This is a genomic window from Bradyrhizobium sp., from assembly GCF_035309285.1.
In the GTDB taxonomy this organism is placed as follows: Bacteria; Pseudomonadota; Alphaproteobacteria; order Rhizobiales; family Xanthobacteraceae; genus Bradyrhizobium.
On record NZ_DATGFH010000025.1, the window covers coordinates 1 to 49,664 of the forward strand.

At 62.9% G+C, this 49,664-nt stretch carries 48 protein-coding genes, 1 tRNA gene and 1 pseudogene; 21 read left to right on the top strand and 29 right to left on the bottom strand.

Annotation, left to right across the window (positions count from 1 at the left end):
- The 7 genes from VKR55_RS06160 to proB all read right to left on the bottom strand — a co-directional run.
- The coding region (locus VKR55_RS06160) for a S41 family peptidase (protein ID WP_324400792.1) at positions 1 to 1,353 on the bottom strand (1,353 nt) is incomplete at its 3' end.
- Positions 1,350 to 2,711, bottom strand: a complete 1,362-nt coding sequence (locus tag VKR55_RS06165) for a murein hydrolase activator EnvC family protein (protein ID WP_414642308.1) — start codon at positions 2,709 to 2,711, stop codon at positions 1,350 to 1,352. The genes VKR55_RS06165 and VKR55_RS06160, both read right to left, overlap by 4 nt.
- Positions 2,712 to 2,745: 34 nt before the next feature.
- Entirely contained in the window at positions 2,746 to 3,228 is a 483-nt protein-coding gene (gene rlmH, locus VKR55_RS06170) for a 23S rRNA (pseudouridine(1915)-N(3))-methyltransferase RlmH (RefSeq protein WP_324400796.1), read from the bottom strand.
- A gap of 50 nt (positions 3,229 to 3,278) precedes the next feature.
- On the bottom strand, positions 3,279 to 3,635 hold the full coding sequence (gene rsfS, locus VKR55_RS06175; RefSeq protein WP_324400798.1) for a ribosome silencing factor: 357 nt from the start codon (positions 3,633 to 3,635) through the stop codon (positions 3,279 to 3,281).
- 184 nt (positions 3,636 to 3,819) lie between these two features.
- Positions 3,820 to 4,434, bottom strand: a complete 615-nt coding sequence (locus VKR55_RS06180; RefSeq protein WP_324400881.1) for a nicotinate-nucleotide adenylyltransferase — start codon at positions 4,432 to 4,434, stop codon at positions 3,820 to 3,822.
- Between the two features lie 55 nt (positions 4,435 to 4,489).
- Positions 4,490 to 5,782, bottom strand: coding sequence for a glutamate-5-semialdehyde dehydrogenase (locus tag VKR55_RS06185; protein WP_324400800.1), 1,293 nt, complete (start codon positions 5,780 to 5,782; stop codon positions 4,490 to 4,492).
- 128 nt (positions 5,783 to 5,910) lie between these two features.
- Entirely contained in the window at positions 5,911 to 7,053 is a 1,143-nt protein-coding gene (gene proB, locus VKR55_RS06190) for a glutamate 5-kinase (protein ID WP_324400802.1), read from the bottom strand.
- Between the two features lie 202 nt (positions 7,054 to 7,255).
- On the opposite strand from proB, the gene VKR55_RS06195 reads away from it, so the two are divergent.
- The gene (locus VKR55_RS06195; RefSeq protein ID WP_324400804.1) at positions 7,256 to 8,236 is read left to right on the top strand and encodes a Bug family tripartite tricarboxylate transporter substrate binding protein; all 981 of its coding nucleotides are present in this window, start codon (positions 7,256 to 7,258) and stop codon (positions 8,234 to 8,236) included.
- Positions 8,237 to 8,272: 36 nt separating this feature from the next.
- Here the strand turns inward: VKR55_RS06195 and VKR55_RS06200 are convergent, their stop codons facing one another.
- The 3 genes from VKR55_RS06200 to VKR55_RS06210 form a co-directional block, all read right to left on the bottom strand.
- Positions 8,273 to 9,904 carry an alkaline phosphatase family protein gene (locus tag VKR55_RS06200; protein ID WP_324400806.1) on the bottom strand — a complete coding sequence of 544 codons (1,632 nt, stop codon included), beginning with the start codon at positions 9,902 to 9,904 and terminating at the stop codon, positions 8,273 to 8,275.
- 14 nt (positions 9,905 to 9,918) lie between these two features.
- Entirely contained in the window at positions 9,919 to 10,959 is a 1,041-nt protein-coding gene (obgE, locus tag VKR55_RS06205) for a GTPase ObgE (RefSeq protein ID WP_324400808.1), read from the bottom strand.
- A 120-nt stretch (positions 10,960 to 11,079) separates the two neighbouring features.
- A complete protein-coding gene (locus VKR55_RS06210) occupies positions 11,080 to 11,559 on the bottom strand; it encodes a MaoC family dehydratase (RefSeq protein ID WP_324400810.1) in 480 nt (159 codons plus the stop codon).
- 105 nt (positions 11,560 to 11,664) lie between these two features.
- On the opposite strand from VKR55_RS06210, the gene VKR55_RS06215 reads away from it, so the two are divergent.
- Positions 11,665 to 12,582, top strand: coding sequence for a DMT family transporter (locus tag VKR55_RS06215; RefSeq protein ID WP_324400812.1), 918 nt, complete (start codon positions 11,665 to 11,667; stop codon positions 12,580 to 12,582).
- 146 nt (positions 12,583 to 12,728) lie between these two features.
- Here the strand turns inward: VKR55_RS06215 and VKR55_RS06220 are convergent, their stop codons facing one another.
- From VKR55_RS06220 to rplU, 3 genes are all read right to left on the bottom strand, one after another.
- Positions 12,729 to 13,328: a GNAT family N-acetyltransferase gene (locus VKR55_RS06220; protein WP_324400814.1), complete on the bottom strand. Its 600-nt coding sequence runs from the start codon at positions 13,326 to 13,328 to the stop codon at positions 12,729 to 12,731.
- Between the two features lie 122 nt (positions 13,329 to 13,450).
- Positions 13,451 to 13,723 (bottom strand): 50S ribosomal protein L27, encoded by a 273-nt coding sequence (gene rpmA, locus VKR55_RS06225; RefSeq protein WP_324400816.1) that lies wholly within the window; start codon positions 13,721 to 13,723, stop codon positions 13,451 to 13,453.
- Positions 13,724 to 13,831: 108 nt separating this feature from the next.
- Positions 13,832 to 14,278, bottom strand: coding sequence for a 50S ribosomal protein L21 (rplU, locus tag VKR55_RS06230; protein WP_324400817.1), 447 nt, complete (start codon positions 14,276 to 14,278; stop codon positions 13,832 to 13,834).
- 380 nt (positions 14,279 to 14,658) lie between these two features.
- On the opposite strand from rplU, the gene VKR55_RS06235 reads away from it, so the two are divergent.
- On the top strand, positions 14,659 to 15,756 hold the full coding sequence (locus VKR55_RS06235) for an ROK family protein (RefSeq protein ID WP_324400819.1): 1,098 nt from the start codon (positions 14,659 to 14,661) through the stop codon (positions 15,754 to 15,756).
- Positions 15,757 to 16,022: 266 nt separating this feature from the next.
- Here VKR55_RS06235 and VKR55_RS06240 read toward each other — a convergent pair whose 3' ends face one another.
- Positions 16,023 to 16,889, bottom strand: coding sequence for an alpha/beta fold hydrolase (locus VKR55_RS06240; protein WP_414642309.1), 867 nt, complete (start codon positions 16,887 to 16,889; stop codon positions 16,023 to 16,025).
- A 127-nt stretch (positions 16,890 to 17,016) separates the two neighbouring features.
- Between VKR55_RS06240 and VKR55_RS06245 the strand changes: the two genes are divergently transcribed.
- The 3 genes from VKR55_RS06245 to VKR55_RS06255 all read left to right on the top strand — a co-directional run bounded on the left by VKR55_RS06245 (position 17,017) and on the right by VKR55_RS06255 (position 18,695).
- A tRNA-Ser gene (locus tag VKR55_RS06245) sits at positions 17,017 to 17,106 on the top strand.
- Between the two features lie 915 nt (positions 17,107 to 18,021).
- Positions 18,022 to 18,234, top strand: coding sequence for a hypothetical protein (locus tag VKR55_RS06250; RefSeq protein WP_324400821.1), 213 nt, complete (start codon positions 18,022 to 18,024; stop codon positions 18,232 to 18,234).
- A 41-nt stretch (positions 18,235 to 18,275) separates the two neighbouring features.
- The gene (locus VKR55_RS06255; RefSeq protein WP_324400823.1) at positions 18,276 to 18,695 is read left to right on the top strand and encodes a hypothetical protein; all 420 of its coding nucleotides are present in this window, start codon (positions 18,276 to 18,278) and stop codon (positions 18,693 to 18,695) included.
- Here the strand turns inward: VKR55_RS06255 and VKR55_RS06260 are convergent.
- Complete coding sequence (locus VKR55_RS06260; RefSeq protein WP_324400825.1) at positions 18,692 to 19,453, bottom strand: hypothetical protein; 762 nt, start codon at positions 19,451 to 19,453, stop codon at positions 18,692 to 18,694. The two genes, VKR55_RS06255 and VKR55_RS06260, sit on opposite strands and share 4 nt — an antisense overlap.
- An 11-nt stretch (positions 19,454 to 19,464) precedes the next feature.
- Here VKR55_RS06260 and VKR55_RS06265 point away from each other — a divergent pair, with 11 nt between their 5' ends.
- The 3 genes from VKR55_RS06265 to VKR55_RS06275 all read left to right on the top strand — a co-directional run bounded on the left by VKR55_RS06265 (position 19,465) and on the right by VKR55_RS06275 (position 21,496).
- Entirely contained in the window at positions 19,465 to 19,803 is a 339-nt protein-coding gene (locus tag VKR55_RS06265) for a hypothetical protein (RefSeq protein ID WP_324400827.1), read from the top strand.
- Positions 19,804 to 20,343: 540 nt separating this feature from the next.
- Complete coding sequence (locus VKR55_RS06270; RefSeq protein ID WP_324400829.1) at positions 20,344 to 20,757, top strand: GFA family protein; 414 nt, start codon at positions 20,344 to 20,346, stop codon at positions 20,755 to 20,757.
- A 532-nt stretch (positions 20,758 to 21,289) separates the two neighbouring features.
- A complete protein-coding gene (locus VKR55_RS06275) occupies positions 21,290 to 21,496 on the top strand; it encodes a hypothetical protein (protein WP_324400831.1) in 207 nt (68 codons plus the stop codon).
- Between the two features lie 9 nt (positions 21,497 to 21,505).
- Here the strand turns inward: VKR55_RS06275 and VKR55_RS06280 are convergent, their stop codons facing one another.
- Positions 21,506 to 22,408 carry a hypothetical protein gene (locus VKR55_RS06280; RefSeq protein WP_324400833.1) on the bottom strand — a complete coding sequence of 301 codons (903 nt, stop codon included), beginning with the start codon at positions 22,406 to 22,408 and terminating at the stop codon, positions 21,506 to 21,508.
- Positions 22,409 to 22,515: 107 nt separating this feature from the next.
- Entirely contained in the window at positions 22,516 to 23,454 is a 939-nt protein-coding gene (locus VKR55_RS06285; protein ID WP_324400835.1) for a homing endonuclease associated repeat-containing protein, read from the bottom strand.
- 169 nt (positions 23,455 to 23,623) lie between these two features.
- Between VKR55_RS06285 and VKR55_RS06290 the strand changes: the two genes are divergently transcribed.
- Positions 23,624 to 24,712, top strand: coding sequence for an IS110 family RNA-guided transposase (locus VKR55_RS06290; RefSeq protein WP_324400837.1), 1,089 nt, complete (start codon positions 23,624 to 23,626; stop codon positions 24,710 to 24,712).
- Between the two features lie 785 nt (positions 24,713 to 25,497).
- Here the strand turns inward: VKR55_RS06290 and VKR55_RS06295 are convergent.
- Positions 25,498 to 25,734, bottom strand: coding sequence for a hypothetical protein (locus VKR55_RS06295; protein WP_324400839.1), 237 nt, complete (start codon positions 25,732 to 25,734; stop codon positions 25,498 to 25,500).
- A gap of 283 nt (positions 25,735 to 26,017) precedes the next feature.
- Between VKR55_RS06295 and VKR55_RS06300 the strand changes: the two genes are divergently transcribed.
- Positions 26,018 to 27,634 carry a recombinase family protein gene (locus VKR55_RS06300; RefSeq protein ID WP_324400841.1) on the top strand — a complete coding sequence of 539 codons (1,617 nt, stop codon included), beginning with the start codon at positions 26,018 to 26,020 and terminating at the stop codon, positions 27,632 to 27,634.
- A 1,041-nt stretch (positions 27,635 to 28,675) separates the two neighbouring features.
- Positions 28,676 to 30,067: a hypothetical protein gene (locus VKR55_RS06305; protein ID WP_324400843.1), complete on the top strand. Its 1,392-nt coding sequence runs from the start codon at positions 28,676 to 28,678 to the stop codon at positions 30,065 to 30,067.
- A gap of 182 nt (positions 30,068 to 30,249) precedes the next feature.
- Here the strand turns inward: VKR55_RS06305 and VKR55_RS06310 are convergent, their stop codons facing one another.
- Both VKR55_RS06310 and VKR55_RS06315 read right to left on the bottom strand, forming a co-directional pair.
- Entirely contained in the window at positions 30,250 to 31,500 is a 1,251-nt protein-coding gene (locus VKR55_RS06310; RefSeq protein WP_324400845.1) for an MFS transporter, read from the bottom strand.
- Position 31,501: 1 nt separating this feature from the next.
- Entirely contained in the window at positions 31,502 to 32,242 is a 741-nt protein-coding gene (locus tag VKR55_RS06315) for an MBL fold metallo-hydrolase (protein ID WP_324400848.1), read from the bottom strand.
- A 75-nt stretch (positions 32,243 to 32,317) separates the two neighbouring features.
- Here VKR55_RS06315 and VKR55_RS06320 point away from each other — a divergent pair, with 75 nt between their 5' ends.
- The gene (locus VKR55_RS06320; protein ID WP_324400850.1) at positions 32,318 to 32,986 is read left to right on the top strand and encodes an ArsR/SmtB family transcription factor; all 669 of its coding nucleotides are present in this window, start codon (positions 32,318 to 32,320) and stop codon (positions 32,984 to 32,986) included.
- 129 nt (positions 32,987 to 33,115) lie between these two features.
- Positions 33,116 to 33,301, top strand: a complete 186-nt coding sequence (locus VKR55_RS06325) for a hypothetical protein (RefSeq protein WP_324400852.1) — start codon at positions 33,116 to 33,118, stop codon at positions 33,299 to 33,301.
- 84 nt (positions 33,302 to 33,385) lie between these two features.
- Here VKR55_RS06325 and VKR55_RS06330 read toward each other — a convergent pair whose 3' ends face one another.
- Positions 33,386 to 33,832, bottom strand: a complete 447-nt coding sequence (locus VKR55_RS06330; RefSeq protein WP_324400854.1) for a carboxymuconolactone decarboxylase family protein — start codon at positions 33,830 to 33,832, stop codon at positions 33,386 to 33,388.
- A 122-nt stretch (positions 33,833 to 33,954) separates the two neighbouring features.
- On the opposite strand from VKR55_RS06330, the gene VKR55_RS06335 reads away from it, so the two are divergent.
- Positions 33,955 to 34,902, top strand: a complete 948-nt coding sequence (locus VKR55_RS06335) for a DMT family transporter (protein WP_324400856.1) — start codon at positions 33,955 to 33,957, stop codon at positions 34,900 to 34,902.
- 34 nt (positions 34,903 to 34,936) lie between these two features.
- Here the strand turns inward: VKR55_RS06335 and VKR55_RS06340 are convergent, their stop codons facing one another.
- Positions 34,937 to 36,979: an acetoacetate--CoA ligase gene (locus VKR55_RS06340; protein ID WP_324400858.1), complete on the bottom strand. Its 2,043-nt coding sequence runs from the start codon at positions 36,977 to 36,979 to the stop codon at positions 34,937 to 34,939.
- A gap of 137 nt (positions 36,980 to 37,116) precedes the next feature.
- On the opposite strand from VKR55_RS06340, the gene VKR55_RS06345 reads away from it, so the two are divergent.
- On the top strand, positions 37,117 to 37,311 hold the full coding sequence (locus tag VKR55_RS06345; protein ID WP_324400860.1) for a hypothetical protein: 195 nt from the start codon (positions 37,117 to 37,119) through the stop codon (positions 37,309 to 37,311).
- An 8-nt stretch (positions 37,312 to 37,319) separates the two neighbouring features.
- On the opposite strand, the gene VKR55_RS06350 is transcribed toward VKR55_RS06345, so the two are convergent.
- The 3 genes from VKR55_RS06350 to VKR55_RS06360 all read right to left on the bottom strand — a co-directional run bounded on the left by VKR55_RS06350 (position 37,320) and on the right by VKR55_RS06360 (position 42,910).
- Complete coding sequence (locus tag VKR55_RS06350; RefSeq protein WP_324400862.1) at positions 37,320 to 39,635, bottom strand: molybdopterin-dependent oxidoreductase; 2,316 nt, start codon at positions 39,633 to 39,635, stop codon at positions 37,320 to 37,322.
- A 408-nt stretch (positions 39,636 to 40,043) separates the two neighbouring features.
- Complete coding sequence (locus tag VKR55_RS06355; RefSeq protein ID WP_324400864.1) at positions 40,044 to 41,375, bottom strand: MFS transporter; 1,332 nt, start codon at positions 41,373 to 41,375, stop codon at positions 40,044 to 40,046.
- Between the two features lie 374 nt (positions 41,376 to 41,749).
- Positions 41,750 to 42,910 (bottom strand): hypothetical protein, encoded by a 1,161-nt coding sequence (locus tag VKR55_RS06360; RefSeq protein ID WP_324400866.1) that lies wholly within the window; start codon positions 42,908 to 42,910, stop codon positions 41,750 to 41,752.
- Between the two features lie 317 nt (positions 42,911 to 43,227).
- Here VKR55_RS06360 and VKR55_RS06365 point away from each other — a divergent pair, with 317 nt between their 5' ends.
- Positions 43,228 to 43,836 (top strand): helix-turn-helix transcriptional regulator, encoded by a 609-nt coding sequence (locus VKR55_RS06365; RefSeq protein ID WP_324400869.1) that lies wholly within the window; start codon positions 43,228 to 43,230, stop codon positions 43,834 to 43,836.
- A 44-nt stretch (positions 43,837 to 43,880) separates the two neighbouring features.
- Here the strand turns inward: VKR55_RS06365 and VKR55_RS06370 are convergent, their stop codons facing one another.
- The 4 genes from VKR55_RS06370 to VKR55_RS06385 all read right to left on the bottom strand — a co-directional run bounded on the left by VKR55_RS06370 (position 43,881) and on the right by VKR55_RS06385 (position 46,579).
- Positions 43,881 to 44,129 carry a hypothetical protein gene (locus VKR55_RS06370; RefSeq protein ID WP_324400871.1) on the bottom strand — a complete coding sequence of 83 codons (249 nt, stop codon included), beginning with the start codon at positions 44,127 to 44,129 and terminating at the stop codon, positions 43,881 to 43,883.
- A 169-nt stretch (positions 44,130 to 44,298) separates the two neighbouring features.
- Complete coding sequence (locus VKR55_RS06375; RefSeq protein WP_324400873.1) at positions 44,299 to 44,688, bottom strand: response regulator; 390 nt, start codon at positions 44,686 to 44,688, stop codon at positions 44,299 to 44,301.
- A gap of 207 nt (positions 44,689 to 44,895) precedes the next feature.
- Positions 44,896 to 45,639 carry a Crp/Fnr family transcriptional regulator gene (locus VKR55_RS06380; protein ID WP_324400875.1) on the bottom strand — a complete coding sequence of 248 codons (744 nt, stop codon included), beginning with the start codon at positions 45,637 to 45,639 and terminating at the stop codon, positions 44,896 to 44,898.
- 238 nt (positions 45,640 to 45,877) lie between these two features.
- Complete coding sequence (locus tag VKR55_RS06385; RefSeq protein ID WP_324400877.1) at positions 45,878 to 46,579, bottom strand: Crp/Fnr family transcriptional regulator; 702 nt, start codon at positions 46,577 to 46,579, stop codon at positions 45,878 to 45,880.
- Positions 46,580 to 46,838: 259 nt separating this feature from the next.
- Here VKR55_RS06385 and VKR55_RS06390 point away from each other — a divergent pair.
- The 4 genes and pseudogenes from VKR55_RS06390 to VKR55_RS06405 all read left to right on the top strand — a co-directional run.
- Positions 46,839 to 47,210 (top strand): annotated as a pseudogene (locus VKR55_RS06390) (response regulator); the annotation flags it as partial.
- Positions 47,211 to 47,508: 298 nt separating this feature from the next.
- Positions 47,509 to 47,925, top strand: coding sequence for a response regulator (locus tag VKR55_RS06395; protein WP_324400885.1), 417 nt, complete (start codon positions 47,509 to 47,511; stop codon positions 47,923 to 47,925).
- 47 nt (positions 47,926 to 47,972) lie between these two features.
- Positions 47,973 to 48,704 (top strand): histidine kinase, encoded by a 732-nt coding sequence (locus VKR55_RS06400; protein ID WP_324400879.1) that lies wholly within the window; start codon positions 47,973 to 47,975, stop codon positions 48,702 to 48,704.
- Positions 48,705 to 48,993: 289 nt separating this feature from the next.
- The coding region (locus VKR55_RS06405; protein WP_475386418.1) for a flagellin N-terminal helical domain-containing protein at positions 48,994 to 49,664 on the top strand (671 nt) is incomplete at its 3' end.

Consider the following 49,664-nt stretch of genomic DNA (forward strand, 5'->3'; position numbering starts at 1 on the left):
CTGCGGGCCTTCGACCGCGGCCTTGTCACCGGTGGCCGGGGCGGCCGGGGTTGGCGTCGAGGCGCTGGACTTGATGCCGTGGAGCAGATCGTCGGCCATCTTGAGCGCCTTGTCGTCCTTGGGATCCGGCGGCACATAGGACTGTGAGCCGGTCTTTTCGTCGCCGTCGGATTTCAGGTGGCCGCGCAACGAGGCCTCACCCTTGGTGTCGGTGCGCGACTTCAGCTCGTCCGGCACGTCCTGCAGCACTTCGATATCGGGCACGATGCCCTTGGCCTGGATCGACTTGCCCGACGGCGTGTAGTAGCGCGCGGTGGTCAGACGCAGCGCGCCGTTGCCCGAGCCGAGCGGAATGATGGTCTGCACCGAGCCCTTGCCGAACGAACGGGTGCCGACCAACGTCGCGCGCTTGTGGTCCTGCAGCGCGCCGGCGACGATCTCGGAGGCCGAGGCCGAGCCGCCATTGATCAGCACGATGACCGGCTTGCCCTTGGTGAGATCGCCCGGATGGGCGGAGCGGCGCTGGGTCTCTTCGGGGTTGCGGCCGCGGGTCGAGACGATCTCGCCGCGCTCGAGGAAGGCGTCGGACACCGTGACGGCTTCTTCAAGCAGGCCGCCCGGGTTGTTGCGCAGGTCGATGATGTAGCCCTTCAGCTTGTCGCCAATCTGGTTCTGCAGGTCGGCGATGCTCTTCTTCAGGCCTTCGGTGGTCTGCTCGTTGAAAGTGGTGATGCGGATATAGGCGATGTCATCGGCCTCGACGCGCCCGCGCACCGAGCGGACGCGGATGTTGTCGCGCACGAGCGTGACATCGATCGGTTTGTCGACGCCCTTGCGGATGATCTTCAGCTTGATCTTGGTGTTGACTGGGCCGCGCATCTTCTCGACGGCCTGGTTCAGCGTCAGCCCCTGCACCTGATCGTCGTCGAGCTGGGTGATGATGTCGTTAGCGAGGATGCCGGCCTTCGCGGCCGGCGTGTCGTCGATCGGCGAGACCACCTTGATCAGGCCATCCTCCATCGTGACCTCGATGCCGAGCCCGCCGAACTCGCCGCGGGTCTGCACCTGCATGTCGCGGAAGCTCTTGGCATCCATGTAGCTCGAATGCGGATCGAGGCCGGACAGCATGCCCGAGATCGCCGACTCGACGAGCTTGGCGTCATCGGGCTTTTCCACATAGTCGCTGCGCACGCGCTCGAACACGTCGCCGAACAGGTTGAGCTGACGATAGGTGTCCGCGGTCGCAGCGCGCGCGGTCGAGCCCATGAACACCGCGTGTGGCTGGGTCACGAGCAACGTTAGTGCGGCACCCGTTGCAGCGCTGAGAAGGATTACAGAAGTCTTGCGCATCATCCGCGAACCTTTTCGCCTTCATTTGCGGCCCACCATGGGCCTGGATCGATTGGAGTTCCGTCCTTGCGGAACTCGACATAGAGCACGGGCTGGCTTGCGTTGGCCGCAAGGATCGAGGCCACCTGGGATGTCGTTCCCATGGTCGCGACCGGTTCTCCGGTAAGCACAAACTGTCCGATGTTTACCGAAATGCGCTCCATCCCGGCGATCAGAACATGATACCCGCCCCCGGCATTGAGGATCAAGAGTTGTCCATAGCTGCGGAACGGCCCGGCGTAAACCACCCAGCCGTCACATGGCGTGGTAACCTGGGCCCCGGGGCGCGTTGCCAAAGAAATGCCTTTTTCCATGCCGCCCGAGTCATTGGAACTGCCGAAATCGCGGATTTTGGTACCGTTGACCGGTAATTTGAATAGGCCTTTGGCCGAGGCGAAGGCGACCGCAGGGCTGGTGCGGTTGGGGTTCTTCAGGAGAGCCGGGTCGGACTTGCCATTGCCGCTCTGGTTGGCGGCTGCGGCGGCCTTCGCGGCGCTTTTGACGTCCTGCTCCATCTTGGCGATCAGGCCTTGCAGATCGTCGACCTGCTTGGCGAGCGCAATGGCGCGCGCGCCTTCCGCCTCGACGTCCTTCTCCATTCCGGCCTGCTGTCGCTGCCGCTCGTCGATCAGCGCCGCAAGCCGCGTCTGATCATCCTTGAGCTTGTCACGGTCGGCGGCCAGCCGATCGCGTTCGCTGGTGATGGTCTTGCGGACGGCGACAAGCTCGCCGAGGTCGGACGCGAGCTTGTCGGCGCGCGCGTGCAATTCGGGCACGACTGCTCCAAGCAGCATCGCGGTGCGCAGCGATTGCAGCGCATCTTCGGGCCGGACCAGCAGGGCCGGCGGCGTGCGGCGGCCGGCGCGTTGCAGCGCCGCCAGTACCTCGATCACTTCGGAGCGGCGCGAATCGAGCGAGCTTCGGATCTGCCGCTCATGTTCATCGAGCGTGCGCAACCGCGCCTCCGCATCCGCGACACGGCCTTCGACGTCGCGCACGCGCGAGGCAACGTCGATGAGCTGCTGATTGAGCTTGCTGCGGTCGTCGCCGATCGCGGCGATATCGGCCTTGAGCTTCGCCTGCTGGTCGGCGGCGCGCTTCTGCTCTTCGCGAGCGGCCTCGAGCTCCTGCTCGCGCTGCTTCAGCGCGTCAGGCAATGCCGTCGCGGTCTGTGCCGTCGCAGTCTGTGCCGTCGCGGTCTGCGCCGTGGCAGGCATCGAGCACTCGAAAGCGAACAACAACGCGGCTGAGAGCGGGACGCAGTAAATCCAGCCGCGCCGGACGGTGTCTGGGAACGATGAAAGGGACTGTGCCTGCTGCATCTCGTCCGAAATCGTTGCTGGCCTGGCGCGCTTCTCACGCACGATGATAAGGGTGACCCGCCAAAATAGTCGCAGCCCTGTAAAGCTGCTCCAGAAGCATGACGCGAACCATTTGATGCGGCCAGGTCGCAGCCCCAAAAGCGACCCTCAACTTTGCCTTGCCCTGCAATTCGGGCGAAAGTCCGTCGGCGCCACCGATTGCAAAAATAGTATGAGCTACGGCCTGGTCCCGCCACTGGCCGAGCAGGCGGGCGAGCGTGGGGCTGTCGATATTGTTGCCGTGCTCATCGAGCGTGACAAGCACGGAGTTTTCCGGGATTGCGGCCGAGATCGCAGCCGCCTCCTCGGCGATGCGCGCCTGCGCCTCGCGCGCGCGGCTCTCGCCGATCTCGCGGATGTCCAGGGACCGGAAGCCGAGCTTGCGGCCGATCTCGTCGAAACGCTTGTGATAGCGTCCGGCGAGCTCCCGCTCCGGCCCCTGCTTCAGCCGGCCGACGGCGATGACGACGATTCTCATCGGCGCGCACGCTAGCACGCTCCCTCGCCGATTTGCATCGGCACAAGACCCTAGATCGCCTTCGCCGCTCCCGGACCCTGAGTCCACAACCGTTCGAGATTGTAGAACTCACGGACCTCGGGCCTGAACACGTGAACGATCACGTCGCCGGAATCGATCAGCACCCAGTCGGCGTTGGGCAAGCCCTCGACATGGATGTTCTTGATTCCGGTTTCCTTCAGCGACTTGGTGACGTTTTCCGCGATCGCGCCAACGTGCCGGTTGGCCCGGCCCGAGGTGATGATCATGTAGTCGGAAAATGCCGATTTGCCGCGAAGGTCGATGGTAACCGTCTCTTCCGCCTTCATATCCTCGAGGCGGGAGAGGATCAGGTTCAGCGTCTTGTCGGCGTCGGACGGCGCAGGCAAGGCCGCAGCTTGGGTCGATGTTTTACGCGCGCTCTGTCGAGACTTGGGTAAAACTGACTTGGACAATACAGGTGTGGCCAGGGACCATTCCTTTCACTGTATCGCGGGCGGCCGAATCCGGCAGCCCGCGGACCATAGTACGCATGTGGGGTTAATGGATTCAATATCCAACACCACTGCGGTCTTACGTCGCCGCCTTCCAGCTCCCGTCCGGGTTCCGCAAGGTCGTCGACGAAAGATTCAGTTTCAGCCCGGTGAGAAACACCCAGGCCGGCGCGCGGTGGTCGGCGAGGCGGCCGGCTTCCTTCTCGGGCAGACGATAAGGCGCCAATGCGCGCGCGGCGGGCGCGGCAAGCGCACGGAAACTTTGCGGAGGACGATCGATTACGGCGATCGGTACCTGGGTCACGATCCGCTGCCAATGTTGCCAGCGATGAAATTGCGCGAGATTGTCGGCGCCCATGATCCAGACAAAGCGCAGGCCGGAAGCGCGGCGGCGCAGAAAGTTGATCGTGTCCACAGTGTAGCGTGTTCGGATGACGGATTCGAGACAGGTGACATCGATGCGCGGGTCGGCGGCGAGCTCGCGGGCGGCTTGCGCGCGTTTCTCGAGCTCATGCAGCCCGCCATTGTCCTTGAGCGGATTGCCCGGCGTCACCAGCCACCACACGCGATCGAGCTTCAGCCGCTTGATCGCGAACAGGCTGATGGCGCGATGGGCACGGTGTGGCGGATTGAACGAGCCGCCGAGCAACCCGATGCGCATGCCCTCGGTATAGAGCGGAATCTCGTGCGACAAGGATTGCGACGCGACTGACGCCTGGTTCAATGCGTGCCCCACGCCAAGGAAAATGTCACGGACGCGTCTGCCCTGTGCCGTGGATACGATATTTGAAGCTCGTGAGCTGATCGACGCCGACCGGCCCGCGGGCATGGAATTTGCCGGTGGCAATGCCGATCTCCGCGCCGAAACCGAACTCGCCGCCATCGGCGAATTGCGTCGAGGCGTTGTGCAGCACGATCGCCGAATCCACTTCCTTCAGAAATTTTTTCGCGGCTGCGTCGTCTTCGGTCACGATCGCATCCGTGTGCTGCGAGCCATGCTCGTGGATGTGGGCGATGGCGCCTGAGACGCCGTCGACCACGCGCGCGGCGATGATGGCGTCGAGATATTCGGCGTCCCAGTCTTCCTCGGAGGCCGGCTTCACGCGGCCGTCCACGCGTTGCACGGCCTCGTCGCCGCGGACCTCGCAACCCGCATCGATCAACATCTCGACCAGCGGCTTGAGGTTCGCGCCCGCGGCTGCGCGATCGACCAGCAGCGTTTCGGCAGCCCCGCAGACGCCGGTGCGGCGCATCTTGGCGTTCAGCACGATCGATTTGGCCATGTCGAGATTGGCGGCGCCATCGACATAGACGTGATTGACGCCTCCGAGATGCGCGAATACCGGCACGCGCGCTTCCTTTTCGACGCGCGCGACAAGACTCTTGCCGCCGCGCGGCACGATCACGTCGACGGCGCCGTTCAACCCGGAAAGCAGGAGCCCGACCGCCGCGCGGTCGCGCGTCGGCACCAGCGTGATCGCGGCTTCCGGCAGGCCGGCCTCGCGCAGGCCCTGCACCAGGCAGTCGTGAATGGCGCGGCAGGAGCGGAAACTGTCGGAGCCGCCGCGCAGGATCACCGCGTTGCCCGACTTCAGGCAGAGCACGCCGGCATCGGCCGCGACGTTGGGACGGCTTTCGAAGATCACGGCGACGACGCCAAGCGGCACCCGCACGCGCTCGATGGTCATGCCGTTCGGGCGCTGCCAGCTCTCGGTGACGACGCCGACGGGATCGGCAATGTTTCGCACCGTGGCGATACCGTCGGCCATCGCGTCGACGCGCGCCGGCGTCAGCGTCAGGCGATCGAGAAAGGCGCTGGTCATGCCGGCGCCGCGCGCTTCGGCCACGTCCTCGGCATTGGCAGCGAGGATCGCCTGCGCGTCGGTGCGAATGGCGCGCTCCATCGCGGCCAGCGCGTGGTCCTTTTGCTCCGGCGGCGCCAGCGACAGCTCGCGCGCCGCGGCTCGCGCGGCGGTTGCGAGGTCGTTCATCAGAGCCGGCAAATCAGCACTGCCGTCGATGGCTTTGAGGGGCGCAGTCATGGCGGTCTAGATAGTGTGTCTCGGCCTACGGTTAAGACCATGTCGTAGCATGGAATTCGCGCTCTTGGCGAGGCGCGGAACCGGCATGGCAGGTGGCCGGTTTCGGCCTTGGAGGGTCGGCCAATGGCCTATTTGACTGGAATCGGCCCGGTCGGCCCCACCACGAGGTCGTCGCGATGGATCATCTCGGCCCGGCCGCTGATGCCCAGGATCGCCATCACGTCAGGCGAGGAGCGGCCCTTGATCTTCTCGGCGTCCTCCGCGTCATAAGCGACGAGGCCGCGGCCGATCTCATGGGTGTCGGGACCGCGCACCACCACCGCGTCGCCGCGGGCGAACTGGCCATCGACCCGGATCACGCCAGCCGGCAAAAGGCTTCGCCCCGCGCGCAACGCCCGCACCGCACCGGCGTCGATGGTGAGCGTGCCCTTGGGCTCGAGCGAGCCTGCGATCCAGCGCTTTCGCGCGGTGATGGGGTTGGCCGGGGTCAGGAACCAGGTGCAGCGCCCGCCATCCGCGATCGCCTTGAGCGGATGCTCGATCTTGCCGGAGGCGATCAGCATATGCGTGCCACCAGTGGTCGCGATCTTGGCCGCCTCGATCTTGGTGCGCATGCCGCCGCGCGAAAGCTCCGAGCCGGCGTCTCCCGCCATCGCCTCGATCTCGGCGCTGACGCTCTCGACCATGGAAATCAGCTTTGCATTCGGATTCTGCGAGGGCGGGGCGTCGTAGAGCCCCTCAATGTCGGAGAGCAGAATCAGCAGGTCGGCGCTCGCCATTGTGGCGACCCGCGCAGCGAGGCGGTCGTTGTCGCCGTAGCGGATCTCGTTTGTGGCGACGGTGTCATTCTCGTTGATCACGGGCACCGCGCGCCATTCCAGGAGCTTGGCGATGGTCGAGCGCGCGTTGAGATAGCGCCGTCGCTCCTCGGTATCCTGCAAGGTCACCAGGACCTGCCCGGCGCCGATATCGTGCGCGCCCAGCACCTCCGACCAGATCCGCGCCAGCGCAATCTGGCCGACCGCGGCGGCGCCCTGGCTCTCTTCCAGCTTCAGCGCGCCGCGCGGCAGCTTCAGCTTGGCCCGGCCGAGCGCGATCGAGCCGGAGGAGACGATCAGGAGCTCGCGACCCTCGCGATGCAGCTTTGCGAGATCGGCGGCAAGCGCCGTTAGCCACGACGCGCGCACCACGCCCGCTTCCGAATCGATCAGAAGCGAGGAGCCAACCTTGACGACAATGCGTCGGAAATCCTTCAGCGCGGGACGGGACATGAGCGGTTCGAAATGGGACGGTGTCGCGGACAGCAATACGCGCCACGTCCGGCATTTGGAAGTGGCGCGTTAGCGCGAAAGGTTGCGAAAGTTAAGGGTTAATCGGCCCATCACGAAGGGGTTCTTGGACTATATGGCCATTCCAACAGCTTTCCGGCTCTGCTGTAATGCGCCGGCATTATTGGGATGATAGGGCAGGGACATGCACCGTCGAAATTTCATGGCCGGCGCGTTGACGCTGCCGCTTATCGCGAAATCAGGCCTCGCGCGCGCGGCGTCCGGCCCTCTTATGAAGGTCATCTTTCCGTTCGCAGCCGGCGGAGGCGGCGACACGCTGTGCCGACTTGTGACGGCGCAGATGAGCCAGACGCTCGACCGCACCATCATTGTCGAGGATCGAACTGGCGCCGACGGGCTGATCGGGATCAAGACCGTGAAAGGCGCAAAGCCTGATGGGACGATGGTGCTCGTGACCACCGGCCCGACCATGTACCTGCTGCCGATGGTTCAGACCCATCCGAGCTTCAACACCGCAAAGGACTTCGTTCCAGTTTCGCTGCTCGCCCGCTTCGAATTCGGAATCGTGGGCGGACCGGCGCTGGGCGACGATTTCAAGCAATTCGATTTCAAGCAGCTTGTCGCCTGGCTCAAGGCCCATCCGAATCAGGCCACATTCGGCGTGCCGAGCAACGGCACCATTCCGCACTTCACCGGCTCGAAGCTCGAGAAGATATTGGGAATCAAGATGACGCGGGTCGCCTATCGCGGCAGTGCGCCGGTCATCAACGACCTGCTTGGCAAGACGTTGCCGTTCGGCATCACCACCATCGCCGATGCGATTCCTCAGCATCGGGCGGGCGGCGTGAAGCTTCTCGCCGTGAGCAGCGCGGAGCGCTCACCGTTCCTGCCCGACGTGCCGACGCTGAAGGAGAGCGGCATCGATCTCGTGGCCGATGGATGGTACGGCATGTGGCTGCCCGCCGGCACCCCGGCGGACTTCGCGTCCAAGCTTAGCGCCGCTGCAGTGGACGCGCTGGCTAATCCGGACGTGAAGAAAAAGCTGCTCGCCATCGGACTCATTCCGGTCGGCTCGACCCCGGAGGGATTGTCGAAGGAGCTTTCGGACGATACGGCGCTCTGGGGCCCGATCGTGAAGGAGACCGGCTACAAGGTCGAGAACTAGCCGGCTGCGGGAGCCGCGAAGCGGCGTCTCGAGGGATCAGACTGTCGATCGCGCCGCGATCCGCGCGCGGATCGAAGCGAGCTCCGCCTCGTCCCAGATGCCGATCAGGACGCCGCCTTTCACCTGCAGCTGGTTGTCGGCATAGTTCGCGATTTTCGCATTTGGCGTTGTGATGTGGTCCTTCGGGTGCAGCGCCCAGTCGAACAGCTCGGCCTGCAATCGCGCGATTACTCCGGCGCAGGCGGGATCCTCGCCGCGGTCGGCGAATTCCTGCGGATCGGTGTGCAAATCGTAAAGCATCGGCCGGAAGCCGGAGGCGTGGATGTATTTCCATCGCCCGTCGAATACCATGAACAGCCTGCAGCGCTCGATCGGCTGATTGAGCTTTAGCCGCACGTCCTGCATCGCATAGTCGTATTCGGAGAACACGACCTTGCGCCAGAGCGGGTTCTCGCCGCGCAACAGCGGCATCAGCGAGCGGCCCTCGAGGATATGGTCGGGCGGCGTGCCGCCGAAATACTCGATGAAGGTTGGCGCGAGGTCGATGCCTTCGATCAGGGCATCGCAGACCGTGCCGCGCGTCGCATCGGCTGATGCGGACGGATCGATGACGATCAGCGGAATCTTCGCCGACTGCTCATGGAACAGGTCCTTCTCGCCCATCCAGTGATCGCCGAGATAATCGCCATGGTCCGACGTGAACACGATCATCGTTGTGTCGGTGAGGCCGTGTTCTTCCAGGAAGCGCATCAAGACGCCTATCTGGTCGTCGATCTGCTTGATCAGGCCCATATAGGTCGGGATCACCTTTTCGCGGGCTTCGTCGCGCGACATGTTGCGGGAGTAGCGCATGTCCATGTAGGCGGCGAACACCGGATGCGCCTCCTGCCTCTCCTTCTCCGAGCGAATGGCGGGCAGCACGTCCTTGGGGCCGTACATGCTGGCGTAAGGCTCGGGCGCGATATAGGGCCAGTGCGGCTTGATGTAGGAGAGGTGCAGGCACCATGGCCGGCCATCCGCCTCGGCCTCGCTGATGAAATCCATCGCGCGCCGCGTCATGTAGGGCGTCTCCGAATGTTCATCCGGAACGCGCGCGGCCTTGTCGGCATGGATCAGGAGCCACCCGTTCTGCAGCGCGCCGTCGGCATCGGCGCCGGAATTGGCCCAATGCTCCCAGGGATTTTGCGCGTCAAAACCCTGTTCGCGCAGATAGGCATCGTAGCGCGGGCGAGGCCGGCCCGTCGGATGCAGGCCGTCGTCGCGCTCATAGGGTTCGAAGCCGCACTCGGAGACATGCACGCCGATGATGGAATCGGGGGCGATGCCGAGCGCCTTCAGCCCTTCGAGGTCCGGCGCCATATGGGTCTTGCCGACCAGCACATTGCGCACGCCGATCTTCTTCAAGTGATCGCCCAAGGTCGGCTCGCCGACGCGCAGCGGCCAGCCGTTCCAGTGCGAGCCATGGGAACGCATGTAGCGGCCGGTGTAGAATGACATCCGCGACGGGCCGCAGATCGGCGATTGCACATAGGCGTTGGAGAAGCGGACGCCGCGTTTGGCCATCGCGTCGATGTTCGGAGTTTTCAGCGTGGGATGGCCGGTGCAACCAAGGTAATCATAGCGAAGCTGGTCGCACATGATCCAGATAACATTCTTCGCCCCCGCCACTCTCGTCCAGCCCCTCACGCTTCCCAGGGCGCCATCTGCGCCGCGCCCTTGGCCTTGTTCGTGACCTGCTTGTCCCCGATCACGTCAGCGAGCGCGCGCAGCGCTTCCCTGATGCCGGCGCCGGTCACGCCCGAGACCAGCAGCGGCGTCTTCTTTGCCGCGCGCCTTAGGCGGTCCCTCTGCTTCTTCAATTGGTCTGCTTCGACCGCGTCGATCTTGTTCAGCGCGACGATCTCGATCTTCTCGGCGAGCTGCGCGCCATAGGCCTCCAGCTCTGCGCGTACGGTCTTGTAGGCCTTGCCGGCGTGCTCAGAGGTCGCGTCCACCAGATGCAGCAACACGCGGCAGCGCTCGACATGGCCGAGGAAGCGGTCGCCGAGGCCCGCGCCTTCATGCGCGCCCTCGATCAGGCCGGGAATGTCGGCGAGCACGAACTCGCGTCCGTCCGCGTTCACGACGCCGAGCTGCGGATGCAGCGTGGTGAAGGGATAGTCGGCGATCTTCGGCCGCGCCGCGCTGACCTTGGAGAGAAAGGTCGACTTGCCGGCATTGGGCAGGCCGACGAGGCCGGCATCGGCGATCAGCTTCAACCTCAGCCAGATCCAGCGCTCTTCGCCGGGCTGGCCGGGATTGGCGTTACGCGGCGCGCGGTTGGTCGAGGACTTGAAATGCGCGTTGCCGAAGCCGCCATTGCCGCCTTCGGCGAGCACGAAAGTCTCGCCGAGCTTGGTGAAGTCGTGGATCAACGTCTCGCGATCCTCGTCGAACACCTGTGTTCCCACCGGCACCTTCAGCACGATCGGCTTGCCATTGGCGCCATGGCGGTCCTTGCCCATGCCGTTGACGCCGCGCTCGGCCTTGAAGTGCTGCTGGTAGCGGTAGTCGATCAGCGTGTTGAGCCCGTCGACCGCCTCGATGACGACGTCGCCGCCGCGGCCGCCATTGCCGCCCGAGGGCCCGCCGAACTCGATGAATTTTTCGCGGCGGAACGCCACGCAGCCGTTGCCGCCGTCGCCGGAGCGGACATAGACCTTGGCTTCATCGAGGAATTTCATGGGGACTTAGGTAAGCCAGCCGCGGCGTGGCGGCAACCCGAACAGGGGCCAATTATCGCCGAAAGCCTTAATTTCACGCCTTTCTTGCGCGCGATCGAAATTGAGGCAATGACGAGCAGCTCAGGCCGGCCTTCGCCGGATCAGAAACTTCTGCATCCCCTCCAGCACCAGCTCGCGGCGCTGGTTGAACACCGTCGAGCGCAGCGTGACTACGCCGGTGGAGCGGCCGCCTGTCAGCTCGGTGACTTCGAGCGCGGGATAGAGGGTGTCGTCGGCATAGGCCGGTTTCAAGAACCGGCTCGACTGCTCCAGGAAGCCGACCAGCGATTCCTCGACCAGGAAAGGAAAGAGACCGGCGCCGGGCGCGGTGTGGATCAAGGTCTGGAAGCCGTGCGCGAGCAGATGCGGCATGCCGCGGGCGCGGCAATATTCGACGTCGTAGTGCACGGGATGGGTATCGCCGCTCGCGGTTTGGAACGCCGCGAAGATCGCCGCCGTCTGCGTCCGGCTCGGCAGCACGAAGCGCTCGCCAGGCACAAAATCCTCGAACCAGCGCTGCTGCGGCACCATGCGGTGCATGGCGGGATCGAAGTCGGACATGGCATTTCCCGGGGAATGAGGCAATTTGACCCATCCGTAGCGCAGGGGTGCAGCGGCGGCAATGCGGCTTGTCTGACACTGGTGCGCCGCTAAAACAGCGTCGTCATGAGCCTGCCCAGCAAAATCTCCACCCACGCCGACGAGCGTTCCGCGCGGCTGGCCGGCATCGGATTGATGCTGCTCGGGGTCTTCATGTTCTCGTGCGGCGACGCGCTCGGGAAATATCTGGTCTCGACCTATGCGGTCGGGCAATTGCTGTGGCTGCGTGCCTGCGCCGCGCTGGTGCTGTTGTCACCGCTGATCTGGCGGCAGCGCGAAGCATTCTTCCGGATCGAGCGGCCGACGCTGCAGGCGATCCGTGTGCTGCTCTCGACGCTGGAGGTCGCGGCGTTCTTCCTCGCCACCGTCTATCTGCCGCTTGCCGACGTCACGACCTATTACCTGGCCTGCCCGATCTTCGTCACCGCACTGTCGGGGCTGGTCTTGCGCGAGCGCGTCGGTTGGCGGCGCTGGAGCGCGATCCTGATCGGCTTTGGCGGCGTGCTGATCGCGCTCAGGCCATCGGCGCAGACGATCAGCTGGCCGGCGATGATCGCGCTGGGCGGCAGCCTGTCGTTCTCGGTTCTCCTCTTGATCACGCGCTTGTTGCGCGCCACGCCGGACATCGTGATGGCGACCTCACAGTTTGTCGGCACCTTCGTCATGGGTGCGCTGATGTCGCCGTTCGGCTGGGTCACGCCAAGCCCGCGCAGCCTCGTGCTGTTCGCCGCCGCCGGCTGCATCTCGGTCACCGCGCTCATCTGCGTCAACCGCGCGCTGAAACTCGCCCCGGCGAGCGTGGTGGTGCCCTATCAATATTCGATGATCGTCTGGGCCGTGATGTTCGGTATCGCCGTGTTCGGTGACAAGCCGAAGCCCGCGACCATCCTGGGCGCCGCGGTCATCATCGGCGCCGGGCTCTACATCTTCCTGCGCGAACGCAAGCTCGGGCGCGAGGAGATGGCGGTCAACCCGCCGGCCTAAGCTGTCGTCCCGGCCAAGCGAGCATAGCGAGCGCAGAGTGGGGACCCATAACTACAGGCGTTTGTGTTTGCGAAGGTCGGAACCGGAAGCTCGCGCAACACCTGTGGTTATGGGTCCCCGCGTTCGCGGGGACGACGAAGCGAATGCTAGCGCGTCCGCTTCGTCGAGCTTGCCCAGTTCTTCAGCGACGACCAGACGCTGCGGGAGAGGCGGAAGGCGTCGACCGGGGTCGAGGAGCCGAGCGCCTCGAAGCGGTGCAACTCCACGCCCGTCCACTGGAAGCCGCACTTCTCCAGCACGTTGCGCGACATCGGGTTGGCGACGCGGGCGCCCGCAAACAGCGTCTCGTGGTCGAACTCTTCGAAGAAGTAATCGATCACCGCGCGCGCGGCCTCGGTGCCAAAACCCTGGCCCCAATAGTCGAAGCCGAGCCAATAGCCGAGTTCGGGCGCATCGACCTGGTGCCAGCTCAGGCCCACCATGCCGATCGGCGTTAGATTCTGTTCGATCAGGAACGGCAATTCGCCGCCGTCTGCGGCGACGGCGCGCACGAACGCGACCGCGTGTTCCTGCAAATAGGGAAAAGGAAGGCGGCGGGTATTTTCCGCGATGCGACGGTCGTTGGCCAGACGTGCGATCGCTTTTACGTCCGCGAGCGTCGGGCTGCGCAAGCTCAGCCGTTCAGTCTCGAGGACGCAAGGACAGGCCTCGCGCTGCGCGGGGGAGGGCGAGATATCCTGCAACATATCGGGCTCCATGAAATCAATGCATCAACGAAAAAGGAGAGGCCGGTTTCCCGCCTCCCCTTTGGAGCCCTTTAAAACTCCGCCGGTTCAACAGGACCCGGCGGACTCATAATGTCCACCGTCTATTCGGCTGCAGCCTCCGTCATCGGGCGAACCGATACGAATGTGCGGCCGTTGGCTTTGGCATGAAATTCGACGTGACCCTCGACCTTGGCGAAGAGAGTATGGTCGGTGCCCATGCCGACATTAAGGCCGGGGTGCCAGGTCGTGCCGCGCTGACGCGCGATGATGTTGCCGGGAATCACATGCTCGCCACCAAAGGCTTTGATGCCAAGGCGCTTACCCTTGGAATCGCGTCCATTCCGCGATGAACCGCCTGCTTTTTTGTGAGCCATGGCCCGTCTCCAAACTTACCCGTTCTCTTAGGTCAATTCCTTGAAGGAATCATTTCACTTTTTGTCGCACCGTTCGTGTTCGCCGCCCGCTTTACACGGACGAGAGCCTTACTTCTTGGCCGCCGGCTTCTTCGCCGGTGCCTTGGCGCGCGGTTTAGCCGCAGCCTTCGGCGCCTCGTCGCCGTCGTCCGCCGGCTTTGCCACCTTCTCCTTCTTCGGTCGCGGGCCGATCGAAGGTTTGGCGTTGTCGGCCAGGATCTCGGTGATGCGAAGCACCGTGATCTCGTCGCGATAGCCACGCTTGCGGCGCGAATTCTTGCGGCGACGCTTCTTGAACGCGATCACCTTCGGACCGCGCTTGTGCTGCAGCACTTCAGCCGCAACCGAGGCGCCTGCCACAACAGGCGTTCCCAGGACCGGCGTGTCGCCGCCGAGCACCAGGACCTCGCCAAGCTGCACGATCGTGCCGACGCCGCCTTCGATCTTGCCAATCTCGAGCACATCATCCGGAACGACGCGGTACTGCCGGCCGCCGGTCTTGATGACTGCGAACATCGTTTCATTCCTTCGTGTTCGATCCCGGCCTCGAACCCTGGTTCGGGCCGGCTTTTTGTTCAGTCGTTATGGATACTTTTCGCGCGGTCCGTTGCGAGTTCCGCCGCGGATTTAGGCGCAAAAACAAGCGGCGCGAGAAATCCCGCGCCGGAATGGGCCGGACTTATAGCGGCTCAAACCGCGGAGTCAAGGCAAACTGGGTCAGAAACCGGCCAAAAATGAAGGATTTGGCCCGAAAATGGCGAGTGGCGAATGACGAACAGGGGAACAGGATAGGTGGTTCTCGATCCCATTCGCTACTCGCCATTCGCTATTCGCCCCCTGCAACCAATAAGTTCCCCCGTCGTTGTCCCGCGAGCCGACAGGAGCGGGCAGGGTGCATGGCTGAGGACGTCATTACCACCACGGGCATTGCGCATCACGGTGCCGGACGGCTGCCGTCGGTCGACGTCGACAGTTTCAATGTCGAATTGAAGGACGACGAGGGATTTCTGGGCGACCGCGCCTCCAAGGGCGCGTTCCGCAAGATCATCGACCGCTGGCGCAAGCCGCTGCGCAAGACCGGAGAGGACCCGTTCGGTGACGTGCCGTCGGACAAGATCAGCAAGAAGGTGCTCGACGACATGCTGGTCGGCGCCGACACCGAGGCCTCGGCGATCGTGCACAGCGCGATCGAGGATTTTGCGCAGGAGCTCGCCTATGTCACGCGGCGCTTCCTCAAGTCCAAGGCCTGGGCCAAAACCGAGCGCATCGTGGTCGGCGGCGGCTTTCGCGACAGCCGGCTCGGCGAGCTCGCCATCGCGCGCACCGAAATCATCCTGCGCGCGGAGGATTTCAAGATCGAGATGGTGCCGATCCGCTTTCACCCCGACGAGGCCGCGCTGATCGGCGCGCTGCACCTTGCGCCCTCCTGGATTTTCGAGGGCTATGACAGCATCCTGGCGGTCGATATCGGCGGCACCAATATCCGCTGCGGCGTGGTCGAGACGCGCGCGAAGAAGGCCGCCGATCTCTCCAGGGCCGCCGTGTGGAAGTCCGAATTGTGGCGCCATGCCGATGACGAGCCATCGCGAGAAAGCGCGGTGAAGCGGCTGGTCAAGATGCTCGAAAACCTGATCAAGGCCGCCCACGAGGAAGGATTCAGGCTCGCGCCGTTCATCGGCATCGCCTGTCCCGGCGTCATCCGCGAGGATGGCGGCATCGAGAAGGGCGCGCAGAACCTGCCGGGCAATTGGGAGAGCAGCAAGTTCAACCTGCCGGCGAGCCTGGTCGAGGCGATTCCCACGATCGGCGATCACGACACCGCGGTCTTGATCCACAATGACGGCGTGGTGCAGGGGCTTGCCGAAGTGCCGTTCATGCAGGATGTCGAGCGCTGGGGCGTGCTCACCATCGGCACCGGGCTTGGCAACGCGCGCTTCACCAACCGCCGCAAGCATAATGGCAAGGGCGAGAAGAAGAACAGCGAGAAGAAGTAACCTTGATCGCTGCGGTCATTGCGAGGCGCCGGTAACCTTGACGGGTTAGGTTAAAACCGGCTTGGCGTTGCCGCTCCCGCCGCATTCGCTAGCGTATCTTCGTCGCTCAGACTGACCGGCGAAGCCCCAACTTCGAGGGCCAGTATTTCAATGAGAGGCACGGGACCGCTGGTTTTTATCGCGTCTGGCGGTCCCACTTTTTCGCGCATGATCCGGGAAAGTGGGCACCGGTTTTCCGAGTAGATCATGCGCAAACCAAAAGAGCGCTAGCGCCAACCCAGCTTCTCGAAGAACGCCGCGATCTCGCTCGCCGCGCGATCAGGATCCTCGCGATGCGGGAAATGTCCGACGTCCGGAAACATCGAAAGATCAAGATTCGGAAATGTCTCGCCCAGCCGATCGGTCCAGGCATAAGGAAACAGCGGATCGTGCTCGGCCCATCGCACGCAGGTCGGCGCCGCAATCGGCGGAAGTTTTGGCCCCGCGCCTTCCATCATCGTCACGCGCCCGGCGTGGGCTGCGCGATAATGCGCAAAGCCGCCGGCAAGATTGCCTGTCTTGAGGTAGTTGTCGGTGAAGGCTTCCAGCACGTCATCGAAGGCGTGCTTGCGGTGCGACCAGTCTTGCAGGAAATGCCGGATGTAGGTCCGGCAGCTTTCGCGTGCGGCGCCGACCAAAGCGGGCGCCATATCCATCTGGTGGAACGACTGATACCAGATGTGATTGAGCCGGTCGGGCGCGCCCATGCGCGCGCCGATGCCGGGATAGACGAAGTCGAAGAAGAACAGCCCGGCGAGGCGGTCGGGCGCCATTCGGCCCAAGGGTTGCATCGCGGCGCCGCCGACGTCGTGGCCGACCACGCCGAATCGCTCGATTCCGAGCTGATCCATCAGCGCCAGCATGTCGGTCGCATGCTGATCGGGGCCATAAGGGCCGTCCGGCTTGTCGCTGTCGCCAAATCCGCGCAGATCCGGTGTGATCAGGCTGAAGCGGCCGGCGAGCCGCGTCATCACCGGCTCCCAGGTGAGCCAGAATTCCGGCCAGCCATGCAGCAAAAGCAGCGGCTTGCCCGTTCCGGTCCGCGCCACGTGGAACGCCGCGCCGTTGGCGGTGATTTGGACGTGTTCGATCATGGTCGCTCTCTCGTCCGGCACTTAAAAGCGTCGATGATTTATCATTCCGCGCCTTGTCTGGTCAGCCGTCCTCGCCTAGAACACGGCCCCGACCACGGGGGCAAAGCGCCCCTGTTTTGGCACCCAAGGAGAGGTGGCAGAGTGGTTGAATGCACCGCACTCGAAATGCGGCATAGGTGCAAGCCTATCGGGGGTTCGAATCCCTCCCTCTCCGCCACGCTTCGCCCTTCGGGCTACGCGTGGCAGGCCACCCCTGGCTGAAGGCGAAGGGTGTCTCCCGAAGCTCCGAAGGAGCGTAGGGAGACTGTCGCGTGTGGTACGTCTATTTCCTCGAACTGAGCAATGGCGAGGTGTAGACGCGAATCGTGAGCGGGTTCGTTTTCAGATTCAACATGTCAAACAGCGGAGAGGCTATGACTCGGCATTCCCGCGGCACGAAACGCGCCCGGGGTGATGCGTCGACTCGTGCCCTCTGAGATCGGAGGGCACGGGGAATGCCGGATGCAGGCCGCACCCGAGAGCCTTGCGTGCAAAAAAAGTGCACTTGCGCACGCAAGCATCAACAGGGCAGCCAGAACAACCGGCATTCCCTGCGCGATGGTTTACGGCTTATACGTGGTCTCCTCGGAGTGCCGGGCTTGTTAGCCTCCGTCGCCCTCGCGAATGTCTCGCGAGAACTTGACGCCAGCGTCGGGGCGTCGGGACCGCACGATTTCGCTCGTCCGCGAGAGATGCTTTCGTCGGCGCGCAAAGCACGCTGAACCCCCTCACGTCCACCGCATCCCGCTGCCAACGTCCGTGACGATCGCGAGCCGCCCCTCCTAAAGGCAGCGGGACGGGCGGTGACATACACCTGATTCGCGCTTCTGGAAAAGCGAAATATTTTGGCGAGAGGGATTGAACGGGCGCAGTGCATTGAGGTGGCTTGCGAAATTAGTTTTTACGCGCGGTCCGGTAGATATGAGAGATACGGTAGGATCGGACGACCCGGTCATGCGAGAATGGCAAGAGCGCCCCGGGTCGTTTACTTCTTCAAGACCGGCGACTTCATCAAAGTAGGAATGGCCGCAGTTGGGAAGGGCGAGACCTACAGAGAGAGCCGGCAACATACCCACAGGAACGCGGTCAGGTCGTGCCAGACCTCAAGGGTCGCTTAGACGAATTAAATTCAGACACCGTCAGCGTCGTGTGGCTTCGCCGGACCGTCAACGCACTCAAGACCGCTAGCTTCCGTTTTGCCAATACGATGAAGGAACAGATGATCGATGGAGCCCTTGCCGCCGTAAGAGATGTGATAAAACATCATATCGGCAGCGTGCTGGAGAGCTTTTGGTCGCTGTTCTGAGAACGCTGGCATGCCGGCGCGTGACGACAAGGAACCCCGTGATGGCGACCCTTTCGACCGTCGATATGAAGCTGATCGACAGCCTGTTCGGCATGTACGGTGGATACGTGCTCAATTTCAGCAATAAGACGTTTGCGTCGTTTTTCTCTCGGGACATCGGCATTGACATCTACGACGACGCCTACGCCATTCATGGCACGTCGAAGGGCAAGCGGTTGTGGGCTTTCTTGGAAGTCGGTCAAAGCAGTGCCGTCACGAAGGAGTTGCACGCGCTTTGGGAAATCCGTGAGGCGGAGCGCATAGAGCGCGGCGAGGAGGAAAAGTTACCGCAAGCTCGCGCGCGGCTCACGGTTGAGGATCCGAGGATAACGGCAAGCGCTCGGTCACACGGGCCGCGGAGGTGCTGCCACACGAGCAGCGCGTCATCGGGCCAGCTTCTTGCAGCACGAAGCTGGTACTAGGCTGCAGTTGCGAGCCGGATGATACGTTCTTTGCTCTCGTCGTCATCGATGACGTTCGCCGATCTCGAGAGCACGGTAAGAAGCGTTCCTAACTCTTTCTTATTGTGGACCACGGCCACCCTTTGGGGTGCGTGGTCCTTCAACAGGGCGATGTCGCCGAACTTCATCGAGGCGTTCGCGACGGAGTTGGGACGTTTGGTGACCGGCTCGAAGATCGTTGGACGCGTGTTCGGAAGGCGGACCACAGTAGCGAACTGCCATTTCTGATTGGACGCGCCAACAATCTCGACGTTCTTAGCGACTAGCTTCGGCTCGAAGACTTTGACCAACCGTTCGTAGAGACGCGTCTTGCGATCCTCGAACGTCTTCTCCGCAAGGGCGTCGGCGGCACGCATGGCCGCGTGTTGTGAGCAGTTGGCAATCGTCACTACCGCGCCAGCAAGTTGTTCCCGCGACGCCTCAAGGACAAAGAAAGCTTGGTTGTCGAAGCGGACGCCGGCGTCAGCCGCGATTGCGTGTGCGGGCTTTGAGTACATCAGTCCCGCGCCCATCAACTCGGCTTCTTGGTAGCCGTATCCGAAGTCGGAAACGAAGAAGCGGTGTTCGCCGCGTTCGATCCTGACAACTACGGTCGACCCGCTCGGATACATCAAGGGCGTGCGGATGAACGACCCACCCACGCGATGCTCCGTGGCAACGATCTCGCGTGCGATGTCGTCCACTAGCTGATTGAACTTCTGTGTATCGGCGGTGCTCATGAGACCAGTACTTGTCGGAAGCCACCTTTGAGGAAAGTGGCACAGTGCACGGCGGTAAGCCGCCAACGGTCTACAAGCACTGGAATTCAGTTCTCGTTGGCTGGCACCAGAAGCTTCAGCACAACGGAGCCTATCGAATGGACCTGGAACTGATGCAGGCTGACATTGCGTTGCTCTTCAGGACTGCGTTCGGCGATGAGATCACGCCCAAGATCCTAAACAAATACGGATTGAGACTGTCGCCGCAAGTCGACAAGGCCGCGCTTTCGAAGGTCAAGCTCGGCGATCTGACTCTCGAAGATCTAAAAGCAATAGTGAAGCCGGCCACGGAAGCGGACGACGAAGACTAGCAGCGCTGTTGTTTACCCGGCGCGAAAAAACGCGATGTCTGCCGATGAACAATGGCGCGCCACGGCCGATGAAGATGGGCACTACTGCTTCGCCGTGGCGCTATGACGATCCGGCCGCCGAGACGATCCGGCCGGATAACCAGCGATGGACTACGATCTTGCGCTACGCCCCATGGGCGGCTGTCTTCCCGATTTCGCCGGTGGTCCGGTTACCCTTCGATAGCGGCCCTTTCGACCAGTCGCGGGATCGACGTGATGGGCCATTGGCGGAGGCTCCCATCGAGCAAAATCGATGCGCTTTTCCTCACAGAGCAGAAGTAGCCTCGACGCCTCACCAGCGATGCACGGCCAAGATCAAAAGGTGACAGACGACCATTCAGATTGTTTTGTCTTGCCGCAGTCTTCCAAAAGAGGATATTTTGTCACGTGACGCATGCGACCCTTGCTTCGGTCGCGCGGGCTTTGCTCCTCCGGCCCCAGCCTGCGTCTCATCCCCCACATTCCGACGTAACCTCACCGAGAAAGACGGGAGACGATCACATGCCTAATGCCCAATGCCTTTGCGGCGCTCTTTCACTGAAGTTGCGAGAAACGTCAAAGCTGATTGTCGCGTGTCACTGTCTCGCCTGCCAGCGACGAACCGGTTCGCCATTTGGCCTCGGCGTTTTCCATGCGATTGACACCGTCGAGATCTCGGGAACGGCTACGGAGTTCATTCACGTCGGCGATAGCGGCCGTAAGGTGCGATGCTATTTTTGTCCAACATGCGGCTCGACGGTCTATTGGAAGCCCGACATCTTGCCAGCTCTAATCGGCGTCGCGGTTGGCGCGCTCGGCGACCCTGGCTTTCCGGCTCCCGCCCTTTCGATATTCGAGCGGTCGAAGCATCATTGGGTCCATGTTGATGAGGCAGTCGAGCATTTCCAGAAAAGCGGGCTGCAAAAAGGTGCCTGAGCGTCGTGACGGCCGGCCTTCCTTCAGAAGCGGACGCTCGGTCCGAACACGCCGATCTGCATCGGGTCATTCGCGTCGGCATTGCCTTGTCCGCCTTCTGGCCCGCTTTCGACAATAGTCCATCAATTGCTGCCCAAGACGCTTGCTGTCGTTTTGGATTTGGTGCGGTCATCGTTTCGCGCAGCTCGACGCCCTCCCGTGTCCCCGTCGTGTCCCCGGGGGCCACCCTGATTCCCTAGAACTTTCGGGGGATAAGTTTACAAGCTTCCGCGCTTTGAAAAAGTTTCCCGACGGTTTCCCAGCACAAAAGCGATACGGCCAAAACCCGTTGTAAGTTATTGATTTTATTGGCGCGCCACGGCCGATGAAGATGGGCACTATTCTTTCGCCGTGGCACTATGACGGCGGAGTCTGTCGCGCGAGAGCTTACGATTTGATACTACGCTCGGGGAGCATCTTCGCGATTTCCTTTGGGCAATACGGTTGCGCTTGGAGGCAGCCCCCTCGATCGCGGGTTTTGGGAGAGAGCCGAATGAGTTTGGATGATCTGAGAAAAACCCTGCAAGGGCTATCGCCTGGGAAAATGGCAGGCATCCATCATGACGTCTATGTCGAGTTATTTCCGCCCGGTGAACCAGACGAACGAGCCCGAGGGGCCTGCTACGAATTCGCAAAGGCTTTGGGCTGTCGCATCGAGAACAAGCCGCAAGAGAAAACGGTCTGGTTTGTGAAAGACTGACCGCGCGCCTCAGATTGTTATATGTTTTAGGTGAGCGACCATCTTCTGAATTGCGCTTTGAAGGGCTACGCAAGACAGCGGGTACGTTCCGGTTGACCACGACAAAGCAGTAACGGCTTCGCGCGCAATAATGGTGGCGGTTGGTCCGTGGTGACTTGAGATTGTGTGCAACTCGTGACCAAAGATGGTATTTGGTTTCGTCTCGGTTATGTAGAGCGACCGCCCAGCCCAATTCGGATGCGCCACCTCGCAGAGCTTTGAGTAAGTGTCACGGACAATGCGCTGCTCAGGAATCTTATCGGCGATTTTATCGATTACCGTGGTGATATTCGTCGGCTTATAGAAGTCCTCTTGACCGGATAATCTCGAGGCATGAATTACCTTCAACAGCTTGTCCTCCAAATCCTTAACTTCCCCTTGGTCGTGGTATTTCACAAAGTTGAAGGAGTTGCTTGCTGCAACCTTTTCAAGTGCCGGTCTGATCTCGGTCTGTAGCCAACTATATGCAGCCGTCGTCTCCAGTGCAGCTCGTGACATGATTGCTGCGCAAAGAACGTCACTTCGCCTGACTGCCCACACCGCAGATCGCGTAAGGTCTGCTAACCTCCAGGCGCTCATGATCGTGAACGCTTCGATCTGGCTAAGCATATCGTGCCAATACAAACGGTACATCTTGAGCATCGCTTCGTCCGCAGACAAAGCCTGGGTCCGAGATTTTGCGACCTGCGCAAAAGCGTCAGCAGTTAAAGACTGCCAAGTGTAACGAGGCGGAATGGTCTGGAGGAGTTTGTTGAGTGCGGCGATATTGTCGTTTGCCTCCTCGAGCCACCAGTTGTCGTCGTCGGCCCGAAGGCGCTTTAAAAGCGAGGTGTCTAGTGGTGGAACGAAATGCGCCTTTGACCTCGCTGCCATGCGTTTTCCTTGTCCCTCTTGGCGTAAATGATTGCCACTGCACCTATTGCAGAAAGCTGAAAAACTGACAGCCCGGCCCGTGGGAACTCTTTTGTGGCTCGCGGTGCCTAATCGGTGAAGCGATTACCTCGGCCAACATTGCACGTTGCGCAAAGAGTTCGCAGGTTATCCTCCCGCGTCTTTCCGCCCTTCGACCACGGAACGAGGTGATCTACGTGAAGAACGCATTCCGCGTTGCGCGCGGGATGATCGCCCCACAGCACGCATTTAAACCGGTCACGGTGGAGCACGCGAAAGCGCAGGCCAAGTGGAATTTCTCGACCATCCTCCAGCAATCGGCGCGACGCCGGCACCTCCAACGCTGCGGGAATGCGAGGCCGTGCATCCACTTCCTGTGTGTCAGGTACTGGAGCCGGTTCGGTATCTCGATTGACGCGGTCGACGAACGCCGCCAGCGCCTTGTTCCAGGTCTCGAAGCGCTTCGCATACGCTTTGCCGCCGACCTTCGACGGCGGTAACCCCATCTCGCGATACTGCGGTGGGCGGCCATAGTGCGTCCAGACCGTCAATAGGTTTTGAAAGCATTCCTCGTCCGAGTATCGGCGGCCCAAATTCGTCACTGTCAACCCTGCGGCTTCGAATGCGCCTCTCGAAGTTCCCCAACGACGCCGTAGCGTTTCGCCTGAGAATGGCAGATGTTCCTCCACATCCTCGATCGTTAAGGCGCTCTTGCCCAACCGTTCTGCTAGTTCTCGGAGTGCTTGCAGCACGTCCTTATCCGTCATCCGCCGTGACGGATGCGCGCCTCGGGTCGGCACCACTTCGCTAGATCTATGACCCAATCCGGCAGCTCGAAGCGCATCGGCCCAGGTGCCGAAGCGCCGGTACACCTTCCGTTCAACCCGCGCATGGTTGGCAAAGGCTGAAACCGTCAGCGCTCCTTGAGGCACCAATTCTGCGACCCGTCGAAGTTCAGCGAGGATGGCCTCGTCTGTGTATTCGGGCAGGCGACGGAGTTCGAAGACGAGAGACTTGGAATCATCCATGGTGAAACGTGAAGCTACAGCAGAGAGTCAGTCGGGGCCAGCAATTCGACGCGCTGGTAGGATTGCCGCCCGTAATCGGTCTGGGCTGGGGATTGGGGCTGGCGGTGTGGTGACCGGCGAGGCGACTCGCGCGCAAGATTCGCGTCTTCAGCAACGCGGGAGGCGGGCGATGGAATTCTTCTCTGGACTGGATGTCGGCATGGACGAGACGGCGATTTGCGTGGTGGACGACAAGGGCAAGGTGGCCCTGGAGATCACGGTCGTGACCGATCCGGAAACGATCAAGGCGGCGCTCAAGCCGTATCTTGGCCGCTTGCGGCGGCTCGGTCACGAGGCCGGGTCACTGTCACCGTGGCTGCATCCGGAACTGTTGAAACTTGGCCTGCCGGCGGTGTGTCTGGAGACCCAGCATGTGCGCGCCGCGCTGAAGGCCCAGCGCAACAAGACCGACAAGGCGGACGCGCTCGGGATTGCGCATCTGATGCGCACCGGCTGGTTCCGGCAGGCGCATATCAAGAGCGAGGCCTGCTACCGGCTGCGGCTGTTGTTGACGCACCGGCGCAATCTGAAGCGCAAGTGTCTGGATCTGGAGAATGCGATTCGCCACTCCCTGAAAGCGTTTGGCGTTCGTATCAGCGGCACCGGGCGCGGCGGCTTTGCGCAAGCCGTGCGCGAGGCGGTGGCAGGTGACGCGCTGGTAGCCGAGCTGATTGACGCCATGCTGAACGCGCGCGGGGCGCTGTGGAAGGAATACTGCCGCCTGCACGATCTCGTGGTCAAGTTGGTGGCGGGCCACGAGCTGTGCCGGCGGTTCATGCAGATCCCGGGTGTCGGACCGGTGGCGGCGCTGAGCTTCATGACGGCGATCGATGATCCGTCGCGGTTCAAACGGTCGCGCGACGTGGCGGCGTATTTTGGGCTGACGTCGCGGCGCTGGCAGTCGGGTTCTTCGATTGACATCCAGGGCCGGATCAGCAAGGCGGGCGATGGCGACGTGCGGCGCGCGCTCTATGAGGCGGCCTCCGCCTTGCTGACGCGCTTCAAGCGCAGAGACAAGGTCAAGACCTGGGGGCTCGCGATCGCCAAGCGCACGAGCCACCGCAAGGCAACTGTAGCCGTGGCGCGCAAGCTCGCCGTGATCATGCATGCGATGTGGGTCGACGGCACCTTCTACTGCGGCGATCCGGACGCACCCAAAGCGGATGTGAGCGCACGTGCCGCCGCCAAGCGACGCAAGCTGCTCGGAGCCTATGCATGACCAAACGCGAGCAGATTGCCGATCAATGACCCGATGACCGCAATGCTTTGAACACGGAGCTCCGCCGCAAGCGGACGAGGACCTGGTGCAGCAACAGAACGACGGAACGCACGCTATCTTGCCTGTGGCCACGCACTTGACGTGCAAGGTGGACCACGCCGGAGTGCCTGTGATGTGGCTCCGTCATTCCCATGGAAAGATGCGCCGCGACGGATTCCCGGCTGCCCTGATGCAGCACGTTTGTCCCGTCGATGAGCGCGGAAGAGTGCACGGCGCATCGGGACTCGCGGCTGTTGTGGCGCATCGCGTTCAAGCGTGGCGCAGAGGGCCTTGTCGTAGAAAGGAAAGGAAGCGAGAATGGGTGAGGTGGTACGCAACCAACGACCGATTAAGAGGGCAAGATAAAAGCGGGCGCAGCCCGCTCCCCCATCGGGGTATGCAAGCGCTTGTCTGCACATTGATTTTGGAGACGGCGCATGGCTGGCACGGAAAGGGCACCTGCTGGCGCCTTACGCAGAAAAACGATCGGCATCAAAGCTCCGAGCGCCAGCCGGCGTACTCTGTCGTGCCGAAGGGCTGGGTCGGTCGATCCAAGCCATGATCGCTTGGGCGAGCGCTGCCGGCCCGGCGTCAGCCCGTCAAGGCTCGCGCTCCGCGCGCCCGGCTCCGCCGGCTTGCGGCCTTGACCGGCTGCCGACGAGCCGGCTCTTTGCCACCAAGCGATCACGGCTTGCTGTGCGCGGGAGCATCCGCGCCAGTGTCGAAACGAAGCAGTCAGCAGCGTCTCAGATAATACCGTTGCTGATCATCTTGACCGCCGCAAGGTGTCGAAAGCTTTGCAACGGCACCGCCTTGGCAAATACGACAAGTTGCGTCGGATACTCGTAGTGTTTGGCGGGTGATTGGAATTGCAGATACTTCTCGCCAGACCGACGGGCCGCACCTTGCGGCTTTTTATCCTGCCTTGAGCGGCGGGACTCTCTCGCCGCACCATGGCGGGACGTGGCGTAGACATCGGCCATTCTGTGGATCGGCTAGGCTTGCCACAGTGGCGCCATGGCTCCCCCTCACAAATCGCAGCCACGGTGTCCGCCGGACCGCGCGCCACTTGACGATCTCTACGACTATGCACGTGCGCCCGCGCGTCCTGGCCGACGACGAGCGAAGCGCGCTTCGGTGACATGGACGGTGACGGACGACTGGCCGAAAGACGTACCGGTGACCGAATCCGAGATCGATGTGTTCGAAGCCTGGTTCGGTGATCTGTTCGACGAGTTGTTTGGAAAGGACTGAGGGGACATCACCATGGCTGCAACGGTTCGGGCGGCGCTCTACCTGCGGGTCTCGACGGGACGGCAGGCCGACAGCGATCTCTCCATCCCGGATCAGCGCCGCCAGGCGAAAGGCTATTGCGCCTCCCGCGGCTGGGAAACTGTCGCCGATTATGTCGAGCCCGGCGCGTCCGCGACCGACGATCGGCGACCGGAATTCCAGCGCATGATCGACGCGGCGACGGCAAAGCCGCCGGCGTTCGATGTGATCCTGGTCCACAGCTTCAGCCGTTTCTTCCGCGACCAGTTCCAGCTTGAGTTCTATGTCCGCCGGCTTGCCAAGAACGGCGTGCGGCTGGTGTCGATCACCCAGGAGCTTGGCGACGATCCAATGAGCAACATGATCCGCCAGATCATGGCACTGTTCGACGAATACCAGTCCAAGGAGAACGCAAAGCACACCCTGCGGGCGATGAAGGAGAACGCGCGTCAAGGCTTCTGGAATGGCGCGCTGCCGCCGATCGGCTACCGCGTCGTGGAAGCCGCCGAGCAGCGCGGCCACCGCACCAAGAAGACGCTGGAGATCGATCCCATCCAGGCCGAGACCGTGCGGCTGATCTTCCGCCTGGCGCGCGAGGGAAGCGGCTCTTCTGGGCCAATGGGCGTCAAATCGATTGCCAAGCATCTGAACGAATCCGGCATCCGAACTCGCGACGGCGGACGCTGGGGCGTCGATGCCGTGCACAAGGTGCTGACGCGCACGACATACATCGGCCGGCACCGCTTCAACACCAAGTATTGGAAGACGCGACAGCGAAAACCCGAGGCCGAGGTGGTCGAAATGGTGACGCCACCGATCATCGACGCGGCCGAGTTCGAGGCCGTGCAGATGCTGCTCAAGGCGCGCAGCCCCGCAATGAGCGCGCCGCGCGTTGTGAGCGGGCCGACCCTCCTTACCGGAATCTGCTTTTGCGCCGCCTGCGGTGGAGCGATGACGCTAAGAACCGGGAAGAGTGGGAGATACAGATATTACACCTGCTGCACCAAGGCCCGGCAGGGCGAGACCGGCTGCAAGGGCCGCACCGTTCCCATGGAAAAGCTCGACAGCGTGGTAGCCGAGCACATCGAGCAGCGCCTTTTACAGCCCAAGCGTCTCGAGCAGGTCCTATTGGCCGTCCTGCATCGCCGGAAAGAACGCGCCGAGCGCCGAACGACTCATATCGCCGAATTGCGCAAGCGTGCGGCCGAAGCAGAAGCCAAGCTCAAGCGATTGTACGACGCCATCGAGAACGGAATCGCCGACGTATCCGATCCGATGCTCAAGGAGCGCGTGACCGAGTTGAAGTCTGTCCGCGATCAGGCCTGCGCCGACGCAGAGCGGGCTGAGGGTGCGCTTGATCGGGCGGGGCCGAGCATCACACCCCAGGCGCTGAAAACCTTCGCCAGTCAGGCCCGCAAGCGGATGCGGACCGAGGCGGGCGGCTATCGGCGCGATCACCTCCGCGCGCTCGCCCAGCGTGTCGAGGTGGACGCGAAAGAAATTCGTATCATGGGGTCGAAAAGCGCGCTGCTGCGCACGCTGGTCGCGGCGTCGAGCGCAAAAACGGCAGGTTTTGGAGTGCCCAGTTTTGTACCGAAGTGGCGCGCCTGACACGATTCGAACGTGTGAGTCCCCTGATGGCATTTTCGTCGGTGACGGGCCGTTGGAAGAACAGGTTGTGGTCGGTGGCGCAATCCCATTTTCCGGCCGTAGGTCAAATGGTGGGTTTTGGTCCTGGAAGGTCAAAAATGCTTTATCGCTCAATGGGAGTTGACTCCCTCCCTCTCCGCCACGCTTCGCCGTTCGGGCTTCGCGTGGCACAGCCACGCCGTCTGCCCAGACCGGAGACATGGGTAACAGCCTGCGCCCATTCGCATGCGCTGTTCGTTTCGGATTCAAATGTCAAACAGCCACTCCGTCATTGCGAGGAACCAACGGGTCCACTCGAACGCGCGGCCCGATGACAGGCTCCGCGACGAAGCAATCCATACTGCTTCCATGGCAATAGTCTGGATTGCTTCGCTCCGCTCGCAATGACGGCGGAGAGACTGTGACTCTGCATTCCCGCGGCACGAAACGCGCCCGAGTGATGCATCGACGTCGTCCCTCCGGAAATCAGAGCAATGGCTTTACGGCTTATGACGTGCTCCGCGCGGCCTGTGACTTGGGCCTTAGCCTCACTCAAACGGAGCCGCACTTGCACGGCTGCCTTGATGTCGTTGCCCACTTCGAGAATTTCGACGGCCCTGGCCATGACGGGGCGCTTGGGCTTTCGGTCGAGGGTGCGGAGCAATGCCAGCATCTCCTCGTGTTGTTCGCCGAGTCTGCGCCGCCTTCTCGTCCCTGGGGTTCGCAATATCTCTGAGACTCGCAAGAAGATCGGAAGCGCAGCGGTGCGATCTCATGCCCGCGAGATAGAAGCCTGGGCCGTTCCGGAGAGTTCGCGCCCCGCCGACACACAGTTCTGCACGAAGGGGTGCATACCATTCGCGCCGTCGCAAAATTGCCCCTCGGCGGTGACATTTCGCCGCCACGTCGTCTTTTGCTCGTCTCGATTCGTCGTGTCTTGTCCCGATCAAGCGTGGTGATTTGCCTCAGCTTGCCGGCCGGGTTCCTTTCGGTTGTGCAACGAGGCCCATCAAGGAGGACAGAATGTCTCAGCTCGATTCGCTGGATGGAGTGTTGGCTCGGGATGATGCCTTTAGCGAATTTTTCACAGCCCTGGCCGGCCTCGCCTCCGGGCACAATCAGCTCAGCGGCACGAACTGGACCAACATGCTGCCCGCCGGCGGCAGTGATGCCAATGTGCTCGGCGGCAGCGACACGATCTCGGGAAGTACCGGGAGTGCCAACTGGCCGACGACCCATGACAGCCCGCTCCCGCTCAGCTCCGGTGGAAGTGACGGTAGCGTCGCCAGTATCTTTGCCAACCTGCTTCAAACCATCGAAAACATGCACGGCTCGGCGGGTCTCGGCGGCATTGCGCCTGTCACCGATCCGGCTCCTGTCACAAGTCCGGCTCCGGTCACGGATCCGGCTCCTGTCACCAGCCCGGCGCCTGTCACCAACCCGACTCCTGTCACGGACCCGGCTCCTGTCACAAGCCCGGCGCCAGCCGGCAGCCCCATCACGCTCTCGGCTGATTATGCAAGCTCCCACACCGATGCTGGTCCTTACTGGGCCATGAACTCGACCTGGAATGAGGGCAACCTCGTCAATGGCACGGACTTCACTCAGTCCCTGACGCTGGATAGCGCCAACTTCCCGAACGAGACGACGATCAGCTGGAACTGGCCGAATACGCCGGCCGGTGGCAACGTGTACTCCTATCCGGCCGTGTTCTACGGCGACTATCCCGGCTTCCCTGCGCCGGCGACCGACGTCACGGCGGAGCAGGTCAACAACATCCATACGCTGACGCTGAGCCAGAACGTCTCGCTCTCCGGCCAAACCGACCAGTATGATGCCATGTACGATGGCTACCTGACATCGACGCCGGACGGCGGTCAGTCGGACATCCAGCACGAGATCGAGGTCTACGTGCATCAGCCGAGCTATGTGCAGGACTGGATCGCGAACCTGCCGCAGCACAGCTATACGGACAGTCAGGGCATGCAATGGACGATCGCCAGCTCGGGTAACATCGTCATATTCGCTCCGACCAACGGCCAGGATCTGACGAACAACAACATCGACCTCAAGGGGCTGCTACAGGCCGCTGCGGCGGATGGCGTGATCTCCGGCAACGAGTATTTCAATGGTATTGCTCTCGGCAATGAGCCCCGCGAGGGCAGCGGCAGCATGACCATCCACTCGTTCTCGGTGAACTACGACGGCGACCATACCGCGGCGGCAACTGCCGCGACACAGGCCGCCACTGCTCCGATTGCGACCACGAACGCAGCTCCTGCACCGGCTGCCAGCGACCCGGCGCCGGCTCCGACACCTGTCACCAACCCGACTGTGGCGACAGGGGCCGATGCGTTGGCCGCCTTTCAACATGCAATCCAAGACAGCATCGCTCATATTCATATGTGGGGCTAACCTGGCCGGCGCGAACAGGGGACGAATTTAAGGGTCAATCGCGACCTCAAATGCGCCAGGGCCGCCGTTCAAGGTGGCCCTGGCGTGCGTCCGCGACGTTATCCCGCGGAGGTTCACCTCTCCCTGACGGGGAGAGCTGCATCGAAATCGCGGCTAAACGATTCAAGACTCAACATCCCGCTTTAGCTCTGCTCCTTCATGACGACGGCAACAACCGCGCCGGAGAGAAACGTCAGCGCCGCGATGGAGACGATTGCCCAGGAAAGACCGAACCAGTCGGCGATCAGGCCGGCTGAGAGCGCGCCGATCGCATAGCCGAGGTCGCGCCAGAACCGGTAGACGCTCAGCGAACGCGCCCGCCACGACGGATGCGACGCGTCGGAGACGGCGGCGATCAGGCTTGGATAGACCATCGCGGTGCCGATGCCGAGCAGAACGCTGCCGACGAGCCACCACTCGAAATGACTCGTGGCAGCAGTGAGGAACAAGCCCGCTGCCTGCACCCACATGCCACCAACGATCAGGCCCTTGCGTCCCCAGCGGTCGGACAAGGGACCTGTGGCGACCTGAAGAATGGCCCAGACCGCCGGGTAGATGGCCTTCAGGATGCCGATCCGATTGATGGAAAGACCGAAGGAAACGAAGAACAGCGGGAAGATTCCCCAGCTCATGCCATCGTTGAGATTGTTGACGAGCCCGGCCTGCGAGGCGGCAAACAGATTACGATTCCCAAACGACGTGAGGAGAAAGATTTCGCGGAAGCTCATTGGAGATGCCTGCCTTGCATGGGCCGCCGTCTCCAAGCGCACATGCTCGCGGGTGTCGCGCACCAACAGGATCGACAGCGCGGTGCCGAGGATGGCGTAGGCGACGCCGAGATAGATCGGCGCCGGGCGCAGGCCGTAGTCGGATGCGATATAGCCGGTGAGGAAGGCCGTCACGCCGACCGCAAAGTAGCCGGCGAACTCGTTCAAGCCTACCGCAAGCCCGCGCGACTTCGGCCCGACCAGATCGATCTTCATGATCACCGTCATCGACCAGGCGAATCCCTGGTTGATGCCGAGCAGGGCATTGGCGGCGATCACCCAGCTCCAGCTCGGCCCCCACATGATCATGAAGGGCACCGGCAGGCCGACGAGCCAGCCGAGGATCAGAACGCGCTTGCGTCCCCAGGCATCCGCGAGCTGGCCCGAGACGAGGTTGGCGAGCGCCTTGATGACGCCGAACGAGATGATGAAGGACACGACCAGCGTGGTCGACTCGAGCTTGAACTCCTCAGCGCCGATCAAGGGCACGACGGTACGCTCGAGCCCGACCATGCCGCCCACGAACGCGTTGATGAGAACCAGGAGCGAGAATTGCTGCCAGTTTTCGCGCAGGCCCAGCGAAACAGTTGGCGCCGCCGCCTGCAGAGAGGCGTCCGAGTTGCTCATGTCACGCGGCTTCGGGCAATGCGCCGGAATTCGCGGCCCTGATGCGGACGGCCTCGGGCGGCGCCGGCGGAATCTCCGAGGTCATGAAGCGGACGAACTCGTCCTCGCTCTCGATGCGCAGCGCCTGGTTGTAGCGCTTCTCGAAGCCGATCGTCGAAGACGGTTTCCCGCTCAGCCGCCGTCCGCAGACCGAGCCCGAGAACGCGCCGGGGAACACGTCGACGTAGTCGGGCAGGGCCTTGAGGCGATTGGTGCTGCGGAACAGGTCCTTCGCGCCTTGCTCGGCGCTGACGGCAAGCTCGGTGCGGCCGAGGTCTCCCACCATCAGCGTGTGGCCGGTGAAGACGAGCCATGGCTCGTCGCTGCGCGTGTGGTCGGTCACCAGGAGACAGATGTGTTCCGGCGTATGACCCGGCGTGTGCCACACGCGCGCGGTGACGTTTCCGAGCGGCAGCACGTCGCCATCCTTCGCTGCCGTGAAAGGAAACGAGACATTCGCGTTCGCGGACAGGACATATTGCGCACCGGTCGCCTTGGCGAGCTGGCGCGCCGCGGAGAGATGATCGGCGTGGACGTGGGTGTCGATCACATAGTTGATGCGCATGCCCGTCCTCTCGGCCGCCTCGATGTAGGGCTCGATGTCGCCGACGGGATCGACCACGGCGGCCGTCGCCTTGCCTCCACAGCCGAAAAGGTAGGAGATGCCGACCGGCTCGAAGTGCAGAAATTGGCGTACGATCATGGGGTTGCATCTCCCTATAAGGTAGGCTAGATTTTCATTCAATCGATCTGCTGAATGATATAACGAGGATCAGGCGTGTCAAGGACCAGCCCGAAACAGGCGATCTATCAGCACCTTGCTTCTGTGGCGCAGGCGCTCGGTCACGCCCACCGGCTGGAGCTGCTCGAACACCTGGCGCAGGGCGCGCGCAGCGTCGAAGAGCTGTCGGTGCGCGCCCATCTCACCTTCGCCAACACGTCGCGTCATCTGCAGATCCTCCGCCGCGCGCGCCTTGTCGAAGCCGAGCGGCGCGGCAAGCACGTGCTCTATCGGCTGGCGGGCGACGCGGAAGTCGTCGGGATGATCAAGGTGCTCGGAGAGCTCGGCGAACGCAACATCGCCGAAATCGGCCGCGTCGTGACCGATTATTTCGGCGCCCGCGACGCGCTGGAGCCGGTGTCGCGCGCGGACCTGCTTGCGCGACTCTACGAAGGGCTGGTCACGGTTCTCGACGTGCGTCCGGAGGATGAATTCGCGCGCGGGCATCTGCCGAGCGCCGTGAACATCCCGTTGAGCGAGCTCGAACGTCGCTTGAGCGAGCTGCCCAGGGATCGCGAGGTGATCGCCTATTGCCGCGGCCCGTATTGCATCCTGTCCTTTGACGCCGTCGCGGCGCTCAGGACGCGCGGCTTTCGCGTGCGACGACTGGAAGACGGTTTTCCGGAATGGAAGGCTGCAGGCTTGCCGGTCGAGTCGGTAGGCTAAGAAGGAATCATCTCCCTTTATGTCGCGCAGCTGCGCGGCAATTGCAGGGTTCCCTCTCGAACTGTGACTCCGCCCACAGTGGCGCGGATTACTCCGTGGCAACCTCCCTCGGCATTGGAGGAAGGTGCCATGTTTCTCATCGATGCGCTGCTTGTGCTCGCGATGCTGTTCTTCCTGTTCCTGCCAATCACCGATCGCAAGACGGTGCAGATGAAGCTCGCCGTGCTGTGCGCGCTGCTGGCATTGTTCGGAGCATCTGTGACGCGGACGCGCGTTCCCGAGATGCAGCTTGCGGGCGTCGTCTCGACGCGTTGATCTCTAAAGCGCGATGACTTCATCGTGTTTTGGCCTTTTGTGTGCGCATGATCTTTTCGGAAAACCGCCACACACTTTTCCGGATCATGCGCCATCCGGCACGTAGCGCATGGCGATGGCGAGGCGATTCCAGACATTGATCATGCCGATCAGATAGGTGAGATCGACGATCTCCTTGTCGGAAAAATGTGCACGCAGCGTCTCGTAGTCGGCGTCGGGGGCGCGCGTCTGTGCAACATTCGTCAGCGCTTCGGTCCACGCCAGCGCGGCCCGCTCGGCGGGCGAATAGTGCGGCGATTCGCGCCAGGCATTGAGCAGGTAAAGCTTCTGCTCGCTCACGCTGGCCTTGCGCGCGTCTTTGCTATGGACGTCGAGACAATAGGCGCAGCCGTTGATCTGCGACGCACGCAGCTTGACGAGGTCGATCAGGTCTTTCGGCAATCCGCAGCGCGCGAGATAGACCTCGACGGCGCGCAGCGCCGCATAGCCGTCGGGCGCAACATGGGTCGGGAGCAGGCGTTCGGCGTGCATGATTTTTCCTTCTCTCGTCGAGCCGCACCGAGCATCGCTATTCAAATCGAAAGGATCAACATGAATGTGGCGCGGATCGCGACGGCTTCCCGTCAAGCCTCGCATGCGCTATCCCCGTTCACATGAACAAGATGACGAATCCGGGCGGCGAAGCAGCGAAAGTGGCGTCTCCGATCGCGCACGCCGGCGGCTGGCAGAATACCGTCGCGTTGACCGGCTTCATCCTGGTCGCGATCGCGCAGGTCTCCAACATGATCCTGGCGCGGGGGCTTGCGGGCTCGGTGCCGCCGTTTGCGCTGGCCTTCTTCCGCTGGACAATCATCGCCGCGGGGCTCGCGCCATTCGCGCTCGCGGAGATCCGATACGGCAAGATTCCGCTCGTCAGGAACGCGTGGCCGATCCTGGCCGCTGGCTTCATGGGCATGTTCCTCTGCGGCGGTCCGATCTATATCGCCGGCGTCTCGACCACCGCGATCCACATCGCGCTGATCATGGCGCTGTCGCCGATCATGGTGCTGTTGATCTCGGCCGCCCGCGGCATGGAGCATATCGGCCCACTGCAATGGCTCGGCACGGTGCTGGCGCTTGCCGGCGCGCTCCTGATCATCTCGGGCGGTCATCCCGAAACATTCGCGCAATCGAGCGCGGCATGGGGCGATTTGCTGGTGGTGCTCGCGATGCTCGGCTGGTCCGGCTACACGTTGGTGCAATCGCGCGTCGCGCCTGGCGCCTCGCTGCTCGCGCGCGTCAGCCTGTTTGCCGCGGCCGGCGCGCTCTGCTCGCTGCCGCCGGCAGCGTGGGAGATGTGGACCACGCCGGCGCAAGCGTTCAGCATCAAGGCGCTGGAGGCCTATCTCTTTGCGGGGCTCGTACCGGGCCTGCTCGCCTATGCGGGCTTTGCCTGGCTCGGCGGCAAGTTCGGCTCGGTGCGCACCTCGCTCGTGCTCTATATCGGCCCGATCGCGAGTGCGCTGCTGTCCTTCCTCATCCTCGGCGAGCCACCGACGGCGATCCATTTCATCGGCGGCTTTTTGATCCTCGGCGGCGTCTGGGCAAGCTTGCGCAGATAATCCTGCTTCGCACGACGCACCTCGCAGGACGAGTTCAGGCCGCGCCCGCACTTCGCTGCGCATAATTCCGCGCGAATTCCAGATACCACTCCAGGCACGCCGGATTGGCCATCGCGTCCTTGTTGATGACGTTTTCGAGGGGGTGACCGAGCAACAGCCGCTTGATCGGCAGCTCCTGCTTCTTGCCGGAGAGCGTGCGCGGGATCTCGGGTACAGCAAAGATCTCGTTCGGCACAAAGCGGCGGGACAGTCCCGTCTCGATCGCCTTGTTGATCTTGGTTTCCATCGCGCGGTCAAGCGTGATGCCCTCGCGCAGCACCACGAACAGCGGCATGTAGCTTTCGCGGCCGAGATATTCGAGATCGACCACCAGGGAATCCAGCACTTCGGGCAGCGCCTCGATCGCCGAATAGATTTCGCTTGTCCCCATGCGCAGGCCGTGGCGGTTGATGGTGGCGTCGCTGCGGCCATAGATCACGCAGCTTCCGTCCGCGTTGATCTTGAGCCAGTCGCCATGACGCCATACCGCGCCGCGGCCGCTTCCATCGTAATTATCGGGATAGGTATCGAAGTAGCTCGCGCGATAGCGCGCATCGCCGGGATCATTCCAGAAGCGGAGCGGCATCGAGGGCATCGGCTCGGTGCAGACGAGCTCGCCGACCTCGTCGATGACGGGGCGCCCGGCTGAATCGAACGCTTCGACCGCGGCGCCGAGCAGGCGGCATTGCATGGTGCCGGGAACCTGCGGCAGATCGCGGCAGCCGCCGATGAAGGCGCCGGCGAAGTCGGTGCCGCCGGAGATGTTGGCCCACCACATCGTCTCCTGCTCGCGATTGCCGTTGGCGGATGCGAGCTTCGCGAAACGTTCATTGAACCAGGCCTGCGTGTCAGCGGCGAGCGGCGATCCGGTCGAGCCCAATGCCCGCAGCCTCGAAAGGTCGCCGGCCTCGGCAAGATCGATGCCGGCCTTGGCGCAGCTTGCGAAATAGGCCGCGCCCGCGCCGAAGAAGGTCACGTTGCTGTCGGCGACGAAACGCCACAGCGTCAGCCAGTCCGGATTGTCCCTGGATCCGCCGGGGCTGCCGTCGAAGATGCAGCAGGTCGTGCCGTTGAGCAGCCCCGAGACCTGGCAGTTCCACATGATCCAGCCGGTCGACGAGTACCAGTGGTAGCGCTCGCCGAACGAGGCCGGCTGATAGCTGCAACCGATATCATTGTGCAGCACGCTAAGCGCCATGCCGACGATCATGACACCGCCATGGCTGTGCACGATCGGCTTCGGCAGCCCGGTCGTGCCGGAGGAATAGACGATCCAGAGCGGATGATCGAAGTCCATCCATTCGGGCTCGAAGGCGCCGATCTCGGCGTCGCTGCCGGCCAGGATATTAGAGAGCCGGTTCGAGCCGGCTGCATCGCTGTGCAGGATGATGTGCTCGACGCTGGGCAGCAACGCGCGCAGCTCGTCGATCACCGGGCGGCGATCGTGTCTGCGGCCGGCATAGACCACGTGATCGCAGGCGATCAGCACCTTCGGCTCGATCTGCTTGAAGCGATCGATCACCGCCGGCGCCGCTATGTCGGGCGCGCAGACGCTCCAGATCGCGCCGAGACTCGCGGTCGCCAGGAACGCGATGATGGTCTCCGGGATGTTCGGCAAATAGGCCGCGACACGGTCACCGGGGCGCACGCCCTGCGCTTTCAGATGCAGCGCCAGGGCTGCCACCTTGCGCCGCAATTCCGGCCAGCTTGTCTCGCGTATCACGCCGTCTTCGCCGCTACTGATAATCGCCGTCTGTCCGGCGGCTTCCGCCGGGCCGACATGCCGCAGCACCTGGCGCGCGTAGTTGACCCGCGCGCCCGGAAACCACTCCGCGCCGGGCATTTTGCGCTGCGCCAGCACGCTTCGATGCGGTGTCGGCGATTTCAGGTCGAAATAGTCCCAGATGCTCTGCCAGAACGCGTCGAGGTCGCGGACCGACCATTGCCGCAGCTCCTCATAATCCCGAAAGTCAAGGTCGCGCTTGTCCCGGAGCCAGCGGCGGTAGAGCGTGAGTTGAGAGGGTATGGGTTCAGCCATGGTCGTCTTCGTCTTTGCACGTCCGGGAGGCACCCTGTCGCCGACGCGCGGAAAATTCAAGCCGCCGGCGAGACGGTCCGGAACCAACGAAGCCGCCTGCGACTTAATCGCACAGGCTCGCATCGAGGCTCAAGAATATGAAGATGCTCAAGCGGCTCTTTTGGCTGTCCTGGTGGCGCGGGGAAGATTCCAAGGAAGATCACACGTCAACAAGCACTCCCCCGGCTCGCGTCGACGCGGAAGAATTCACGCAGCTGATCTGCTCCCGCCGCGTCCAGGATCTGCGCATCCTCGCGCGCAAGCTGAGCGCCGAGGCGAAGGCGCGCGTCTAGACTTTGGACTAGCCCGCGTGGATGCGGCGCGAGCGCTCCTCGAAGACCGCGGCTTCGCTTGCTTGGAGCCGCTCGAGGCGCACCGCGACGTGCTTGTGATAGGGCGTCGCCGCGATCGGATCGCAGTTGCCGCTGTCGGTGAGGGCGTTGACGCGAGGGCCGTTGGCCAAGCGTTCGCCATCACGGGTTGGGTAGGACTGGCCGTAGCCGTGCGGAAGCGCGAGCAGGCCGTGGCGCAGGCTGTCGTCCGCCTTGCAGCGGACCACGATCCGTCCTGCAGGCGACTTGACGGCGATCCACTCGCCGTCGCGCGCGCCCAGCTCCTCCAGATCCCTGGTGTTGATCAGAAGCGCGCCGTCGGGATCGTCGCGGCGCCAGGCCGGATCACGGAAAATCTGGTTGGCGTTGAACATGCGCCGCTGGCCGGCGGCGAGCACGAACGGATAGTCCCCGCGCGCGTCCGCAAAGGCCGGATCGAGCTGGCCCAGCCAATCCAGCAGCGGTGCGATCGCAAGGTGCACCTTGCGGTCGGGGTGGCTGATCAGCGACCACACCTCTTCGTAGGCATGCTCGGTGATAGCAGCGCCGCTGCGGCTGCCGACGATGGCATCGAACAGCGCGTCGCCAAGCTCGGCATCGCTCACATTGCCGTTCGGCCCGAGCGCGCGCCGGACCGCTTCCGGAGACCGCTTGGCGCAGGCGAGTGCGGCCTGCCAGAGCGGAGCGGCGGCTGCCGTGCCATCCGGCAGCGTCGCGCCAAGGGTGTGGTAGAGCACCAGCGCGCCGAGGGCCTTGGCTTGCGGGTTCGCGCCCATGAAGGTGCGTAGCGCCGCTGCGAAGGCAGGCCGCGAATGGAACGCTGCCTCGCGCACCGGCGCGAGCGCATTGTCGCCGGGCAAGAGTCCAAGCGCCCGCGCCAGCCTTGTGTAGATTTCGGGCTCCGGGAGCGTGCCCGGAAGCGGCGGCACCACACCGGGGCGGACATGGAAGAAGTTCTTCGGGAACTCGAAATTGAACAAGGTGAACTCGGTCTTCTCATATTGCGAGGCGGCCGGCAGCACGTAATGCGCAAGCCGCGCCGTCTCGGCCATGGCGACATCGACCACGACGCAGAGATCGAGCGCGGCGAGGGCCTTCTCGACCTCCGCGGTGTTGGCCGCCGTGTTGGCCGGGTTGGAGCTGTCGATCCACACCCCTCGCAGGCGATCGGGATGATCGCTCAGGACCGCTTGCGGGAAGATATTGGGCGGCAATAGTCCCGCGATCACCTCGGTGCCGGTGGCAGAGAATGTCTGGTTTGGCGAGTTGCCCCAGAGCGGCTGCAGCCAGCTATGGAGCTGGTTGGTGCCTTTCCGGCCAAAACTGCCGGTCAGCATGATCAGGAGCTTTTCCAGATAGGAATTGAGCGTCGAGTTGACGCCCTGCTGGATGCCGAGCTCGACGCGGACGGTCATCGCCTTGGCTTCCCCGATCATGTCGGCGCAGCGCTCGATCTCTTCGAGCGGGATATCCGCCGCTGTCGCCCATTGCGCGACGGGAATGCGGAGCAGCGCGTCCCTCACCTCCGCAAAGCCGGTCGTATGCCCGGCGATGAAGTCTTGGTCCAGCGCATGGCGGCGCACCAAGGTGGCGAGGATCGCCCCTAACAGGAATGCATCCGCGCCGGGTCGCACGGCCAGATGCAGATCGGCCATCTCGGCGGTCTCGGTGCGGCGCGGATCGATCACGATCAGCTTGCGCGCGGGATCTTTCCGGATCCGGTTCAGATGATCACGCGCATTCGGAAAGCCATGCGCGATCCAGGGATTGGCGCCGATCACGAACAGCAAATCGCAGTGATGCACGTCCTCGGCGGTGTGGCAGGTCTGGCTGCCGAACAGATGGCCGTTGACCCAGAAGTCGCCGGTCTTCTCCTGGGACAGCGCGCTGAACACGTGGCGCGAGCCGAGCGCGCGCAGGAAGGAGGTCGCGTAGGCGCCGCCGGCATGATTGCCCTGGCCGCCGCCGCCATAGAGCGCAAGGCACTGGCCGCCATGGCGGTCGACCAGCGCACGCAGCCGCGCGGCGATCTCGGAAATCGCGGTGTCCCAGTCGATGGCGTCAAAGCCTCCGTCCGCACGGCGCTTGAGCGGCGTGGTCAGGCGGTCGCGATGGTGGGCATAGAAGGGAATGCGCGCGGCCTTGTTGCAGAGATAGCCTTGCGACTTCGGATTGTCGCGGTCGCCGCGCACCTTGGCGATGCGGTCGCCCTCGATAAGGACCTCGACCCCGCAATTGACGTAGCAGATATTGCAAGCGGTCTTGCGCCACCCTGCATTCGACATCGCTAGCTCTCCTCCGGCCATGGACGGAGGCGGATATTAAATGATGGTCATCATAAAAACAACCAGATTGAGCCGCCCGGCCGCGGGGCGCGCCGGCGGTTCCATAGGTTGCCGAGGCCTACTTCGCCTTCCCGTGATTGGCGAGGCCGATCGGCCTGTAGTCGTAGGTCGGCTAGAACTCGGTGTGATAGGCGCCCCACTACGTCAACAGCTCTGTAGGGTGGGCAAAGGCGCGCAAGCGCGGTGCCCACCACTTCAGCCAGCGACACATTCAACTTCAGCGGTGGGCACGCGGAGCCTGTCATCGGGCGGCGCTTCGCGCCGACCCGTTGGCTTTGCCAACCCTACACGGCCATCGTTTTTGCCCGGTGAACGCAGCAGCCTCGTGTCGCACGGGCAACGAAAGGACTATTGCGCGGAATACTCTCCCGAAATGTCCTTGCCGGTGTAGTCGGTCATCAGGGCGGTCGCGATCACCGTGATCACGGCGCAGAACAAGATATAGACCGCGATCGCGGTCGCGGAGTGGTAGGTGCTGTACAGCCAGGTTGCGATCAGCGGTGCCGGCCCGCCGGCGATGACGGAGGCGAGCTGGTAACCGACCGAGGCGCCGCTATAGCGCAGCCGGCCGGTAAAGCTCTCAGCGATCAGCGCGGCCTGCGGCCCGTATTGCATGTCATGCGGCACCAGCGACAGGAAGATCGCGAGGAAGATGATCGGCTCGGAGCCGGTATTGACCATGGCGAAATAGATGAAGCCGAACACGCCGGTCACGACCGCGCCGATCAGATACATGTTCTTGCGCCCGATCTGGTCCGACAGATGGCCGAACACCGGGATCGACACGAACGACAAGACTGACGCGGCCAGCACGGCCGTGAGCAGGAAGTCGCGGGAGACGTGCAGCGAGCCGATGCCGTAGGAGAAGATGAAGGCGGTGAAGATGTAGAACGGCGCCTGCTCGGACATGCGCGCGAAGGCGGAAAGCAGGATCTCCTTCGGATGTTCCCTGAAGACGCTCAGCATCGGCGTGCGGTCGATCTTCTGCTCGGCGAGTAGCTTCGAGAACGTCGGCGTCTCCAGAATGCCGAGCCGGATATAGAGCCCGACCGCCACCAGTATGAGGCTCAGGGCGAAGGGAATACGCCAGCCCCAGGCGAGGAAACTGTCGCCGGACATCTGGCTGAAGGCGAGCACCGCGAGGTTGGCGAGGAACAGCCCGCAGGGCACGCCGAATTGCGGCCAGGAAGCGACCAGCCCGCGCGAGTTGTTGTTGCGCGCCCATTCCATCGACATCAAGACCGAGCCGCCCCATTCGCCGCCGACGCCGACGCCCTGGACGAAGCGCAGCACGGTGAGGATCACGGCGCCCCAGATGCCGATGCGCTCATAGGTTGGGACCAGCGCAACCGCAAAGGTCGCAAGTCCCATCAAGAGCAGGGTCGCGATCAGCGTCGATTTGCGGCCGATGCGGTCGCCGTAGTGGCCGAAGATCGCAGCCCCTATCGGGCGGGCGACAAAGCCGACCGCATAGATCGCAAATGCTTCCAGCGTCCCGACCCATGGATCGGAATGCGGGAAGAAGAGCTTTGCGAAGACAAGGCCAGTGACCGTCGAATAGAGGAAGAAATCGTACCACTCGATCGCCGTGCCGATGGTCGAGGCGATCACTGCACGGCGAAGCTGGACCTGATGTTCGGTGGAGCTGAGTGGGACCGGATCGGGATAGGCTGTGGTCATGATGCTGTCTCCTCCCTGCTGTTTCGAAGCGGCATTTTTTGCTTGTTATTGGTTGCCAACGAAACGCGAGCGAAGGTTGCCGGTTCCACTGGCATCCAACGGAACACTGGCATCCAGAAGGAGGAGGCGCAAGGCCGTTCGGCGCTGATGTTCGGCCGTCTGGAAGATGTGAAGCACGTCACACGCGTTTTGCATCGCACTCGTTATTAGCGGTTACGTACCAGCGGGATGCTCAATCGCGAGGGCAAAACCCATGTCGCCGCGGCGCAAGTTGTACTGGTGGTTCAGGTTTGTACTGTCCGGCCGGTTCCTCGAGACGTTTCTCAATCTGCGGAGCCGGCGCCCATAGCCGTGCCGTTTGCCAGGCCGGCCGGTCAGGCGGCGTTGATCAGCCGCTTGCAATAGGTGGCGCCGTTCGTCAGCGCGTCGCGGCCCTTCCAGGCGAGATAGGTCAGCTTCCCTGCCAGCGACTCATGGCTGCGCAGGCGGCGCGAGCCCAGCACGTGACCGACCTTCTCCGGGAAGCGGCTGACCTCGACCGCGACCAGCTCGGCGATCGCGTCCATCAGCTGCTTCAGCCGCACGCCCCATTCGGATTGATCGAACTGATCGATGCGAACCTTCAGCGCATATTCGGTGTCGTAGATCTCGGCGAGCAGATCGCGTGCAATCAGCACGCGGTTCTGCTTCAGCGCGATCCGTAGCGCGGCCCGGCCGTCGTCGATGCGGTCCAGGACCATCGAGACTGCGATCGCGTAGGGTGTGGCGGCGACGTCGGCCGCGTTCTTGGACGGCGCCGCCTTGGTCGCAAGCCGGACCAGCTGCCACTGCGTCTTCAGCCGCCTGCCGATCAGCGCGATCGCAAAGGGCAGGGCGTCGGCATTATCCTTGCCGAAGGCGTCGAGCCGCGCTGTCATCCGCGCCACTGCGCCGTCGTCGAACTTGCCGAACCTCTCGGGCAGGCCTTTGTTGAATTTGGCGATCGCCTCGCGTGCGCGTAGCGCATGCATGATCTTGACGAGATCGCCGAAGGCCGACCGCGCGGCCGTATAGGTCCCAAGCTTGGCGCGGGTCGCCTCGGCGCTAACGCGGTCGCCCAGCGTGCTTTCGAGATATTTGACCACCTTGGTCTGGAAGACGAACGCCGCTTGCCCTGCTTCCTTCTGCTTGTCGAGGGCGATCAGCTCCCTCATCTGCGTGTTGAAGTCGCGCGCCATGGTCGGCAACAGGTCGCGGTTGATCCATTCCCAGATCGGCGCCAGCGAGCCGCGCGGGATGCGACCCGAATTGGGGTGCTCGGGCGCCCCGTCGGTCAGGAGCGGATCGAGCGGTGCGAAGAAATAACGCGACGGCTGGCCTTCGCGATTTTGGGTCGAGCCATCCTTGCGGAATTCGGCGCGCAATTTGGCCTGGATATCGGCGGAGCCGGGCATGTCGACGCCGCTCAGCTCCAGCCTTTCCAGCTCGGCGAGGAGGCAGCTTCGCGTCAGCGGGGTCAGTCGCTGCAGAAAATCCCAAATCTTGTCGACGGGCATTCGGGGACCTGATTTTCCGGGAATTGATTCGGCAAAACGGACCCGCTAACCGAGCGAGCATTTATGACAGGGAAACATAGAAAGAGTTGGCGGCTGATTAATGTGTCTAGTGACACGAAACCAAACAGGAGCGCCGCGGGCCGGCCCGTCTCCGTAGAACTACGCAATTTTCGGTAAGGTTTCGCAACCTGTGCGAGGCAACTTGTATTCGCCTGCAATTTCAACGCGCAAGGCGGATCTGGGCCGTGGTGAATCCCGTAGTCTTACGGAACCAAAAATTAACCATGGCACAGCCAAGCTTTCGCTAAATAACCGACATGTCGCAGCAAGAAGACCGAGTCGCCGATTCGCATTTTTCGGACCGGAGGGAAACCCCGGCCAGCGAGCTCGATACGGCTGGATTGTCGGCGGCCCGCGCGCGCGCTGTGGAGGAAGCCGGCCACTCGATCGCGCGCCAGCTCAATGGACCGCTGACGGCGTTGTTGCTCTACATCGAAGAGCTCAGGCAGCATAGCCATCGTTTTTCACCGGAGCCAGGCCAGCGTGACCATCTGCAGAAGGTGGTCGAGAACGCGTGGCTGCAGACGGAGCGCGTCTGTGCGCTGGTCAAGCAAGTCGGCGGCACCGCGGCCGTAGCGCTCGTGCCGGCCAGGGGCGGATGGCGGGAACGGAGCGAGTGCGGCAATCAGAACGGCCGCCCGCCTGTTGCCGTGCCACTGTCGGATGCCGGCCAAAAGCCGCTGACCAGGCGGGAGCGCGAGGTCCTCAATCTGATCAGCGAGGGCTATTCCAACAAGCAGGGCGCGCTACGCATGCAGATCAGCCCGCGCACATTCGAGAGTCACCGGGCAGAGGCGATGCGCAAGCTCGGCGCGCGCAACACCGCGGATCTCGTCCGCGCGGCGCTCTTGCATCCCATCGATTGAAGTGACCGGTCGCTGATGTTTCGGCGCGGGGGCCGCGCAGCCGTTCAGAGATATTCTTCCGCAAGGCTGTCGAAACGCGGGCCGGGTCGCAGCACGGCAGGCCTGGCCTTCGGCGGCGCGGGGATCAGCGTGATGGTCCAGCGCGTCGGCATGCTCGACGAATGCTCAAGCACCGAGCGGACCAGCCCCGTGACGACAGTCCCGCCGGACTTGATGGTTGCAGTGCGGCCGTTGAATTGCGCGATACGAAAACGCCGGACTTCCTTCTGGTCCGCTGTCTCGAACGTGAACATGAAGCTCTCCTTTGCCTCATGCAATTATCGTCGCTCATTGTTAGCCAGAAATGAACATCCCACGCCGTACTAGTACGGTTGCGCGGTGCACGCGCTCTCCTCGCGCGCTCGTCACAGCCGGATTGATCGGGAGAGCAGAAAGCGAGGTGGGCGAGGCTTTTCGAAAAGCCTATTCCGCCGGGCCGAACACCGCCTCCATCTTGGTCTTCAGCGTGGCGGCGTTGAAGGGCTTGACGATGTAGTTGCTGACGCCCGCTTTCTTGGCGGCGATGACGTTCTCGGTCTTCGATTCCGCCGTGATCATGATGAACGGCGTCTTCGACAGCTCGGGGCTGGCGCGGACCTCGCGCAACAGGTCGTAGCCGGTCATCGGCTCCATGTTCCAGTCGGAGATCACGAGGCCATACTTGCGGGTCTGCATCTTGGCGAGCGCGGCCGAGCCGTCGCTGGCGTCGTCGACGTTGTCGAAGCCGAGCTGCTTGAGCAGGTTGCGGATGATCCGGATCATCGTGTTGTAGTCATCGACCACGAGGATGGGCATCGACAGATCAAAAGCCATGAACTTTAACTCCGCGCAGTTCGAAAACGGCCGAACACGAGCGAGACACTCGCGAAGTGGCGAATGGACGAAGCTCTTTCGGAACTCGCGCGCGTCAGCATTGTGACAATTATCAGTGGTCCTTGAACAGCGCGTTAATTCCCTGCCCAATAAATCGGCGCGTCCCAAATTGGGACTGCGGCCCCGCGGAGGGTGTGGAATCGCCGGTCAGCCCGTGCTTCGGCGCGGTGAATCCTCGGCCGTACAGCGCGGCCTCAACAGCCGCTCATATTGCGCCTTGACCGAGGCGTAGCATTCGCAGGCGGTCCTTGAGAGGCCATCGATATCGGTGATCTCGATGTGGCCGCGGCTGTAGTGGATGTAGTTCGCCTGCTGCAGGGTGCTTGCGACCAGCGAGACGCTGTTGCGCCGGGCGCCGATCATCTGAGCCATCGCCTCCTGCGTCAGCAAAAGCTTGACGCCGCCGGACAGGTCGTAGGTGTGCAGGAGGCATCGCGCCAGCCTCGATTCCACCGTGTGCGAGGCATTGCAGCCGGCCGTCTGCTGGACCTGTGCGTAGATCGCGAGCCCATGCCGGAGCAGCGTCGAGCGGAACGTGGCGCTCTGGTCGGCCGCCATGCGCAGCCGGTCGAGGTCGATCGTGGAGGCAGGTCCCGGCACCAGCACCACGGCGCTGTTGAGCGCGATCGCGTCCCCGAGCGCGGCGAACACGCCGAAAATGCTCTGGCGGCCGATCATGGCGATCTGCACATGCTCGCCGCGGGCGAGATCAACGACCAGCGAGATCACCCCGCGGTGCGGCAAGTAGGCGCGCCTGAGCGTTTCGCCGACGGTGACCAGCACGAGATCCTGCACCAGATCGACGGTCTTGAGATGCGGGCGGACCAACTCAAAATCATCCGCGCTCAGCGAGGACAGGAATCCATTCGGTGAACGAGGGGTCGTGTCCAAAGCCGTCTCCCGCCTCACGGGCAAATCAGGTCTCTGGGTCGCCGGCAGCCATGCGCAATAACAAGCATGAGCCTCGATTATTTCCTTGGCAAGAAAAAATCGTCCAAGAAATCGTCCAGGAAATCGCCCGAGAAAACGTTCGGAAATTGCCGGGAGAAAGCGCTGGACCCACGACAGGCCGGTGTCGCCGCCGGTGGGGGACATTGCCGGGGCGTGGGCAGCCGCGCTGTAGTGCCTGCTATCTGAAAAGATGCGCCTGCTTGGATTTAGCCGCGCGATAGCATTCGCACGACGTCTTCCGCAGCGCTTCCTGGTCAAGGATCTCGATATGCCCGCGGCTATAGCTGATCACGCCCGCCTGTTGCAGCGCGTGCGCGACGATAGACACCGCGTTGCGCTGGACGCCGAGCATGCGGGCCAGCAATTCCTGCGTCATCGGCAGCGCCTCCCCCTGCCACAGCTCGTGCGCGCGCAGGAGCCACCGCGACAGGCGTTCTTCCACCGAATGGGCGGCGTTGCAGGCGACCGATTGCTGTGCCTGCGCGAGCAGCGCCTGATGGTGCACGGCCAGCAATTGTCGCCATGCGATACTTTTATCGGCGATCATCTTCAGATCCGCGACCGCGAGGACCGAAGCCGCGCCGGGACAGAGCACCACAGCGTCGGTCAGCGCGACGGCGTCGCTTAGCGCTTCCGGCGCCCCGACGATACCGTCGTTGCCGAGCATCGCGACCTCGATGGCCTGTCCATCCGACAGGCTGACCGCGAGAGAGATGATGCCCGAATGCGGCAGCCAGACCTGGGCCAGCGGCCGGCCCGCTTCAACCAGGATAAAATCTCTTGTTAACTCAACAATCTGTAGATGCTGACGCGTCAGCTCAAAATCTGCCGCGGGCAGTGCTTGCAACAGGCGGTTGGGCGGACGCTGGTCTGAAGGCATGAAAAACAAACAGTCCCGCCGAGCTGGGCGGGAATTTTCGGTCGAACGTGGGTGGTGTGATGAAGCTAGAGAACCTCGTTCCACGATGCAATTGCGGAAAGCAGATGAGGTGTATCACCGGCCCTATACACGTTGGAGGGCAGACAGGCTGCGCCATTTGCGGCGGAAATGAGATTTGCGCGCTGATTCGCTGCCGAAAAGCCGAGTACGATCAACGCGGGAACCAAGGAAGCGCATGGACGAGCGGAAGGAGACCGCTATGCGCCGCATACTGGTGGTGGATGACGATCCGCATGTCGGCCAGGCCATCGGCGTCTGGCTCAAGCATTACGGCTTTCGCGTTTCGGCCGCCGATAGCGGACCAGGCGGTCTTGCCGCGCTCGACGAAGCGAGCTTCGATCTGATGATCGTCGACGTCTTCATGCCGCAGATGAGGGGTTTTGAGGCCATCCGGCTGTTCCACGAACGTGCCCCCACGGTGCCGCTGGTTGCAATTTCCGGCTACGCCTTCCCGGAATGGGAAACGGCCGCGCCCGAATTTCTCCGGCTTGCCACGCGGCTTGGTGCCACGCGCTGCCTGCGCAAGCCGTTCAAGCCCGTTACCCTGCTCGGTGTCATCGACGAATGCCTCAAGGAGGCCGATCCGCATCGGCGACAGGTCGTGACGCTGGGGACCGTGACCGGCGCGCTGCAGGCAACCCTCGACAACACAAGATACGGCGGTGCGGGCCTTGCAATGCCTGCCGCCACCGGGCGCGCTGGCGGGAGGCCGTCGTGACCTCGAACAGAATGGCGGCGCGGGCGTTAGTCGGAGGACGGCGGAGGGCGCCGCAGTCGGCGTAGGCATATTGGAAGGAAAGGAGACTGGCGTGCAGCAGGATTCCGGCTTTGCCAATCATTCACAGGATGCGACGCCGCGGCGAGATGACATGGCGCGCGTTCTCGTCGTGGACGACGATCCGATGGTCTGCATGGCCATCGAGGTCTATCTCGAGCGGCACAATTTCCAGGTGATCATTGCCGACGGCGGCGACGCGGGGCTCAAGGCTCTCGAGGACAGCTCCTTCGACCTGATGATCGTCGATATCTTCATGCCGCACATGCGGGGCTTCGAATCGATCCGGATCTTCCACGAGCGCGCGCCGACGATCCCGCTGATTGCGATGTCGGGTTACGCCTTCGCCAACCTCAACACGCCCGCGCCGGACTTCCTGCGGATGGCGCTCGAGCTCGGCGCGTCGCGCTGCCTGCGCAAGCCGTTCACACCAGCCGCGCTGCTCGCGGTCATCAATGAATGCTTGTCAGAGGCGAGGGAGCGCTATCCGAACAAGGTGCAGCTGAGATAGTGGCACCGCCAGTCAGGGAGGCGACGTCGACCCTCCAGCAGCGATCCATGATGCCTTCGTCGCCTGAATCGGCCGACGAGCGGATGCGGCGGGCCGCCATCGTGGGCCAGCTCGCGGGCGGCATAATCCATGACTTCAACAACGTGCTCACCGTCATCACCGGGATGATCGACATCCTGTCGGAAGCGGTCGCCGACAAGCCACAGCTTGCGGCGGTGACGCGGCTGATTGACGAGGCCGCCAGCCGCGGCGCCGCGCTGACCTCGCGGCTGCTCGCCTTCGCGCGCGGCCTGCCGGCGCAACCCACCGAAGTTGATGTCAGCGCGCTGCTCGACGAGACAAGTCGCCTGTTGCGGCCGACGCTTGGCGGCATCGAGATGGCCGTGGTGACGCCTGCCGATCTGCCGCCGGCGCTGGCAGACGCGGGCCAAGTCATGGCGGCTGTGCTGAGCCTTGCGATCGCCGCCTGCAACGCCATGCCCGAAGGCGGTGCGCTCACGCTCACGGCCGAGATGCGCCGGATACAGACGGGCGCTGCGGCGTCCGGAGCCACGCGCGGGGCGGACCAAGATGCGATCGTGATCGCGCTCCACGCGCATGGTTATGGAGACGCTGCGCAACATCCCGACCAGATCTTTACCGAGGTCGGCATGGCCGAGGAATTCGTCGCGCCATCCGCGGGGCATGTGGTGATCCTAGCGCCGGCAGGCACGAATGCGTGCGTCGAAATTCTCCTGCCGAAAGCCTCCGACACGCCGGCATGGTTAGCAGACAGCTAAGCCGACCGCGCAAAACAAGCGGTTCGAACTCACGATCCCGCACACGCGAATCCCAATTGCATCAACGATCTTGTTGATTAATAGCGTCGCTCTTTTTCACGCAATCAGAAACGCAATGCGAATCGATCGGTTAGCGCGCGATTAGTATTAACAACGGCGGCGCGGGTACTTCCGCAATTTGCTGGGCCCGATTTAACCAACGGGTAGCACCTCGCGAACAGTCTGGCACGGTCGCCGACCAGAACGTGTCGGTGATGCGTCACTTGTGTTCATCCAGAAGGAAACCAATATGTCTGGTATCGTCCTCTCGGCGGCAGTCCGCCAGAATTTGCTCTCGCTGCAGTCGACTGCTTCGCTGCTCGCCACCACCCAGAATGACCTCGCCACCGGCAACAAGGTCAACTCGGCCCTCGACAACCCGACCAATTTCTTCACGGCTCAGGGCCTGGATAACCGCGCCAGCGACATCGGCAACCTGCTCGACTCGATCGGCAACGGCGTGCAGGTGCTGCAGGCCGCCAACACCGGCATCACTTCGCTGCAGAGCCTGGTCGCCTCCGCCCAGTCGATCGCCAACCAGGTGTTGCAGGCGCCGACCGGCTACTCGACCAAGTCCAATGTGACGTCCGCCACCATCACCGGCGCGACCGCCAACAACCTGCTCGGCACCGGCACCGCGGCCACCAACGCCGTTGCGACCGGCACGAGCGCGATCACGACGATCAACCTCTCCAATACTCCGGCGACCAACGCCAAGGTCACCAGCACGGTCAACCTCTCGGCTGGCCTTACTGACCCGGGCTCCACCATCTCCTTCACCATCAACACCCACACCGTAACCCTGGCCACCGGCTCTGGTACCGGCACTTCAGGCGCCTTCACGCTCGCCAATATCGAGAGCGCGATCAATACACAGGTCGGCACCAGCGCAAGCGTCGCGGCCACCGACGATGGCGCAGG

Excerpts from the sequence above, each read along its gene's own strand:
- VKR55_RS06165 (WP_414642308.1), bottom strand. The coding sequence starts at position 2,711 with ATGCAGCAGGCACAGTCCCTTTCATCGTTCCCAGACACCGTCCGGCGC.
- rlmH (WP_324400796.1), bottom strand. The coding sequence starts at position 3,228 with ATGAGAATCGTCGTCATCGCCGTCGGCCGGCTGAAGCAGGGGCCGGAG.
- VKR55_RS06185 (WP_324400800.1), bottom strand. The coding sequence starts at position 5,782 with ATGACTGCGCCCCTCAAAGCCATCGACGGCAGTGCTGATTTGCCGGCT.
- proB (WP_324400802.1), bottom strand. The coding sequence starts at position 7,053 with ATGTCCCGTCCCGCGCTGAAGGATTTCCGACGCATTGTCGTCAAGGTT.
- VKR55_RS06195 (WP_324400804.1), top strand. The coding sequence starts at position 7,256 with ATGCACCGTCGAAATTTCATGGCCGGCGCGTTGACGCTGCCGCTTATC.
- obgE (WP_324400808.1), bottom strand. The coding sequence starts at position 10,959 with ATGAAATTCCTCGATGAAGCCAAGGTCTATGTCCGCTCCGGCGACGGC.
- VKR55_RS06210 (WP_324400810.1), bottom strand. The coding sequence starts at position 11,559 with ATGTCCGACTTCGATCCCGCCATGCACCGCATGGTGCCGCAGCAGCGC.
- VKR55_RS06215 (WP_324400812.1), top strand. The coding sequence starts at position 11,665 with ATGAGCCTGCCCAGCAAAATCTCCACCCACGCCGACGAGCGTTCCGCG.
- VKR55_RS06220 (WP_324400814.1), bottom strand. The coding sequence starts at position 13,328 with ATGTTGCAGGATATCTCGCCCTCCCCCGCGCAGCGCGAGGCCTGTCCT.
- rpmA (WP_324400816.1), bottom strand. The coding sequence starts at position 13,723 with ATGGCTCACAAAAAAGCAGGCGGTTCATCGCGGAATGGACGCGATTCC.
- rplU (WP_324400817.1), bottom strand. The coding sequence starts at position 14,278 with ATGTTCGCAGTCATCAAGACCGGCGGCCGGCAGTACCGCGTCGTTCCG.
- VKR55_RS06235 (WP_324400819.1), top strand. The coding sequence starts at position 14,659 with ATGGCTGAGGACGTCATTACCACCACGGGCATTGCGCATCACGGTGCC.
- VKR55_RS06240 (WP_414642309.1), bottom strand. The coding sequence starts at position 16,889 with ATGATCGAACACGTCCAAATCACCGCCAACGGCGCGGCGTTCCACGTG.
- VKR55_RS06255 (WP_324400823.1), top strand. The coding sequence starts at position 18,276 with ATGGCGACCCTTTCGACCGTCGATATGAAGCTGATCGACAGCCTGTTC.
- VKR55_RS06260 (WP_324400825.1), bottom strand. The coding sequence starts at position 19,453 with ATGAGCACCGCCGATACACAGAAGTTCAATCAGCTAGTGGACGACATC.
- VKR55_RS06270 (WP_324400829.1), top strand. The coding sequence starts at position 20,344 with ATGCCTAATGCCCAATGCCTTTGCGGCGCTCTTTCACTGAAGTTGCGA.
- VKR55_RS06275 (WP_324400831.1), top strand. The coding sequence starts at position 21,290 with ATGAGTTTGGATGATCTGAGAAAAACCCTGCAAGGGCTATCGCCTGGG.
- VKR55_RS06280 (WP_324400833.1), bottom strand. The coding sequence starts at position 22,408 with ATGGCAGCGAGGTCAAAGGCGCATTTCGTTCCACCACTAGACACCTCG.
- VKR55_RS06285 (WP_324400835.1), bottom strand. The coding sequence starts at position 23,454 with ATGGATGATTCCAAGTCTCTCGTCTTCGAACTCCGTCGCCTGCCCGAA.
- VKR55_RS06290 (WP_324400837.1), top strand. The coding sequence starts at position 23,624 with ATGGAATTCTTCTCTGGACTGGATGTCGGCATGGACGAGACGGCGATT.
- VKR55_RS06295 (WP_324400839.1), bottom strand. The coding sequence starts at position 25,734 with ATGGCCGATGTCTACGCCACGTCCCGCCATGGTGCGGCGAGAGAGTCC.
- VKR55_RS06300 (WP_324400841.1), top strand. The coding sequence starts at position 26,018 with ATGGCTGCAACGGTTCGGGCGGCGCTCTACCTGCGGGTCTCGACGGGA.
- VKR55_RS06305 (WP_324400843.1), top strand. The coding sequence starts at position 28,676 with ATGTCTCAGCTCGATTCGCTGGATGGAGTGTTGGCTCGGGATGATGCC.
- VKR55_RS06310 (WP_324400845.1), bottom strand. The coding sequence starts at position 31,500 with ATGAGCAACTCGGACGCCTCTCTGCAGGCGGCGGCGCCAACTGTTTCG.
- VKR55_RS06315 (WP_324400848.1), bottom strand. The coding sequence starts at position 32,242 with ATGATCGTACGCCAATTTCTGCACTTCGAGCCGGTCGGCATCTCCTAC.
- VKR55_RS06325 (WP_324400852.1), top strand. The coding sequence starts at position 33,116 with ATGTTTCTCATCGATGCGCTGCTTGTGCTCGCGATGCTGTTCTTCCTG.
- VKR55_RS06330 (WP_324400854.1), bottom strand. The coding sequence starts at position 33,832 with ATGCACGCCGAACGCCTGCTCCCGACCCATGTTGCGCCCGACGGCTAT.
- VKR55_RS06335 (WP_324400856.1), top strand. The coding sequence starts at position 33,955 with ATGAACAAGATGACGAATCCGGGCGGCGAAGCAGCGAAAGTGGCGTCT.
- VKR55_RS06340 (WP_324400858.1), bottom strand. The coding sequence starts at position 36,979 with ATGGCTGAACCCATACCCTCTCAACTCACGCTCTACCGCCGCTGGCTC.
- VKR55_RS06345 (WP_324400860.1), top strand. The coding sequence starts at position 37,117 with ATGAAGATGCTCAAGCGGCTCTTTTGGCTGTCCTGGTGGCGCGGGGAA.
- VKR55_RS06350 (WP_324400862.1), bottom strand. The coding sequence starts at position 39,635 with ATGTCGAATGCAGGGTGGCGCAAGACCGCTTGCAATATCTGCTACGTC.
- VKR55_RS06355 (WP_324400864.1), bottom strand. The coding sequence starts at position 41,375 with ATGACCACAGCCTATCCCGATCCGGTCCCACTCAGCTCCACCGAACAT.
- VKR55_RS06360 (WP_324400866.1), bottom strand. The coding sequence starts at position 42,910 with ATGCCCGTCGACAAGATTTGGGATTTTCTGCAGCGACTGACCCCGCTG.
- VKR55_RS06365 (WP_324400869.1), top strand. The coding sequence starts at position 43,228 with ATGTCGCAGCAAGAAGACCGAGTCGCCGATTCGCATTTTTCGGACCGG.
- VKR55_RS06370 (WP_324400871.1), bottom strand. The coding sequence starts at position 44,129 with ATGTTCACGTTCGAGACAGCGGACCAGAAGGAAGTCCGGCGTTTTCGT.
- VKR55_RS06375 (WP_324400873.1), bottom strand. The coding sequence starts at position 44,688 with ATGGCTTTTGATCTGTCGATGCCCATCCTCGTGGTCGATGACTACAAC.
- VKR55_RS06385 (WP_324400877.1), bottom strand. The coding sequence starts at position 46,579 with ATGCCTTCAGACCAGCGTCCGCCCAACCGCCTGTTGCAAGCACTGCCC.
- VKR55_RS06395 (WP_324400885.1), top strand. The coding sequence starts at position 47,509 with ATGGCGCGCGTTCTCGTCGTGGACGACGATCCGATGGTCTGCATGGCC.
- VKR55_RS06400 (WP_324400879.1), top strand. The coding sequence starts at position 47,973 with ATGATGCCTTCGTCGCCTGAATCGGCCGACGAGCGGATGCGGCGGGCC.